This is a genomic window from Nonomuraea sp. K271 (genome assembly GCF_009908215.1).
Taxonomy (GTDB): Bacteria; Actinomycetota; Actinomycetes; order Streptosporangiales; family Streptosporangiaceae; genus Nonomuraea; species Nonomuraea longispora.
On record NZ_JAAAHR010000032.1, the window covers coordinates 1 to 55,117 of the forward strand.

Sequence of the window (55,117 nt, forward strand, 5' to 3'; positions counted from 1 at the left end):
GGGCACGGACGCGGGCGACCAGTTCGGCGAACGCGAAGGGCTTGGGCAGGTAGTCGTCGGCGCCGAGGCTGAGCCCGTCGACGCGGTCCTCGATCGTCCCGGAGGCGGTGAGCATCAGGACGCGGGTCTCGCAGCGGCCGTGGGCGAGTCGCCGGCAGATCTCGTCCCCGTGGACGCCGGGCAGGTCGCGGTCGAGGATCACCACGTCGTAGCGGGTGGTGGCCAGGCGGTCGAGGGCGGCGGTTCCGTCCAGGACGACGTCGACGGCCATGCCCTCGCGGTGCAGCCCGGTTCCGATGGAGCGGGCGAGGACCTCGAAGTCCTCGACGACGAGGACCCTCACCGCCCCTCACCGCCGGTCATCGTGCGGCCGAACCTGCCGCCGGGTCGAGGTGCCATGCTCTGACGATGCCAGATCCCAGGTTCCAGCCGGGTCGCAGCGGCTGCGACCCGGCTGGAACCGGGTGCGGCGTACAACCGTCGGCATGAGTTCATTCACGCCCCACCAATCCCGCCAACAGGCCGGGTTCTCCGCGTTGCTGCGCGGGGAGTGGGCCACGTTCCGCTCCTCGCGCGTTTGGGTGCTCACCATGGCGGCCTCCGTGCTGGTCACCGTGTCGCTCGGACTGCTGATCGCCGGGGGTGTCCGCAGTACTTGCGTGACCGGGAAGGGGGAGGGCCCCTGCCCTGCGCCTTTGGTGGGACCTGATGGTACGGCGGTCAATGACAGGTACTACTTCGTGCACCAGCCGCTCAAGGGGGACGGCGGCATCGTCGCCCGTGTGTCGGACATGACCGGGCAGTTGCGGATGCCGGACGCCGTACCGGGGGTGCGCAACGTCAAGGAGGGGGTGGTGCCGTGGGCGAAGGCCGGGCTCCTGGTCAGGCAGAGCCTTCGGCAGGGCTCACCGTACGCCGCTGTCATGCTCACCGGAGCTCACGGCGTGCGGATGCAGCACAACTACATCCATGACGTGGCCGGTGGTCCCCACAATGGCCCCCAGTGGTTGCGGCTGACCAGGTCGGGTGACACCGTCACCGGCTATGAGTCAGATGACGGCAAGGCGTGGACCGAGGTCAGCACGGTCAAGCTGACGGGGCTGGCGGAGACGGTGGAGATCGGGTTGTTCGCCGCCTCGCCAGGCGTGTTGTGGGAGAGGGCGAAAGCCTTCGCCGAGGTCACCGCCACCTTCGACCAGGTCGCGTTGCAGGGTGCGAACGGTTCGTGGCGGCGTGACGACGTCGGCGTCTCCATGGAGTCCGACGGCACGACTCCGCATCACCCAGGCGGGGTCGTCGAGTCCGGTGGCAAGTTCACGGTGACGGGGGCCGGTGACATCGGGCCCGCTCCGGTGGAGGGTGGTCTGCGGGCTGATCTCATGCTGACCGGCGGAGCCGTGGGGTTGATCCCGGTGCTCGTGGTGGCGGTCACGTTTGTCACGGCGCAACGCGGGCGCGGGCTGATCGGGGTCGGTCTGCCGGGCGGGCCGCATCCGGGGTGCGTGCTGGCGGCCAAGGCCGTGGTGGTCGGCGCGGTCGCGTTCGTGGCGGGGCTGGTGACCTCGGGGGCGGTGGTTCCTGTCGGCCTGGCGATGTTGCGTGCCAACCAGAACCCGATTCAGCCGATCACCCTGGCCACCGGGCTGCGGGTGGTGGTCGGCTACGCGGCGCTGACCGCGGTCGCCGCGGTGCTGGCTCTGGGCCTCGCCGCGCTGGTCAGGCGGGCCGTGGTCGCCGTCGGGCTGGCCATCGCGCTGGTCGTCGTGCCTTACCTGGTGGCGACCGCGGGTTCGGTGCCATGGCTGCTGATGATCACCCCTGCCGCCGGGTTTGCGATCACGCAGAGCGTTCCCACGTTCGCGCATGTGGACGTGGACCAGTCACTGCTCGGAGGCTATTACCCGCTCCCGCCGTGGGCAGGTTTGACCGTGACCTGCGGATATGCCGCCCTCGCCCTCGGGGCGGCGATGGCCGTACACCGCGGGAAAGCCTCACGTCAGGCTCCGCTCTCCTGAAGGTATGTGACAGCCCTGATCGACACGCTTCATGTACGGGGTGCCACAAGTCGGAGCCTGGCGGTGGGTCAGAAGTCGAATTCGCCGAGCTTGGCACCGCCGACGAAGGCGCGGAAGGCGCCGCCGCGCAGGATCATCGGGGGGACATCGGGTTGCTCCGAGTCGCGGATCGCGTATCGGTCACCGCTCAGCTTGGCCGCGTAGAGGCAGTCGCCGCCGTTCGAGCCGGAGAGAGTGGATTTGGTCCACCGGGCGGTCTTTAGTTCAGCACGTAGCTCGTCACTGAAGTCCATACCCTGCCGCCACCTCACATACTTGTCGTCGGCTTACATGCGCAGGATGCGCCCATTTGTGAATCGCGTCATATCTGACACTAACTTGCCGCACCGTCTCCTCGCGAGCGGAGACGGTGCCATGCGCAGCGGAATCAAGGTAGACACGATCCGGCATGCCGTCGCTCTGGGCGAGAGCGAACCCTCCCAGCAGGCCCGCTGTGGCCCCCACCTCCAGTGGCACGAGTTGGACGGAGATGTTGGGGCGTTCGGCCATCTCCAGCAGGTGCACCAGTTGCTCCCGCATGACCTCTTTCCCACCGAAGGGCCGGAGGAGAACGCATTCGTCGACCAACGCCCAATACATGGGCGGATCGTCGCGCTCGAACACGGACTGCCGCCGTAGCCGTGTCTCGACGGCCTCCTCGACCCATCGCTCGGTGGCTCCCGGTTCTGCGGCGAGGATGGCTCGGGCGTAGCGAGGAGTCCGGAGAAGGCCGGGGATGACGAGGGGTTGCCACGTGCGGATCGTGTGGGCGTTCTCTTCCACTGTCGGCCACTCGCTGAACCAGTTCGGCACGGACATGACCCGCGTGTTGGGCAGGAGCCGGAAGAGTTCACCATTCAGCCCGAGGGCGGCTTCGGCCGCGATGGTGAAGCTTTTGGTCGGCTTTCGTTGGCCGCGCTCGACCAGCCCGATGAGGCTTTCGCTGCAGGAGAGAACGTTTCCCAGAGCTACTTGGGAGAGGCCGGCGGCGGTGCGGGCATTTTTTAGCACAACGCCGTAGACGGGTGTTTCGAGGGATGGGGGTTGCACCCGGACGTCGGCGCCGTGCTTCGAGCCTCCCCGGACGGCGTCCATGGAGGAGGCCGGTCGGGGCCTGGGCATCATGGCGGGGCTCAGTGCCCGATGCGGCACGGACCTCATCAGCGGCGGTCGCCGCGTCGTGTGGGCCGACCTGGCGGTGGTGTGATGGACGGAAGACTTCCAGGTTGGAAGATCATGGAAGGCGCTGGGGGCGGCTACATCGCGTTCCGTACCGCCCTCGTGCGCACGGACAACGGGCTCTCCAACGTGCGGTGCGGCGCGACCCTGACCGAACTGTACGAGCATCTGCAGCAGGAGATCCGGCGACCTCCAGCGAGCGGGCTTCCGGGGCCGCCTGAATACTCCGGCATGAAATCGACGGGTATCGCATGGCAATCGCTGAAAAGGTAGTAACAATGAGACATACTTCGTGCTCCAAAATGAGGGAGAAAGGGGCTTTCCCGTGCTTAGGTAAGGAGGCTTGCCGAAGCTTTGTCGTAGGGGCCTGGCACGACTCGGGTCGCGGCAACCGCTTCAGAGCGTTATCGCCTCTCTGAACGGAGCAACACCTTCATGATGTCCAAGGGTTTAGTCCGCAGGCTGGCGGCGCTCGGCGTCGGCCTGACCATGGCCGCGACCATGACCACCGGAGTGCTGACCGCTTCCGCGGCGGCTGCGAGCACCGGGGCCGCCAAGGCCGCCACGCCGAAGGTTTCGGTGGTGACGCCGAAGGCCTCCCCCAAGGACCACGAGGGAGGATGCCCGGTCAGGGTCACCTTCTCCTCGAAGGTCGAGATCAAGCCCACGAGCAGCAGAACGCGGGTCGTCTACCGCTGGCTGCACGGCGACGGCTCCAAGAGCAAGGTGAAGTCCTACACGCTCAAGGGCAAGAGCGCCAGATGGGTCTCCTTCAAGGAGTCCGCCACCTTCAACAAGGACGTGAAGAAGAACTGGCAGGCCCTGCAGGTCCTCTCGCCTCGGAAGACGACCTCCAGGAAGGGCTACTTCTCGGTCGACTGTGAGAAGCGGATCGTGCTCAAGCCGGCGCAGAGGTCCTGGGTCAAGGCTCACGTCAAGGTGGACCGCTCCACCGACTCCTGCGACTCCCGGATCGACGCGGTCGGCTCGATCCGCGTCGGCAAGCCCTCATGGGTGAAGTACCGCTGGCTGCGGAACGGTCACGTCGTGGACTCCGGCAGCGTCAAGGTCTGGGACGATCGCAGGGTCCACTACTCCTTCGATCCCGGCGGCAGCCACAAGGGCTGGGTGGCGCTCGAGATCGTGCGTCCCGACCACACCTACTCCGGCCGGGCGTACTACGAGGTGCGGTGCGAGGCTGACGCCAAGGCGACGGCCGCGGTGAGCGCGCCCGTCGACTACCAGGGCAGCTGCCCGGTCGGCAGGAAGTTCCACGGCATCGTCGACGCCCACGGCGCGAGCACGACCGTGAAGTACCGCTGGGCAGGTCCGGGCTACCGCGGTCCCGTCGTGTCCCTGTACTTCCCCCGCCACTCCGCCGCCCAGAGCGTGAGCCACACGGTGACGGCGTCCGAGAGCGGCGGCGTCAAGCGCCGGATCGAGATCGTCGGCCCGAACCACACGTACTCCAACACCGCTTCCACCAAGGTGACGTGCAAGGACGCCGTCGTGACGGCGTCGATCTCCAACCTGCGGACCGCCCCTGACAACGCGACGTGCGGGCTGGGCTCCAGCCCCGCCGTCGATGTCTACGCCGACATCACCGTGACGGGTCCGACCACGCTGACCTACCACTGGGTCATCAACGGCGCCACCACCTCCCTCCCCACCACCGTCGAGCTCGACAGGGCGGGCGTTCACCCGGTGACCATCGGCCTCACGCCGACCGGTCCTCCGACCATCGCGGGTGACATCCGGCTCGTGGTCACCGCCCCGAACGCCGTCGCCGAGACGAGAGCCTTCTCCTACACCTGCCCCACCGCCTGATCCAGGCCATCGCACAGGCGCGGCGCCCGCCACGGGCGCCGCGCTCGCGGCCCTACGAGCCGTAGACGATCGACAGGAAGCGCACCAGCACCGCCTCCCTGCTCGACGCGGGAAGCGCGTCCAGGACGGCGTTGACCGTCGCCATCTCCGGCTGCCCCGCCCCCGGCCGCAGGTCCACGTCCACCGAGGCGGCCAGCTCCGCGAACGCGGCGTCGTCCAGCGCGTCCAGGTCGAACCCCGCCACCAGCTCGACCAGCCCGTCGGGCAGCACGACCGGGCCGCGCAGCCGGGCGGCCCCGGCCGACTCGGCGATGACCTTCAGCATGGCCTCCACGCCTGACATCGTCGCCCCCGTGACCGTGATGTGCAGGTTGGCCGGGATGCCGGCGTAGGAGAGCTGCGGCTGCAGGAACCAGCCCCGCGCCCGCGCCTCGTCCGCCAGGACGAACACGTCGATCCCGTCCCCGGTGAACGCCACCAGCGACGCCTCGGGCTCGCCCAGCACGCGCAGCCCGGGGATGGCGGTGATCCCCTCGCGCAGCCTGGCCGTAGCCTCCAGCGCCGACCGGCCGAGCTCGACGTACCCCTGCCTGCCGAGCGCCTGCAACGTGGCCCACGCGCCACCGAGCGGGCCCGCCGACCTGGAGCTCTGCACGGTCGCGTTGATGATCGTGTAGCCGGGCCAGGCCGCCGAGGCGAAGTACGCCCTGCGCCGCATCGCCGGGTCGGCGAACAGCACCACGGAGGCGCCCTTGGGGGCGTACCCGAACTTGTGCAGGTCGCAGGAGAGGGAGGTGACGCCCGGCACGGACAGGTCGAACGGCGGGACCGCCGCGCCCGCCTCCCGTAACCACGGCAGCAGCCACCCGCCCACGCACGCGTCCACGTGGCACGGAACGCCCGCGCGGGCGGCGACGGCGGCGACCTCCTCGATCGGGTCGATCACCCCATGGGGGTAGGAGGGCGCGGAGGCGACCACCATGATCGTGTCCGCGTCCATGGCCGCCTCGACGTCGCTCGCCCGCACCTTGTACGTCGCCAGGTCCACGGGCACCGGCACGACCTCGATCCCCAGGTAGTGCGCCGCCTTGTGGAAGGCGGGGTGGGCGGTGACCGGCAGCACGAGGGTGGGGCGGGAGCGTCCGGCGGCGTCGCGGGCGGCCTTGACCGCCAGCATGATCGACTCGGTGCCGCCGCTGGTGAAGATGCCGTGGCCGCCGCCGAGCAGGTCCGCGACCGCGCCGACGACCTGCCGCTCCATCTCGACCACGCTGGGGAACGCGGTCGGGTCGAGGCAGTTGACCTCCAGCATCTCGGCGTACGCCCGCGCCGCCGCCTCGCCGATCTCGGCCCGCCCGGTGTCGTAGACGTACGCGGTCACCTGGCCGCCGCGCACCGGTAAGTCGTTCCCCTTGAGCTTCGCGATCTCGGTCAGCAGGTCCTCGGCCGTCCGTCCGGTCGGGGGGAGGTTCACGCGGGCTCCTTCGGGGGCGAAGCTCACCGGGGGTCGCCCGGCAGGCCGAGCATGCGGTGCAGGGTCAGGTGCAGGTGGGCGCGGAAACGGCGCAGCGCGGCCCGGTCGCCGGCTCCTCTGCGGCGGCCCTGGTCGTCGAGCACCCCGCCCTTGGCGAATCCGTGGACGGACCAGACGACCGTCCACATCGTGTATTCGAGGTCCACCCTCGCGTCGATCAGCCCCGACTCGGCGATGGGCCGCATGGTGGCGGTGACCGCGGCGAAGAGCGGCTGTACGTAACGGCGCTCCAGCTCGGTGATGTCGCCCGCGTCGGACAGCCAGCGGTGCATCCACAGGGCGGGGATCTCGGGGTTGTCCACGCAGAAGTCGAGGTAGTCGTCGATCAGCCGGTGGATCCCGGCCGTGGGGTCGTCGCCGGGCAACCGGTCGAGTGCCTGCTCCAGGGCCGCCTTCTCCGCCTGGTGCGCGCGCTCCATGACGGCGAGGTAGAGCTCTCGCTTGCCGCCCACATGGTAGTTGACGGTGGCGATGTTGAGCCCGGCCGCGTCGGCGATCTGGCGCGTCGAGGTGCCGTCGTAGCCCAGCGCGGCGAACAGCTGGGTCGCGACCTCAAGGATCGGCGCGACCTTTGCGGTCTCGGCAGGTGCCATGCTACCGAACGTAATTCGGCCGCCACAGCTCAGTCAATCACTTGATGGAGAATCTTCCTCCGGCCGCCGTGACACGGATCGGTTGCGCCGGCAGAGCGCTCTGTCATGCCAGAATCCCAGAAGTTCACCTCAGAGCGTCCACCGGCTCCATTCCGGCCGCGCGCAGCGCCGGATACAGCCCTGCCAGCAGCCCCACCACGGCCCCCGCGATCGGCGCGGCAATAGCCAGGCGGACGTCCAGCAGCGGTGTCCACTGCTTGGCGGCCGAGACGGCGACCACGGTCACCACGCCCAGACTCGCGCCGATCACACCTCCGGTCAGCCCGATCAGCGTCGACTCCAGCAGGAACTGGGCGGCGATGTGCCGCCGGGCGGCGCCGAGCGCGCGGCGCAGGCCGATCTCCGGTACGCGCTCCATGACGGTGACCAGGGTGACGTTCGCGATGCCGACGGCCCCCACGACCAGCGAGACCAGGCCGAGGATGAGGAAGAGGGCGTTGACGTCGTCCTGTGCCTGGTCGCGGGCCCTGGTGGGGCCGGGTGGGGCGACCACCTGGAGCATGTCGCCGTTCCCCGGGCTGAGGGCGGCCGGCGCCTGGCCGGCGATCAGCCCGGCGGCGCCCAGGGACGTGTTGACCAGCACCCGGGTGACGTCGCGCAGCCCGAACTGCCGGCCCGCGGTCGGCGGCACGATCACCGCGGTGCTCAGGTCCCGCTCGCGGCGCAGGTCGCCCAGGATGCCGATGACCGTGTACGCGTGCTTGCCGATGAAGATCGCCGGCGACCGGTCGAGCCGGGTGACGCCGAGCGCCCTGGCCGCCTGGTCGCCGATGACCGCCACCCGGTCGCCCCGCCGGATGTGTCCCGTGTCGTAGAAGCGGCCCTGCACCATCCGGCCGCGCGCCGCCTCCGGGAGCCCGGTCGTCGCGGCCAGCACGGTCAAGGACTGCCTGGTGACCCTGGTCGGGTCCACGATGTCGTTGGAGCGTACGGACAGGTTGGAGCTGTCCCTGCTCTCGGCCACGGCGGCGGCCGACTCGACGCCGCGCAAAGGGGTCAGCCGGTCGATCGCGTCCCACTCCACCAGCGGCGTGTGCTCCGACTCGGGCACCTCCACGGTGATGGCCGTGGCCACCAGCGCGTCGAAACGGCCGATGATCTGGTTGCCCGCCGTCGCGGCCACACCCAGCGTGACGACGAGCGTGGTGATGCCGAGCACGGTGCCGAGCGTGGTGAGGGCCGAGCGCATCGGCCGGGCGAGCATGCCGGCCACGGCCTCGCCTATCAGGTCGCGTACGTGCATCAGCCCTCCTCCACCAGCACACCGTCGGTGATGCGCACCCGGCGCTCGGCCCGCGCGCCGACCTCCTGCTCGTGCGTGATGACCACGATCGTCAGCCCCTGCCCGCGCAACTCGTCGAACAGGTCGAGCACCGCCTCGGTGTTGCGGCTGTCGAGGTTGCCGGTGGGCTCGTCGCACAGCAGCAGCGACGGCTCGCCCAGGAGGGCCCTGGCGATGGCCGCCCGCTGGCGTTCACCGCCGGACAGCAGGCCGGGCAGGAAACCGGCGCGGTGGGCGACGCCGACCCGCTCCAGCGCGGCCATCGCCCGTGCGCGCCGGCCGCCGCGTCCCTTCTTCGTCGTGCCGGAGCGCGCCGGTACGTTGCGCGTTCCCGTCCGTCCGCGGTAGATCTCGGCGAGCATGACGTTCTCCACGACGCTGCGGTGGGACAGCAGGTGGAACGACTGGAAGACGAAGCCGATCCGGTCGCCGCGCAACCGGGTCCTCGCGCCGTCGCGCAGTGTCGTGGTCTCGGCGCCGTCCAGCCGGTAGCTGCCCGAACTGGGCCGGTCGAGCAGCCCGAGCACGTTGAGCAGGGTGGACTTGCCGGAGCCCGACGGGCCCGCGACGGCCACGTAGTCGCCCCTGTCGACTTTGAGCGTGACGCGGTCGAGGGCGCGGACCGGCGGCCGGGCGGGGAACTCCCTGCACACCTCCGTCAGCTCGATGACGGGTTCAGCCACCGCTGACCACCACCCGGTCGCCCTCCTTGAGCGCGCCGGTGACCTCGACGTTCCCGTCCGCGGTCAGGCCCGTGCGCACTTCGACGTCCTTGGTCCTGTCGGGCTCGTACTCGACGCGGACGCGCGCCTTCCCGTCCGCCGAGGTGATCACCGCGGCCACCGGGACCACCAGCACGGGCTCCTCGGTCGCCCCCACGGTGACCCGCGCCGTCACCGCCGTCCCCGCCTTGAGCCCCTTGCCCTTGGTGGGAGTGAGCAGGATCGGCACGGCGCCCTCCGAGGGCTCCTCGACGCCCGGCACCTTGGCCTGGTCGCCGACCGCGGTGAGCGTGGCCCGGTACGTCCTGCCGGTGTCGATCTCGATGGTCGCCTCCATGCCCGCGCGCAACAGCTCGGACTCCGCCGCCTCGACGCTCCCGGTCACCATGAACGACGAGCTGGTCACGGTGGCGACCTCGTCCTCGACGCGCTGCCCGGCCTTCACCGACACCTTCTGCACCCGGGCGGGCAACGTCGGCAGGAACACCACCTCGCCGGGCGGGACGGAGGTGCCGTACGTGCGGGCGTACTCGGCCAGCATCGACCTGGCGGCGGCCACGTCCTTCTCGGCGCCCGCCACCTTGAGCCTGGTGGGGGTGAGCTGCCGGGCCTGGCGCAGCGCCTGCCGGGCCGTGACCAGCGCCTCCTTGGCGGTGCGCACGGCCTTGCGCAGTTCCTCCAGCCGTTTCGCCCTGGCCTGCCGCGCCTCCTCCAGGACCCGGCCGCGCGCCTCGCGGGCGGCGGCTAGGTCGGCCCTGGCGTTCTCGACCCTCATCCGCAGCAGGCCCGTGTCGGCCGGGGGCTGGGTCGCCGCGACGACCGAGGTCCCCGATGTGGGCGTGAGCCCGGACGTGTGCCCGGACGTGGGCCCGGACGTGGGCCCGGACGTGGGTGTGGCCGTGGGGCCGGGGTCCGGCCGGGTCCTGGCCTCCTCCAGCGCCTGCTCGGCCGCCGCCAGCTTCTCCTCCGCCGCGCGTACGGCCGTGTCAGCCGCCGCCAGCTTCGTCTCGTCCTCGGGCGTCAGCCGCCGCTCCTCGGCCTTCTGCAGCGCCCGTTTCGCCGACGTCATGTCCGCTTCGGCGTTGTCGAGCTTGACCTTCAGCGGTAGCACGTCGCGTCCCTGGTCGAGTGCCTGCTTCTCGGTTGCGAGGGTTTCCCGAGCCGTCTGTACGGCCTTGCGCAGCGTGTCGTACGCCTGCCGGTCGGCGAATTCCGGCTGCTGGGCCTCGTACCCCTTCCTGGTGTACATCCTGGTGACGGCGGCGATCGTGGCGCGGTCGAACACGCCCGTGAGAGGGCCGCCGAAGCCCAGCCGGCGCAGCGCCCGCTGCAGTTGCCTGACGTCGGCGCCCTTGCTGCCGGGCGCGATCGTGCGGTGCATCGGTACGGAGCCGCGCAGCGCGAACACCGGGCGGCCGTTGACCTCCATCAGCACCGCGCCTTCCTTGATCCGGCCCTTGCGCGGTGCCCGGGTCGCCCGCTGGAGCCCCGACGCGTCGCCGGCCGGGTCAGCCGCCGGGCCGCCGACGACGCCGGCGAGGCTGATGGGCCTGGGGGAGCCGTACTCCAGGGTGCCGCTGGTCACGACGGTGCTGACGAGCTTGCGGCGCTCGACGGCGGCGGTGACGAGCGAGGGCCGGGGCGCGGCCCTGCGGGCCGCCTCGTCGGCGGGCGAGCGTAACCGGGTGCTGAGCGCCCAGCCCACGGCGGCGATGACGACGACGCCGGCGATGACGCCGGCCAGGAGTCTGCGTGGCGACTTCATGGTGTCTTCACATGCCGAACCGGTCGCTGACCTGCTTGTCGATCGCCTGCTCGCGCGGCAGGTAGGCGGGGTAGAAGTCCTTGCCGCACTCCAGGTCGTCGAGCGCCGCCTTGGTCTCCCTGTTCAGGTAGGGCCGCGCCTCCACGGGGGTGAGGGAGGGGGCGTAGGTCATCGACAGCTCGCCCTCCTTCGCCGGAGGCGCGACGTCGGGCACGTCGTCCCGCTGCTCCCGGCCCAGCTTGTCCTCCTGGGCACGGAACATCTCCGGGCCGCGCTTCGCCATGGCCAGCGGCGTGGTGTCGCTGATCGCGTGGCCCTTGCTCTTCAGACAGGTGGCCATGGCGCCGGTGAGCTCGACCAGCGCGGGATCGCTGTTGACGGCCCTCGCGAGCTCGCGCTCGCGGATCTTGTTCTGCTCGGCGTAGTAGTCGGCGCCCGACTTCAGCTTCAGGCCGAGCACCTGACCCGCCGCTGTGACCATGCAGGCGTCCTGCGCCTCGTGGTAGACGCCCATCTGTGCCTTGGAGAGCGAGGACTGGATCTCCCAGTTGGGATTGATCTCAGGGTTGTCGGGCTTGACCGCCGGGTTGCCCATCTCCTTGGGGTAGACGTACATGGCGAACACCCCGAACCCGTATTTTTCGCGATATTTCCGCAAAGCTTGGTAGTCGCCCGCGGCGCGCTTGCGGCTCTCGTCGGTGTCCGGCTTCTGTCTGCGCGACACGAACGGGACGTACTTGAAGCCCTTCTGCTTCATGCAGTCGGCCTTGGCCGCTTCGAGCCGGTGCTTCTTGTCGCTCGTCGCGCTGGGGGAGGGCGCGGCGGTCTCCGCGGCGCCCCCGCAGCCGCAGAGCACGGCCAGGGCGGCCAGCGGCAGGATCGTGCGCACGTGGTGTCTGTACGGCATGTCGCTGACCGTACTACGTTCAACGGAGTATGGTCAATCCAGACAGTGCCGCCGTTGCCGGAAGGGCGCGCCGGCGGTCCAGAGCGCAAGCACGGCGAGCACGCCCCAGTAGGCCAGGTGCTGCCTGGTCAGCTCGGCGGAATGGGCGGCCAGATCACCCGAGGCCACCGCCAGATAGATCCCCGCAGCCAGCGCCCACCGGTAGTCGCGCGCCAGGTAGCCGGCCCCGGCCGCCAGCCCGAACGCCGCCGCCTCCACGGCCATCCGGCTCAGGGAGAGGGCGAACGTGCTGTCCTCCGCCATCCACTGCGGCCCCGACCACGCGGCGGCCACGACGGCCGCGCACCACCACCACGACCGGGCCCGCAGCGGCCGCCCGCGCGCGGCCAGCACCCCCAGGCCGGCCAGCATGACCGCGTATCCGCCCGCCACCACGTACGGGTTGCTGTCGGCGAACAACGCCTGATCCCCGAGCGGCGACGGGTAGACGGGCAGCAGTGTGAGATCGAAGAGCTGCCGGCCGCCCGCGATCGCGACCGCCTTCATGCCGACGACCAGCGTGAGCGGGATCGCCGCCCACGCCCACCCACGCAGGACGGCGACCAGGGCGAGCGCCGACGCCGCCGTCCACAGCGGCAGCGTCCCCGCGTACGGCAGCAGCGCCGCCAGGTGCAACGCCGCCAGGGCCGTCACGCCCAGGTGCAGGCCGTCCTTCCAGGGGCTGCCCGTCGCCAGGTGAACGATGCGGCTGCGCACGCCGCCCGCCAGCAGCCCCCACGCCTCCCTCGGCACGGGCACGGTCCTGCCGGGGTCCGCGGACTCCAGCAGCACGTCGAGCAACTCGTCACCATGCGCCGTGCGGTAGGCGCGCGGGTAGGCCCGCAGCAGCGCGCGGTAGCGGCGCTCCAGCGTGCTGCCCTGCGGGACGACGGTCATGTGCTGGACGGCCGGAGCACGAGCGAGGCGGCCTCCTGCATCCGCCTCGCCTCCGCCTCCACGAGCGCCTGGCCCTCGTCGGTGATCCTGAAGTAGCGGCGGTTGCGGCCGTTGACCGTCTCCTCGCGGTCGACGGTGATCACTCCGCGCTCGTTGAGCCGCTCCAGGATGCCGTAGAGGGTGCCGACCGACGGTTGCACCCTGCCTGCGGACAGCTCCTTGATCGACTTGCTGATCGCGTGTCCGTGCAGCGGGCCCGCGCGCAGGGCGGTGAGCACGAAATACATCGGCTCGCTGACTTCAGATGTTCCCCTCGGCATGGGGCGACAGTATTCCGTTCAACGGAGCGTGTGCAACGGCACTCGCCCATGTCACGAGCAACGCTCGCCGTTCAGGTGGAAGACCTCGGGAGCCGGATCCGGGCCCGCGCCGCCCGTGCCGGCGAACCCGAACGTCACCGACCTGCCCGGCTTGATCCGGTCGTTCCAGCCCAGCCCCGTGGCCGTCACCACCGAACCCGACTGCGCCAGCTTCACGCCCCAGCCTTCCTTGACCCGCTGCCCGCCGAGCCACGACCAGCGCAGGCTCCAGCCGTCCACACTCTGCCTGCCGGTGTTCTCGATCACCACCTGCGCGATGAACCCGCCTGGCCACGAACCATGTCCCGAGTAGCGCACCCGGCAGCCGGAACGCCCGCCGCCGTCCGCCAGGAACGCCCCCACCCAGGCCAGCGGGGCGTTCCAGTTGATGGTCAGCTCGTTCGTCGCCCACGACTCGATGTCGTCGATGTAGCAGAACTGCGGCTTGCAGCCCTGCAGCAGGCGTTGCGCGACCGGGTCCTGGATGGCGGAGTTGGGGCCGCCGGCCAGCGTGCCGCGCGGCAGGTTGGGCAGGGCGGGGTCCAGCTGGCGGGCGTACCAGTGGCTGTGCTGGTTCTTGGAGGCCACCTCGCCGTAGCCGGTGACGTACGACTGGTTGAGCGCGTTGCGGCCCAGGAGGTAGTCCATGCCCTCGCGCACGGCCGCCCGGTACTTCTCCCGCCCGGTCAGGTCGTACGCCGTGGCCACGACCACCAGGTTGTTCAGCACCAGGTTGTTGGAGCCCCAGTCGAAGTCCGGCGGGTTGTACGGCAGCCCGTACGGGTGCGCCTTCTGCACGGCGAGATACTTGTCCGCCCCCTCGATGACCGACCTGCGCACCCGGCCACGGTCGGGGATCGTGTTCGGCACGGTCGCCAGCTCCAGCCGGCCGAGCTGCGCGGTGTTGCCCCAGTCGAACCCGCGGTCACGCCAGACGTCGCCGGTGTGGTGCGGAGAACCCAGGACGAACGTCTCGAACTCCTTCTCGCCCGTCGTGATGAACAACTCCGCCGCCGCCCAGTAGAACTCGTCGCTCACGTCGGCGTCGTTGTAGGCGCCGCCGCCGACGCCGTCCGCCGGGTCGGCGTACCGCTCAGGGTTCGCCTTGGCCGCCGCCCACGCCCTGTGGGCCGCCTCTATGTTCCTAGCGGCGAACGCGGCGTCGTACGGCGCGAACAACCGCGCCGCCTGCGCCGCCGTCGCGGCCAGGTTGAGGGTCGCGGCGGTCGACGGCGGGTGCAACTCGCGCGGCTGCGGGTCCTGGTGCGGCAGCAGCGGCAGCCCGGTCCAGTTCTGGTCGTGGATCTTGTGGTGGGCCATCCCCGCGTACGGCTCGCCGTCCGGCACCTGCATGCTCAGCAGGAACTCCTGCTCCCACCGGGCCTCGTCCAGCACGTCGGGAACGCCGTTGCCGCTCTCCGGGATGGCGAGCTGCCCGTCCGTGAACGCCGCCTTGTTCCGTTCGTACGCGGACATGAGCTGGTGCACCGAGATGCCGCCGTTGACGACGTACTTGCCGTGGTCGCCGGCGTCGTACCAGCCGCCCTTGACGTTCAGCGTGTAGTCGCAGACGCCCGGCTGGCACGGGACGTCCACGTCGCCCTGGTTCGGCGCGACGCCGGCGTGGCCGGCCGGTCTGCCGTAGCCGGGCCTGAGCGTGTCGAGGATCTCGATGCCGCTGCGCTGCGTGTAGTAGAACCTGAGCGCGTCGACCGGCAACTCGTCGTAGAGGCCGGCGGCGATGTCGAACGGCCTGCTCGTCTCGCCGTCCGCCGTCACCGTGTAGCCCTTGCCCGGCTTGCGGTGGGCGCTGAAGTCGAGGGTGTGCACGTTCTCGCCGGAGCTGGCGTCCACGCCCCTCGGCGTGGTCCTGCCCCTGGCGACGGTCTTCTTGCCGGCGTCCTTGAGCTCCCACTCCAGTGCCGTGGTCGCGGTGGTGACCACGGTGGCCTTCTTGGGGCCCGCCGGGAGGTAGCCGACCATGTTCACGCGCACGCGCGGTCCGGTGTCCGGCTCGTACTCCTCCGGCTCGGCCCCGCCCTTCAGCGAGACGTCGTCCATGCAGAACCTCCATGGCTCGGCGCTGCCGCCCAGTTGGAAGACGACCTGGGCGTTGGGCAGCGACACGGGTGCGGTGAACGTGTAGGAGTAGTCGTCGCCCGAGACGCTCAGCTCGGGGGCGGCCGACAGATACTGCGTCCATGGGTCGACCGGGAGCTGGATCAGCGCGCGGCCGACCTTGGCGGGGGTCGCGGAGGCGGCGAACCGGTACGCGTACGTCTCGCCCGCCACCAGCGGGATGCCGTCCTGGCCGATGATGACGTCCCACGGGTTCGCGGTGCCGCCGGGGACGTCGGCGCAGAGCCGGCCCTCGTCCACGGCGAGGGTGAGGTCGGGGGTGCCCCACCAGGGGGCGGTGCCGGCGTCGAAGGTGCCGTTAACGATCTGCTCGGGTCCCTCGTCGGCGTGCGCCGCCACGGCCGGGGACGCGGCCGGGGACGCGGCCGGGGACAGGGCGACCATGGTGAGGAGGGCCAGTAAGGCGGCCCGGCATCGGGTCATGGAGGTCCTTCGTCATGGAGGTGGGAGCGCTCCCAATTGGCGCGCGACCCCGATAGTGCGTCCCAGAGTCGCCCCCGTCAACGCCTTGGCCCCACCCACCACCATCACCCCCGAAGGACCCTGAAACTTTCACGCCGAGCCTCGGAGGGCGGCTGCATGGATCGGGCGGCGCGTCCAGGGCCTCCGCGAATCCGCGAAAAAGAAATGCAAATCGCCGGAGTCCAGCGTTTACTCAGGGCATGAGAGGCCTATCTTGGGTGCCATTTCTCGATCTTTCCTGCATTCTGTCTCGTCATATATCTCTATTCGCTTAAGCTGTGCATTTACCGCATGACGGTTGCTGAGCGCGCCCATGATAACCGCGACGGGCAGGGCGGCTATCGCGCAGGCAAGCGCGGTGACGGCCAGGCGCTTGCCGCCCTGCCTTTTGACCGCCAAAGCAATGATGGAAAGGACGCCGGTGACCATGGAGACAGGCACTGCCATCATCCACCCATCGACCTCGACCCAGGTCGCCGTCAATGCGGTCACGAGCGCGATCGCGCTGATCACGACCGCGATGACCGCCAACCGCTAGGGTGCGCCGGCGGGCCGCCACATCGGCCAGAACACCGTGCCGTCCGGCAACTCGAACGTGCCGCGCCCCTGGTAGCCGTTCCTGGTGTACAGGTCGCGGTTGCGCGGGTCGCTGGCCTCCAGGTACGCGGGCAGGCCGTCGAGCCGGGCGTGCTGGTACCGCAGCAGCGCGGTGCCGAGCCCCTGCCCCTGGCAGTCGGGGTGGACGGCCAGGAAGACCAGATAGTGGCACGGTTCGGCGGGGTGGTGCGAGGCGAACAGCGTGTCGAGCGTCCGGAACCGGTCGGCCCACTCGCCGGTCGCCTCGCCGAGGCGGCGGTCGTACCCTGAAGGCGGGGATGACGGCGGCACGGGCGGGAACCAGACCGCCGCCGCGGGGCCGTCGTCGATGAGGTGCACCTCGCCGTGCTCGATCGCGTAGTCGAGGAGGATGCGGTAGTGGGCGGTGATGACCCTGCGCCGTTCCCGGCGTTCGGGCACCAGGTATCTGACGACCCTGAGCTCGGCGAACGCGGTCGCGATGAGCTCGGCGACCTGGCCGGCGTCGTCGGCCTCCGCATGGCGGACGGCCGGTCGCATCGTGAACGTCTTTCCCATGGCCCAGGGTCCTCTCGTCGTGTGCGGTTTCCTGGGCGGCCCCGCGCCCGCTCACGAGGGTAGACCGCCGTTCGTCCGTGTGGGAAGACGACACGAAATCCCAGGTCATGACCGGTATTGGGCTTGATGTCCGGCGCCGGGTACGGTCGGTCCCATGGCCGCCTTCCGAACGGTATCCGCAGCGCTGGTCACCCTGGCCGCGCTGTCGGCCGCGTGCGCCGGGGCCGTGCCTGCCGTGCGCCAGGCGAAGGCGCCCGCCGCCCCTTCCGCGGCGTCGTCGCCCACCGGCCGCGGCGGTCCGCTGGCCGGCAAGATCGTCGTGATCGACCCCGGCCACAACGGCGGCAACGCCGCGCACCGCGAGGAGATCGACCGCCTGGTCGACGTCATCACCGGCCGCAAACCCTGCAACACCACCGGCACCCGGACCGGCTCCGGCTACCCGGAGCACGCCTTCACCTGGGACGTCGCGAACCGGCTCAAGCCGTTGCTGGAGGAGATGGGGGCGAAGGTCGTGCTCACCAGGCCCGACGACAAGGGAGTCGGCCCCTGCGTCACCGAGCGGGCGGCCATCGGCAACGAGGCGAGGGCGGACGCGGTGGTGTCCATCCACGGGGACGGCGCCGCCGAGAGCGGGCACGGGTTCCACGTGATCATGCCGGGACTGATCGCCGGGCACAACGACGCGATCATCAAGCCGTCCAGGCGGCTGGGGCTGGCGATTCGCAAGGCGTACCGGGTGGGGACGCGCATGCCGTACGCCACCTATGTGGGGCGTGACGGCCTGCAGACGCGCACCGACCTGGGCGGGCTGAACCTGTCGAAGCGGCCTGCGGTGTTCATCGAGTGCGGCAACATGCGCAACAGCCGCGACGCCGCCAGGATGACCAGGCCTGCCTTCCGGGAGCGCATCGCCACCTCGCTGGCCGCCGGGCTCAGGCAGTATCTCCGCTAGCGGGAACGTCGTGGCCGCCGCCGCACATGCGGGGCGTGGCCGGTCGGCCGCTCAGCCGTCCCGGCAGAGCGGCTTGCCGCCGACGACGCAGGCGATGTCGTCGAGCTGGCAGCTGAGCAGGGTGCCGTCCATGCCGAGCACGAGCACCAGGTCGCGCCGCGACCGGTGGGCCAGCATGACCCTGCCGACCACGCCATTGTCCAAGATCACGGTCGGGCGGCCTGCCACGTTCTCCATACCCTCGCGACTCCTCTCAGGTGCGGAACAGGCCTGACGCCGGATCCGTCACCACCAGCATGCACAGGCTTGCGCCATAAGCGCATCGGTCATCGGGTTGTATTTCCGGATCCACCGGGGAAGCACGGCGCTTCAGGGGCCGAGGAGCGGGCTGACGAGAACATGTTCTGCCCAAACCTCCTTGTCCGGATCCGTACGCCGTCGCCTGCGGTCGAGAGCGCCCGAGTAGTATGACGAGCAAGTCCTATGAGGCAGGGAGGAAGGCCCCTAGTGACCGAGCTAGAACGTGTTCCGCCCGGTGTGGACCCGAATGTTCCGAGTTCTGCGCGGGTGTACGACTATCTGCTCGGAGGCAAGGACCACTTCGCCGTCGACCGGGCGGTGGCGGAGAAGCTCCTCGCGGTCGCGCCCGACTCCCGCCTCGTCGCCAGGGCCAACCGCCGTTTCCAGGTGGAGGCGGTGCGCCATCTGGCACGGCAGGGCGTGCGGCAGTTCATCGACCTCGGCACCGGCATCCCCGCCACGCCCAGCATCCACGAGGTCGTCCGCGGGGTGCACCCCGCCTGCCGGGTGATCTACGTCGACTACGACCCTGTGGTGCGGATGCACGCCCAGGTGCTGCTCGCCGACTCGCCCGGCGTCGAGGGCATCCAGGCCGACCTGCGCCGCCCGGCCGAGATCCTGAGCGACCCCTACGTCACCGGGCTGATCGACTTCGACCAGCCGGTGTGCGTGCTGATGGTGGGCGTGCTGCACTTCGTCATGGACGACGAGGACCCGGCCGGCATCGTGGCCGCCTTCAGGAAACACCTGGTGCCGGGCAGCCACCTCGTGCTCTCCCACGCCATGGCGGAGAGCGACCCCGAGGCGATCGCCCAGCTCACGATGGCGACGGCCGGCTCGCCCGCGCAGGGCAGGTTCCGCGGCCGCGACGAGGTGCTGAGGTTCTTCGACGGGTTCGACCTGATCGGGCCCGGCCTCGTGCCGGTGCAGGACTGGCAGATCGACGCCGACGACGCCGCGATCCCGCTGATCGACGGCCCGCCGCGCCTGCGCGTCGACGGAGGGGTCGGGCGTCTCAGCGCGGGCCCACCCCCGCATAGTCCCTGAGGTCGATGTCCGTGGCGAACGCGTCGGTCAGCTTCAGCATCGTCCGCAGCAGGAAGCGCGAGGAGAACATCAGGTTGCGCAGCCGGATGCGCGTGCGCGTGGCCGGGGCCAGGAAAGGGCCCGCGTTGCCGCTCCTGGCCACCTTGGCATAACCGCTCAGCTGCTCCTCATACCGGGCGAAAGCCGCGCGGTGCTCGCCGCCGGCCGCGGCCAGCTCGCCCGCCAGCACGTACGCGCCCACCACGGCCAGGCCGGTGCCGAAGCCGCCCAGCGTGTTGCCGTACGCCGCGTCGCCGAGCAGCACCACACGGCCCGCACTGTAGCGGTCGATCCTGACCCGGGCGATCGCGTCGAGATAGACGTCGTCCGACGTGCGCACCCGCTCCATGACGGCCGCCGTCCGCCAGCCCATGCCGGCGTAGACGCGAGCCAGGATGTCCTTCTGCTGCTGGAGGTCGTAGCGGTCGTAGTCGAGCCGCTCCGAGGCGAAGACGAAGAACGCCGACGGCCCGCCCACCGCGACCATCCTGCCCGGTTCGTTGTACATCATCGCCCGCGCGCCGAGACCGTCGCCGACCCCGACGAGGGCGTAGTGGTGGCCGAGGTGCCTGACGTAGCGGGACTCGGGGCCGAACGCGAGGCGGCGCACGTTCGAGTGGATCCCGTCCGCGCCGACCACCAGGTCGAACGTGCGCGGCGCGGACCGCTCGAAGGTGACGTGCACGCCGGTGGCGGTCTCGGTGAGCGAGGTGATCGAGTCGCCGAAGACGTACTCGCACTCCGCGGACGTCCTGTCGTACAGGAGCCGGGACAGGTCGCCACGGCTGATCTCGAGGTCGCCGCCGCTGAACTCGCCCGGCATGACCGCGAGCGTCCTGCCGTCCTCGTCGACGATCTCCTGGTCGGTGCCGCCGGTCTGGAGGCGGCGTACGTCGTCCAGGATGCCCATGCGGGCCAGCACGCTCAGATGGGTCTCGCCCTTGAAGTCGACGGCCTGACCACCGAGGCGCAGGACGGGGGCCTTCTCGACGACGGTGACGGTGAAGCCGTAGCGCACGAGCCAGTGGGCGAGCGCTGGCCCGCCGACGCTCGCGCCGGAGATGAGGACGCTGGTGTTCTGCATGCCCCGCAGCCTCGTTTCCGCCGCTGACAACCGGGCGACCACCCGCTGACACGGCGGACCTGGCCTGTCAGCCGGGAGGGAGAGCGGCCGCGCGCAGCGCCTCCCGCGCCTTCTCCGCGCTCATGGACGCACCCCTGGCGAACGCCGCCGCGAAAGCCTCGGGGCCGAGCACCTCCGTGGCGGACGCGGTGACCCTGGCGACGTCGGGGTCGCCGGCGACGGTCGTGCCCCGCAGCGCCACCCCCACACCCAGCAACTCCGCCGCCCGTTCCGCGCCGGGCGCCCGCCCGCCCATGACGAGCGCGAGACCGGCGAGGCCCTCGGCGACGTCGGCGAGGTCGGCGGCCAGCGGGGACTCCAGCACGGAGGCCAGCGCCTGCTCGTGCCTGCGGGCCGCCTCGGACACGTCGCCCGTGTCCTCGGCGAGACGGCCCAGCGCGGTGAGCACGTGCGCCCGGGTGGCCGTGAAGCCGTGCGATCCCGCCCCGGCCAGCGCGGCGCCGAGCCGCCTGGACGCCTCGCCGGCATTCCCTTCGAGCCGGGCCAGGTTCCCCAGCCGGAAATGCACCCACGCTGACAGCTCCGGCCTGCCCAACCGTCGGTCGAGCACGCCCACGCGCTCGTAGCCGGCGCGGGCGCCCTCCACGTCGCCGGCCCGCAGGCGCGCGTCGGCCCGCCTGCCCAGCACGTCCACCAGCTCGTCCAGCGCGCCGAGCTCCTCCAGCCGGTCGATCGCCTGCTTCCACAACTCCATGGCACGCGCCCAGTCGCCGCGCCAGGCGGCGATCACGGCGAGCCAGTCGAGCGCCTGCGCCGTACCCCACCGTTCGCCCAGCGCGCCGAAGTCCGCGAGCACCGACTCCAGCCGGCGTTCCGCCTCGGAGACGGAGCCGTCGACCAGCGTCAGCAGCGCCGCGCCCAGCCGTTCGAGCGCCCGGCTCCACGGGTCGGAACCCAGCACCCGCCGCCCTTCGGTCCCTTCCCGCGGCGGGCCGGTGAACATGCCCCAGAGCGCCACGCCGAAGCGGTGACGCATCGGCCCGTCCAGCGAGCCGACGATCGTGCGCGCCCGCTCCCAGTGCGGCGACCCGGCATCGGGTACGGCGTGCAGGACGGCCAGCACGTACTCCTCCTCAAGCCCGGCCGGCGGCCCCGCGGCGGCCGAGTCGAGCAGCCTGACGGCGTGCCGGGTGGCCTGGCCGCGCCGGCCGCTCAGCCACCAGTACATCGCCAGCGCCGCCACCAGCCGCCAGGCCGTCGGCCTGTCATGGGTCACGCTCCAGCGCAGCGCCGCCTGCAGGTTCGTGTTGTCGGCCGACAGCAGGGCCAGCCAGCGCAGCTGCTCGGACCCGCAGAGGTGGTCGTCGGCGCGGCGGGCCAGCTCCAGGAACCAGGCGGCGTGGGCCTGCCGCAGCCGGTCCTCCTCGCCGGCCTCCGCCAGCCGCTCCAGGCAGAACAGCCGGATGGTCTCCAGCATGTGGCAGCGCTCACCGTCGCTCTCGACCAGCGATTTGTCCACCAGATCCGCCAGCTCCGCCCGGTCGGCCGGGTCCGCCGGATCGGCGCAGACCCGCTCGACCGCCGCCGCGTCCGCGCCGCCGGCGAACACCGCGAACCGCCTGGCCAGCGCCTGTTCTCCCGGGGTGAGCAGGCTCCAGCTCCACTCGACGGCCGCGTACAGCGTCTGGTGGCGGGCCGCCGCCGTCCGGTCGCCGCGCGACAGCAGCCGGAACCTGCCGTGCTCGGCCAGGCGGGAGGCGATCTCCGCCACGGAGAACGTACGGACTCTGGCCGCCGCCAGCTCGATGGCCAGCGGCAGGCCGTCGAGCGCCGCGCAGATCCGCAGGACCGCGTCGAGGTTGCCCGGGGTGAGCACGAACCCGGGCCGTACGGCCGCCGCGCGGTCCGCGAACAACCGGACCGCCGGGTAACCGAGCGCCTCGCCCGCGGACCCCCGCGGTAGGTCGGTCGTGAGCGGCGCGGTGGGCAGGGGGCCGAGGGTGACGAGATGCTCGCCGGTGATGCCCAGCGGCTCTCGGCTGGTGGCCAGGACGGTCAGGCGGGGACAGGCGGACAGGAGACGGCGGGCCAGCGCGGCGGCCTCGTCGATCACGTGCTCGCAGTTGTCGAGGACAAGGAGCAGATCCTGCCCGGCCAGGGCCGCCACCAGGCGTTCCACCGGGTCGGGTGGAGCGGGCGCCGGGAGCGCGGGCTCCCGCAGCCCGAGCGCCCCGAGCACCGCCTGCGCCACCGGCCGGGCCCGCTCGCCGCCCTCGTCATGACGGGCGGGCGGCGGGACGTCCGCGAGGGACAGGTCGGCGAAGCAGGTCTCGCCGGCGCGGCGGGTGGCCGCCTCGACGGCCAGGCGGGTCTTGCCTGTGCCGCCGGGACCGACGATCGTGACCAGTCGGGTGGCGCGCAGGGTCGCCAGGCGGGCCAGCTCGTCCTCGCGCCCCACGAAGCTGGTCAGCTGCGCGGGCGGGCCGGTGCGGGCCGGGCGCTCCTTGGGTTGCTGCCCCCGCAGGATCGCCAGGTGAAGCGCCGTCAGCTCGGGTGACGGGTCGGCGCCGAGCTCGCGGGCCAGCAGCCGGCGTACGTCGTCGAAGACGGCCAGCGCCTCCGCCTGGCGGCCGGCCGCGTACAGCGCCCTCATCAGCAGCCCGCGCGGACGTTCGCGCAGCGGATGCGCCGTGACCAGCTCGCGCAGCGCCGCCACCGGGTTGCCCTCGGGCAGGGCCAGCTCTGCCTCCAGCAGGTCCTCCGTGGCGGTGAGGCGCAGCTCCTCCAGCCGTACGGCCTGCGGACCGGCGAACGGCGCGTCGGCCACGTCGGTGAGCGCCGGGCCTCTCCACAGGTCGAGCGCCTCCCCGAGCACGGCGGCGGCCGGCGCGGGCCTGCCTGCGGCCAGCAGCCGGCGTCCTTGCCTGGAGAGCCGTTCGAAGCGGTGGGCGTCCACGTCGTCGGGCGAGACCGCCAGCCGGTAGCCGGACCCGTGGAACTCGATCAGCCCGCCGGGAAGGCGTCGCCGCAGGCGGGAGATCTGCGCCTGGACGGCGTTGGCGGCCCCGGAGGGCGGCCGGTCGCCGTACTGGCCGTCGATGAGCCGTTCGACGCTGACCAGCCGGCCCGCGTCGAGCAGCAGCATCGCGAGCACGGCGCGGGGGCGGGGGCCGACGGCTGCGACCTCGCCGCCGTCCGGCGAGCGCACCACGAGCGGGCCCAGGATGCCGAACTGCACGAATCCGATTGTCTCCCTTCACCCGACCGGCCGGCACCCGCCGGTCAGGGCGCGCCGTTATCGCGCGACAGGCTCCTTCGGCTGTTCGGGGGCCGGCAGGTCGAGGCTGTCGCGGAGCTTGACCGGCTTGAGGAAGAGCGCGGCGATCACGCCGACCACGGCGATGGCCGCCGAGATCAGGAAGATGCGGCCGGTGGCGTCGCCGTAGGCGGTGCTCACGATGGTTTTGAACGGCTCAGGCAGCGCCTGGATGTCGAGTGTGCCGGTGCCGCCCGCCGCCGCCTTGGCCGGGTCGATGCCCGCCTTGACCAGCCCCTCGTTGATGCCGGCCGTGACGCGGTTGGCGAGGACCGCGCCGAGCACGGACACGCCGATGGTGCCGCCGAGCGAGCGGAAGAACGTGATCGCGCCGCTGGCCGCCCCCAGTTCGCTGAGGGGGACGGTGTTCTGGATGGCTAGGACGAGGTTCTGCATCGACATGCCGACCCCGGCGCCGACCAGCACCATCGCGCCGGCGATGAGGAGCAGCGGGGTCTGGTGGTCGATCGTGGACAACCCGAGGAAGCCGACAGTGAGCACGATGGAGCCGACCACGATGTACGGCTTGACGTTGCCGCTCCGCGACACCATGCGCCCGCTGATCGTCGAGGAGATCAGCACGCCGAGCATCATGGGGATGGTGAGCAGTCCAGCCTCGGTCGGGCTGTAGCCGCGGCCGGTCTGGAAATACTGGCCGAGGAAGACGGAGCCCCCGAACATGGCCATGCCGACCGCGAGGCTGGCGATGATGGCGAGCGCGGGGGTGCGCCGGCGTACGACGTGCAGCGGCACGACGGGCTCCTTGACCACCGACTCGACCCAGGTGGCCGCCACGAGCAGGAGCGCGCCGCCGCCGGCCATCGCGGCGGTCTGCCAGGAGAGCCAGGCGAACGAGTTGTCCACGAAGGTGACCCAGATGAGCAGGACGCTGACGCCGGCTGCGATCAGGGTGGCCCCGACGTAGTCGATCTTGACGTCGAGGCGGCGTACGGAGGCGACGTGCAGCGTCTTGTGCAGCATGAAGAAGGCGATCACGGTGAACGGCACCGCGATGAAGAAGCACCAGCGCCAGCCGAGCCAGGAGGTGTCGGCGATCAGCCCGCCGAGCAGCGGCCCCGCCACGGTGGCGACGGCCATGACGCCGCCGAGGTAGCCGTTGTACCGGCCGCGGTCCTTCGGGCTGATCATCGCCGCGATGACGACCTGCACCAGCACCTGGAGTGCGCCCATGCCGAGGCCCTGGAGCGCGCGGAAGGCGATCAGCTGGGCGGTGTCCTGGGCGAACCCGCAGGCCAGCGAGCTGACCATGAAGATCCCGATGGAGATCTGGAGGAGCAGCTTCTTGCTGAACAGGTCGGCCAGCTTGCCCCAGATCGGCGTCGACGCCGTGGACGCGAGCAGCGACGCGGTCACGACCCACGTGTATTGCGACTGGGTGCCTTTGAGCGCGCCGACGATCTGCGGCAGTGCGACCGACACGATGGTTGCGCTGATCATGGCGACGAACAACACGAGCAGCAGCCCACTCAGGGCCTCCATGATCTGCCGGTGCGTCATCGGTTCCGGAGCAGCCGGAGCCGTGGGTGCGCTCACGCGCGACCTCCCCTAAGGTCTCGGGTAAATAGATGCCGAGTGGGCAACTTTTCTCATTGAGCATATATTCCCGGACGGTAGAGTGAGCGGCCTATGGAGACCACGGTGGGGCTGCGTGAGCGCAAGAAAGCCGCGACGCGGCAGGCCGTGCACGAGGCCGCGCTCCGGCTCGTGGTCGAGCACGGGCTCGACCACGTCACCGTCGAGTCGATCGCCGACGCGGCCAACATCTCGCGCCGCACGTTCTCCAACTACTTCGCGGGCAAGGAAGACGCGGTCCTCTACGGCGAGGAGCAGCGCTTCCGCACCCTCGTACGCAAGGTCCGCGCCCAGCCGCCCGCGCTCAGGGCCTGGCAGGCGCTGCGCGGCGCGACCGAGGAGCTCTACCAGGAGATGGGCGAGCCCGAGCGCGAATGGGCGCAGCGCACCCGGCTGGCCCGACAGCACCCGTCATTGCTGGCCCGCCAGCTCGCCAACCACGCCGCACTCGAACGCGACCTTTCGGAGGCGCTCTCCGAGCGGGAGAGCGGCGTGCCGCCCCCCGTGATGGCGGCGGCCTTCCTGGTGGGGCTGCGCCTGGCCGCGCACCTGTGGAGCGACGAGCAGGAGTCCCGCACGCTCATCGACGTGATGAACGAGACCCTCGACCACGTCGCCCGACCCTTCACCTGACGGACTTAGCGCAGGCTCCACCACGGGGTCTCGCCCGTGCACCCGTGTGCGCGGGCCGCGCCGCCGGTTCACTGGACGGCGTGACGATCACACGGATGGTTCCCGGCCGCTGGGTGGAGGGCACGGGGGCGGTGCTCGGGCCGCCGCTCCTCATCGCCGGGGCGCTCGCCAGGATCGGCGAGGACGACTTCTTCCCCGGCCAGCTCGCCGCCTACGCCGCCGATCCCGGCCGGATGGCCGTGTCCTACGCCCTGTTCACCGCCGGCGTCGTGCTGCTGTGGCCGGCGGCCACCGGGCTGGCCCGGCGCATCGCCGCCACGCACCCCGGCCTGGCCCGGTGGGGAGCCACGCTGGTCGCGCTCGGGCTGTTCGGGCGGGTCTTCCACGCGGGGGTGAGCCATCTGGCCTTCCAGTTGGTGGACGTGCTCGGGCTGGAGGCGGCCCGGCGGGCGGTCGCGGACACGTACGGCGCCTTCCACGTCTTCAAGGCGGTCAGCGTCTGCATCATGGCCGGCTGGGTCGTGCTCGCCATCGGCGCCTACCGCTCCAAGGCACTCGGGACCTTCAGGTGCGTGGCGCTGGCACTCGGGTCGGCGCTGCCGCTGGGCGTGCTGAAGGGCACCAGCGACCCGATCTCGCTGGCCGCCCTGGCCGGGCTCGCCGTCGCCCTGGTGCCCTTCGGCGTCGGCGTTCTGAAGAACGGCCCCGCGCCCCGTTGGTGGGCCGTTGCCCTGACCGTGGCGCTGGTGCCGGGCGCGTACGTCCTCGGGACGTACGGCTGAACCGCCCGTAGTTCAGCCACCTGATGGCGTACGGGTGAGCGCCCGTTTGAGGATCTTACCCGTGGGGCTCAACGGCAGCTCGTCCACGAACGACAACCGCCGGGGGTACTTGTAGGCGGCCACCCGTTCCTTGACGAAGTCGCGCAGGTCCTCGCGGGTCACCGGCGCGCGCAGGGCGACCGCCGCCTCGATCTCCTCTCCGAGCTCCGGGTGCGGCACGCCGTACACCGCCGCCTGGCGCACGGCGGGGTGCTCGTACAGGACCTCTTCGACCTCGCGCGGGTAGACCGTGTAGCCGCCGCGGATGATCACGTCGCGGCGGCGGTCGACCAGGAAGAAGTAGCCGTCCTCGTCGACCCGGCCGAGGTCACCGGTGTGGAACCAGCCGTCGCGGACGGCCTCGGCCGTGGCGGAGGGGTCGTTCCAGTAGCCCTTCATCACGTTGGGGCCGCGGACGACGACCTCGCCGATCTCGCCGGGCGGGACCTCGGCGCCGTCCTCGTCGACGATCTTCATCTCGACGCCCCTGATGGGCCAGCCGATCGAGCCGGGCCTTCGGTGGTGGCCGGCGCGGTTGGTCGCGGCGACGGGGGAGGTCTCGCTGAGGCCGTACCCCTCGATGATCTCGCAGCCGAACCGGGTCTCGTAGGCCCGCAGCACGTCGAGCGGCAGCGCCGCCCCGCCGGACGCGCAGACCCGCAACATCGACAGGTCGGAGGCGCCGGGATGGTCGAGCAGCGCGATGAACATGGTCGGCACGCCCTGGAAGACCGTCACGCCGTCGCGCCTGATGACCTCCAGCGCGCGGCCCGCCTCGAAGCGGCGCAGCAGCGTCAGCCGCGCGCCCGCCTGCACGGTCGCGTTGAGCGCGCAGGTCTGGCCGAACGTGTGGTAGAGCGGCAGCGCCCCGAGCACCACGTCGTCCACGCCGAGCGCGTGCATGCGGGCCACGGTCGCGGCGTTGACCGCCAGGTTGGCGTGGGACAGTTCCACGCCCTTGGGCCGCCCGGTGGTGCCGGAGGTGTAGTGGATGACCGCGGTGTCGTCGTCGCGCGTGGCGGCGACGTCGCGGTCGGGCGCGACCTGGCGCAACAGCCTGCGGAACTCCTCGGGCACGACGAAGAAACAGTCGGCTTTGGTCCCGGCCGACCCCGCCTCCGCCGTCTCCGCGAACGCGTGCCAGGCGATCAGCAGCCGCGCCCCGCAGTCGCCGAGGTACGCCGCGATCTCGCGGCGCTTCAGCAGCGGGTCGAGCGGCACCACCACGGCTCCGACCCGCAGCACCCCGTAGTAGACCACGCCGAACTCGGGCACGTTGGGCAACATGATCGCGACCCGGTCGCCCGGACCGATCCCGCGGCAGCGCAACAGCCCCGCGAGCCGGGCGCTCAGCTCCTCGAGCCCTCCGTAGGTGAGCTCCGCCTCGTCCAGGGTGAGAACCGCTCTGCCACCGAGCCGCTCGGCGGTGGTGAGGAGCCGGTCAGCGAGGTTCATGGAAAGACCGTACGTCCGCTCTCCCACGCCCCTCATTGGTCGCGGTGGCCAGTCTTTCCCGGCCGGAATTGGTCGGGAGGGAGTCCTGGAGAGCGATCGCGACGAGCAGATCGACGAGATCGCTGATGGAGCGCAGGCTCCGCCCGGTGCGCTCCTGGATCCGCCGCATGCGGTACTGGGCGGTGTTGGGATGGATCTGCAACCGCTCGGCCGCGGCCCGCAGGTTGAGGTCGGCGGCGGCGAACGCCCTGATCGTGGCCGTGAGCACGCCGCCGCGCGCGCGGTCCTCCGACAGCAGCGCCGTGATGCGCGGGTCGACCAGATGGCGGGCGGTGTCGTCGGCCTTCAGCGCCAGATACTGGAACGGCGTGATCCGCGGCAGCGCGGCCACGCCGCCCTCCTCGGGCACGAAGTCCAGCACCGCCCTGGCCTCCTGGTAGGCCTGCGGGATCTGCGCGGGGCCAGCCGCCACGGTGCTGACGCCCATGGCCAGCCGGACGCCCTCGCCCGCCAGGCCCTCCAGCACCTCCTGCAGCCGGTCGCAGAGCCCTCCCGGGTCGGCGCCGGGGCCGAGCACGGGGATCGCCACGATCTCCGACTGGCGTACGACGGAGAGCGTACGCGTGCCGTTGCCGCCGGTCCTGGCGATGGCCGCGCAGGCCGCGTGGCGCGCGTCGGCCCCCCGGTCGGGGCCGGTCGTCACCGCCGAAGGCGAGCCGGCCAGCGCCGCGACCACGACGAGCAGCTGCGTGCGGGCCGCCAGGCCGTGCGCCTGCGCCGCGGCCAGTTCCCTGCCGCGCGTCGGCACCCCACCGGCCAGCAGCGTCTCCAGCAGGTCGCGGCTCTCGCGGACCGCCTCGGCTGCGGCGTACTGCTGGAACTCCATGTACGCGTTGGCCGCGTGCGTGCTGGCGAAGTCGCAGTAGCGCATCAGCGGGGACGCCAGCGACAGCGCCGCCTCCCGGCCGGCCGGCGTGTGCCCGGCCCGGTCCACCACCGACTGCCAGAACACCTGCTGCCCGACCCGGAACGCGTTGATGTAGTCGGCCAGCTCCACCCCCGCCCTGGCCCTGCGCATCGACGCCCGCCGGGTGAAGGCGATGTCCTCGAACGTGACCGTGCGCTCCTCAAGGAGCACGGCCAGCTTGGCGCGGTAGTGCTTGACCACCTGGTCGCGCACGTCCGCGTGGAAGTCGGGGCTCTGCGCCGCGTAGGCGGGGATCTCGTCCCGCATGGTGGCGACCGCGGCGGCGGCCAGGGACTGGAGGTCGCCGAGCAGTTCGGAGAGGATGCGGTTGCGTTGCGCGCGGACCGCCTCCGCACCAGTGAGCGTTTCCGTGCTGGAACCACTGGACATGCCGGGATGATCCATGGCCATCGGCGGGCGGTCAACGGGCGTAACCGGTATGAGACCCACGCTGTGCTCAGAGGACAACTCGCCTGAAACATCTTGGGTCACCGTGCCCAATGCGGCGCTTCACGGCCGGATCCTACGCTGAGCCCAACTTCAGAACATTGTTCTCCAGGAGGCCGGATGCTGGAGGTACACGATCTTACCGTTCGCTTCGGGGGCATCACGGCGCTGGACGGCGTCGGCTTCGGCGTGGGGCGCGGCGAGATGGTGGGGCTCATCGGGCCGAACGGCGCCGGCAAGACCACCCTGTTCAACTGCCTGACCCGGCGGTACGAGCCCGGCTCGGGAACGATCACGTACGAGGGCGGCGACCTGACGGCCGTGGCCCCGCACGCGATCGCCGGGCTCGGCATCGCGAGGACGTTCCAGAACCTCGGCCTGTTCCCGCGCCTGTCCGTACGCGACAACGTGCTCGTCGGCGCGCACCACCGGGGCCGCGCCGGTTTCCTGTCGGCCGGGCTGCGGCTGCCGGGCGTGCGCCGCGAGGAGCGTACGCTGCTCGCCGACGCGGACGGGGTGCTGGAGCGGCTCGGTCTCACCGGGGTGGCCGGGCATCCGGCGACCGGGCTGCCGTTCGGGACGCTCAAGCGGGTCGAGCTGGCCCGCGCGCTCATCGGCCGCCCCCGGCTGCTGCTCCTCGACGAGCCGGTGAACGGCCTGAACGCGGCCGAGGTCGAGGAGTTCGCGAGCACGCTGAACGCGCTGCGCACCGAGCACGACCTGACCGTGATCGTGGTCGAGCACCACATGGGGTTCGTCATGGGGATCTGCGAGCGCATCGTCTGCCTGGACTTCGGCCGCAAGATCGCTGAAGGGCCGCCCGCCGAGGTGCAGCGCGATGCCGGCGTCATCGAGGCCTACCTGGGGACCGCGCCATGACCCACCTGGTGGTGAAGGACCTGACGGCCGGATACGGCGACGCCCGCGTGCTCCACGGCGTCGGCCTGACCGTCGGCGAAGGCGAGATCTGCGCGATACTCGGCCCGAACGGCGCGGGCAAGACCACGCTGCTCAGGGCGCTGTCCGGCATGATCAAAGCGCGCGGCACGGTCACCCTGGGCGGCGCCGACCTGACCGGGCGCCCGCCCGACACGCTCGCCCGCCAGGGCGTCGCCCACGTCCCCGAGGGGCGCGGCACGTTCATGCCGCTCACCGTGGAGGAGAACCTGCGGCTCGGCGCCTACGTCCGCAGACGCGGACCCGAGCTGGAGGCCGACCTCGACCGCATCCACGGCTATTTCCCGGTGCTGAAGACCCGGCTCAAGCAGGCCGCGGGCAGCCTCAGCGGCGGCGAGCAGCAGATGCTGGCCATCGGCCGAGCCCTCATGTCGCGCCCCCGGCTGCTGCTGCTCGACGAGCCGTCGCTCGGTCTGGCCCCGCTGGTCACCCGGGAGTTGTTCCGCATCGTCCAGGCCATCAACGCAGAGGAGCGAACCACCGTGGTCGTCGTCGAGCAGAACGCCCATCTCGCCCTCGGCATCGCCCAGCAGGCGCACGTCCTGGAGACCGGGCGGATCGTCCTGTCGGGCACGGCGGAGGAGATCAGGGCCGACGAGCAGGTCGCCCAGTCCTACCTCGGGTACCGGGTGTAGCCGATGGCCGGATTCCTGCAGCAGCTCGTCCAGGGGCTCGGCGCGGGCGCCATCTACGCCAGCCTGGCCCTCGCCCTCGTGCTGATCTACCAGTTCACCGGCATCGTGAACTTCGCCCAGGGCGAGCTGGCCATGTTCTCCACCTACATCGCCTGGCAGCTCACGGCCGCCGGGTTGCCGTTCTGGCTGGCGCTGGTGCTCACGCTGGCGGTGTCGTTCGCGGGCGGGATGCTCATCGAACGGGTCATCATCCGGCCCGTCGAGGGCGCCCCCGAGCTGACCCTGGTGATCGTCACCGTGGGGCTGTTCATCTTCGTCAACGCCGCCGCCGGGTGGATCTGGACGTTCCTCATCAAGGACTTCCCGAACCCGTTCCCCGCCGGCGCGCTGGAGGCGGGCGGGATCAGCATCGGCTTGTCCACGCTCGGTGTGCTGGCCGTCGTGGGCGTCGTCATGGGGCTGCTGTACCTGCTGTTCCGGCACACCAAGATCGGCCTCGTGATGCGGGCGGTAGCCGCGAACCCCGAGTCCGCGCGGCTGGTCGGCATCCGGGTGGGCTGGACGCTCGCCCTCGGGTGGGGGCTCGCCTCGACCGTGGGCGCGGTCTCGGGGGTGCTGGTGGCGCCGCTGCTGTTCCTCGAACCCAACATGATGGGCGGCGTCCTCATCTACGCGTTCGCGGCGGCCACGCTCGGCGGGTTCGACAGCCCGGTGGGCGCGGTCGTCGGCGGTCTGATCGTCGGCGTCGCGGAGACGCTCGCCGGGGCGTACGTCGGGTTCATCGGATCCGACCTCAAGGTCGGGGTGCCGCTGGTGATCATCCTCGGGGTGCTGCTGCTGCGGCCTCAGGGCCTGTTCGGGCGAGCGGTGGTGGAGCGGGCATGAGCAATCCCCCGCAGACGGACGCCGCCCAGGAGCGGACCGCGGCGCCGCCCACACCGCCGCGGCCCGCCGAGTGGTGGCGGTCGGCGCGCCGGCAGTGGGCCGCGGCGGCCGTTCTGGCCGCGGCCGCCTGCTACGCGCCGTTCCAGCTCGTGCCGTTCCACGTCTTCCAGCTCACCATGGTGCTGGTCTACGCGGTCGCCCTGCTCGGGCTGAACCTGCTGGTCGGGCACGCCGGGCAGATCTCGCTCGGCCACGGCGCGTTCTTCGCCGTCGGCGCGTACACGGCCGCCATCCTGTTCGACCGCTGGGCGCTGCCGTACCCGCTGACCCTGCCCGTCGCGGCAGGGGCGGCGTTCCTGCTCGGCCTGGCGTTCGGGGTGCCGGCCATGCGGCTGCGCGGCCTGTACCTGGCGCTCGTGACGCTCGCCATCGCGATCTTCCTCGTCCCCCTGCTCAAGCGGTTCGAGGAGCTGACCGGCGGCTCGATGGGGCTGACCCTCGCCAAGCCCGCGCCGCCCGCGTGGAGCGGGCTGGCCGAGGACCAGTGGCTGTATTTCCTCACCCTGGTCGTCGCCGTCGCCGCGTTCCTGCTCTGCGTCGGCCTGCTGCGCTCTCGCGTCGGCCGGGCGCTGCACGCCATCAGGGACAACGAGGGCGCGGCCGAGGTCATGGGCGTGCGGCTGTCGGTGCACAAGACGCTCGCCTTTGCCTGGAGCGCCATGTTCGCCGGAACGGCCGGCTGCCTCTACACGTGGGTGATCGGGTTCGTCTCGCCCGACTCGTTCACCGTCAACCTGTCGATCACGCTGCTGGCCGGCCTGGTCGTCGGCGGGCTCGGCTCGTTGTCCGGCCCGGTGCTCGGGGGCTTGTTCGTGATGTTCGTGCCCGGCATCGCACAGGACATCAACGACGCCGCGCCCGGCGTCATCTTCGGCCTGCTGATCATTGCGGTGATGTACGTGGCCCCGACAGGGCTGGCCGGGCTGGCCGGGCGCTTGATCAGGAAGATTCCCCGGAAGGAGTAAGAGGGATGCGACTATCTGCGATCGGCTGTACGGCGCTGCTCCTGCTCGCCGTCGCCGCATGCGGGGGACGGGACCAGGGCGGTGCCACGGGCACGGCCACGTCGGGCGGCCAGTGCCAGGGGCAGCAGACGACCGGCATCACCGACACGAGCATCAAGCTGGGCGGCATCTACCCGCTGTCCGGCCCCGCCTCCGCCTACGGGGACATCCCCAAGGGCATCAAGGCGTACTTCGACTACGTCAACGCCGAGAAGAACGGCATCGGCGGGCGCAAGGTCGAGTTCGTCGTCCGCGACGACGGCTACCAGCCACCGAAGGCCGTCGAGGAGGCGCGCAGGCTGGTCGAGCAGGAGCAGGTGTTCGCCCTGTTCCAGACGCTCGGCACCCCTTCCACCACGGCGACCTGGGACTACGCCAACCAGCGCAAGGTGCCGCAGATCTTCGTCGCCACGGGCGCCTCCAAGTGGGGCGCCGACACCGAGCACCCGTGGACCATCGGCTGGCAGCCCAACTACATCTCCGAGGCCCGCGTCTACGCCCAGTACCTCAAGCAGGAGCGGCCGGACGCCACGGTCGCCGTCCTCTACCAGAACGACGACTTCGGCGAGGACCTGCTCGGCGGCTTCGAACGGGCCATTGAGGGCACCCAGATCAAGGTCGTGGCCGAGCAGAGCTACGAGGTGACCGACCCCAGCGTCGACCCGCAGATGCGCAACCTCGCCCAGTCGAAGGCCGACGTGATCCTGAACGTCACGACGCCCAAGTTCGGCTCGCAGGCGCTGGCCGCCGACGCCAAGAACACGAAGTGGAACCCGCTGCACATCGTCAACAACGTCGCCGCCTCGATCACCGTGCTGAAGCCCGTCGGCTTCGACAACGTCCAGGGCGTCGTGTCCAGCACGTACTACAAGGACCCGAACGACCCGACGTGGCAGGACGACGCGGAGATGAAGCTCTACAAGCAGAAGATGGAGCGGTACGCGCCGGGCGCCGACCCCAACGTGCCGTACCACACCTTCGGCTGGGCCGTGGCCGCCAGCTTCCACAAGGCCATGGAGGCGGCCGCCTGCCCGACCCGCGAGGGCCTGCGTGACTCCGTGCGCAACATGAAGGGCATCGCGGTCGACATGCTGCTGCCAGGCGTGACGATGGACACCGGGCAGGGAGACGGGTTCCCGATCGAGTCGATGCAGCTCATGGAGTTCAAGGGCGAACGGTGGGAGCTGTTCGGCGAGGTGATCGACACGCGCAAGGAGTTCGGTCCGCTGACCAGCTGACCCGTCAGGTCGCGGCGACGATCGTGCCCGCCGCGACCAGCCGGTCGACGGCCTCGGAGACGGCATCGAGCGCGGTGTAGCGGGGACGGTGGCCCAGCAGCCGCGCCGCCTTCTCCATGCCGCAGTGCGGGCTGTGCGCGATGTGGTCGTACGTCACCTTGGCGTCCTCCTCCGTCACCGTGGTCCGCCACTGCTCCCACGGCAGGTACGTCAGCCGCGCCTCCTGCCCGAACCAGCCCGCCACCGCCTCGGCGTAGCCGCGCAACGTCACGGCGGTGGTGGACACCGAGTGGAAGGTCTCGCCCCTGGCGGCGGCCGGGCTCGCCATGGCGTCCATGAACAGCCGCGCCACGTCGTCGGCGTGCACGTGCTGGACGGTCTCCATGCCCAGGTTGGGCAGCGCCAGCTCGGCGCCGTCGGCCAGAGTCTGGAAGACGGCCGGGTTGACGTTGCCCGCCGGGTTGACCGGCACCCAGCCCGGCCCGGTGATGTGGCCGGGATGGATGATCGTGGCGGGGAAGCCGTCACGGTGCGCCCGGTCGAGCAGGTAGGCCTCGATCGCGGCCTTCTGCCGGCCGTATTCGGCGATGGGCCGGCGCGGCAGGTCCTCGGTCGCCGGCACCCGCATGCTGGGGCCGTGCACCCAGATCGTCCCGCAGTGCAGGAAGTGCCGCACCCGGCCGGTCAGCGCCTGCGCGAGGTGCCTGGCGCTGTCCTCCGTGAAGCAGATCAGGTCGATGACGACGTCGCCGCCGAGCTCCGCGACGCGCCGCCCGAACGTGCCGCCGGACTCCTCCGCCGTCCGGTCGACGGTGATCTGCTCGACCCGGCGCCAGGCGGCGTGCGGGGTGTAGGGCTCCCGCTTGCCCCTGCTCACGGCCACTACGTCGTGGCCCGCGGCGACGAGCCGGGGAATCAGATAGGTGCCGATGTGCCCGCTGCCGCCGATCACCACTACGCGCATGCGCACAGCGTAGACCTCCGGTCGGTCACCGTTGCCGGGGCAGTCCGGATACGCTCCTGATGTCCAGTTTTCGGAGGTTATGGCTTGTCGGGGGTTGTCGCGGCGTTCGTCGCTCTGGTGTCCGTTGCCGTGCTCGGCTATCTCGTCGGCTGGGGCGGACTGCTGCGGGCCAGCGACGAACTGGTCCTGTCGCGGCTGGCGTTCTTCGTGGCGACGCCCGCGCTGATGTTCGCCACCGTGTCGCGGGCGGACCTGGGCTCGCTGTTCTCGCCGGTGCTGCTGACCCAGATCGTCGCCGTCGCGTGCGTGCAGCTGGCGTACGTGCTGGTGGCGCGGATGATCTGGCGCAGGGACCGGCGCGAGACGACGATCGGCGTGCTCGCCGCCTCCTACGTCAACGCCGGGAACCTGGGCATCCCCATCTCCATCTACGTGCTCGGCGACGGCGCTCTCGTCGCGCCCATCCTGCTCTTCCAGATCCTCGTCCTCACCCCCGTCTCCTTCCTCGTCCTCGACAAGGGCGCCAGGTCGGTCCGTGCGGCGCTGCTGCTCCCGCTGCGCAACCCCCTCACGGTCGCCTCGCTGCTCGGGCTGGCGTTCGCGCTGACCGGAACGTCGCTGCCGGTCACCTTCATGCGTCCGATCGAGCTGCTCGGGGGCGCGGCCGTGCCCGTCGCGCTGCTCGCGTACGGCCTCAGCCTGTACGGCTCCCATCGCGCGCCCGCGACCCCCGGCGAGGGCGGCGTCGGGAAGGAGGTCTTCCTGGTGATCGCGCTCAAGTCGTTCGCCCAGCCGGGCATCGCCTACCTGACCGCCCGCCTCGCCCTCGGGCTGGAGGGCGGTGACCTGCTGGCGGCGACCCTGTTCGCGGCACTGCCCACGGCGCAGAACATCTACGTGTACGCGGTCACGTACGACACCGGACGGCGGCTCGCCCGCAGCGCCGTACTGCTGACCACGGGGTTGTCCATCCCGATCATGACGGCCATCGGCGCGGCGCTGGGCTGAGCCCGCCACTCACCCCGACCGCTCGCGCAGGGTCGCGACGCCGTCGCCGTCGAGCTCGTCGCAGTGGGCGGCGCGCCCGGTCATCGCCATCACCAGCGCCAGCGTGGCGCCGGAGACGAGCGGCCCCGAGCCGGTGGCGAAAGGACCGTCGGTCGCGGCCAGCCGCAGACCGCCGATCCGCCCCTTGGCGAGCACGACGAGATCGGAGGCCTGGTAGTAGCGCGCCACGCGGGTGAGCGTACCGATGGGGTGGTCGCGGCGGATGCCCAGCGGCCGGCGGATGTCCTCGCCGTGCACGATCGTCTCGCCGAGCATCGCGATGGCGGGGAGCGGCGGCGAGGTCGTGCTCGTGACGGCGCGCCGGAAGCCGTCCAGCGTGTCCTTCGGGGTCGCGCCCAGGTGCTCGGCCAGCCGCATGGCCACCTGCTTGTCGAAGTCGAACCTGCAGCGGATCACGCCCGCCAGCCACCGCAGGGGAGTGAGGCTCGCCCCGGACGCGAGGTGGGCGAGCACCTCGCGCACGGTCAGCCCGGCGCACAACGACGGCGTCGCCCACTGCTCGTCGGCCAGATCCGCCAGATCCGCCGCGAGGGCCGCCCGCTCGGCGTGGATCAGCGGCCAGACGTCTTTGCCGTGCTTCGTCATCGTGGGGTGCTCTCCTGCTGTGAGTGCGGGTGCCGGGGGACCGGCTCGTACGGAGAGCAGACTCCCGTACGCGGACAAAGTAATCGCTACCGGGCAGAAATCATCGGCATCCCCCACTGGGCGGCAAAAGGGATCTTAGGTGTGAAACGTATATTTCGCCGGGCGATGCAGGGAGAACATTTACGTATATGCGTATGATCGCTCTAGAGGGCGCCCGCCCCGGTTGTTACGGTTCTCGCGATACCGCGACTATCCAGGGGGTTTTATGGGCAAGTCCTCGACGGTCCCACTGCACATGCGGCGGGTGGAGTTCGGCCCTTCGCCGGAGCTGACGGCCGCGCGCGACGACGAGCGGGTCAAGCGCATCACGACGGCGTTCGGCGACGAAGCCTGGCTCGTGACCCGTTACGCGGACGTACGCGAGGTCCTCGGCGACTCCGAGCGGTTCAGGATCGCGCCCCAGGGCATCGCACGGCTGCCCGGATCGCCGAAGATGACCGAGGAACAGCTGGCCAAGGTGCGCGCGGGCAACCTGCTCGGCGTCGACCCGCCCGAGCACACCCGGCTGCGCAGGATGCTCACCGCCGAGTTCACCATCCGCCGCATGCGCCGGCTCGAACCGCGGATCAAGCGCATCGTGGACGACCACCTCGACGCCATGGAGGCCGCCGGCGCACCCGCCGACCTGGTGTCGTCGTTCGCGCTGCCCATCCCGTCGCTGGTGATCTGCGAACTGCTCGGGGTGCCGTACGAGGACCGCGACACCTTCCAGTACCGCACCAGCAGGATGCTGGACATGACGGTGCCGGGCGATCAGCGGCTGCGCATGCAGTTCGAGCAGCGCGCCTACATGGAGCAACTGGTCAACCGCATCCAGGCCGACCCCGGCGAGGAACTGCTCGGCATGCTCGTCCGTGAGCACGGCGACGACCTCACCACCGACGAGCTGGTCGGCATCGGCGGCCTGCTGCTGTTCGCCGGGCACGAGACCACCTCCAACATGCTCTCCCTCGGCACGCTCGCCCTCCTGCGCCACCCCGACCAGCTCGAACTGCTGCGCAAGGAGCCCGAGCGCATCGACGCCACCGTCGAGGAACTGCTGCGCTGGCTCAGCATCGTGCACTCGGGCACCACCAAGATCACGACGACCGAGGTCGAGATCGGCGGCCAGGCCATCGGGGCGGGCGAACTGGTGATCTGCTCGCTGCCCGCCGCCAACCGCGACCCCGGACTCCTCCCCGACGCCGACACGTTCGACATCACGCGGGGCGCGCCCGGCCACCTCGCCTTCGGCCACGGCGTACACCACTGCCTCGGCGCCCCGCTGGCCCGCATGGAGATGCGCATCGCCTTCCCCGCCCTGCTCCAGCGCTTCCCCGAACTGCGCGTCGCCGACGCGGGCACGAACTTCCGCTCCTTCAGCGTCGTGTACGGCATGACCGCGCTGGAGGTCGCCTGGTGAACGCCCCGTTCACCAGGCGACCGGCACGAGTCGCATGACCACGGTTGCCCGGCATCAGGGGAGGTTGAGCTGCCAGGAGACCCCGAAGCGGGTCATTGACCGAGCCGAACGTGGCGCTGAAGCCGTAGGAGGGCGCCGGCCGAAGCCGGACCAGAAGTCGGGCGGCACCTCGGCGGCGTGCACAAGCGCGGACAGGGTGCCACCGCCGGCGGCGGACAGGCGCACCTCGACCTCGGAGAAGCCCGGGTTACGGCCGTACAGCCAGATGATCTTCCGCAGGCGGGCCTTGCGCTTCCCGTCGACCAGCTCGTGATGTGCCGGTTGATCTCGTCAACGAAGTCCATCACGGTGTCCCTTTCTCGTTGGTGATGCGGCGCTCGTGTCCGCCACGGGCCGGCTCCGGGGGTGAAGACACCTTTTCGGCCGGCTCCGGGCAACCGGAAGGCGGCCCTTGCACGGGCTACGAGAACCTGGAGCGAGCGGTGGCCCTTCACCGGCGTTGGGAAAGTGTCGGCCCGGCCGGATACCGTGCAAGCGTCATGTCCCAGGGCGTCACGTCGCACGAGCTGATCGGCAGGGAGCACCCTGCCGCGCTGCTGCATGCCGAGGTCTCCAGAGCGATCGGCAGCCACGGCGGCCTGGTGCTGGTCACCGGCGAAGCCGGCATCGGCAAGACCACGCTGGTCACCAGCGCGGCCCGCGAGGCCAGGCGGCAGAACGCGCTGGTCGTCGGCGGCGCCTGCTGGGATTCCGGCAGCGCGCCCGGCTACTGGCCCTGGGTCCAGGTCATCAGGGCGCTGCGCCGGGTCGCCGAGCCGCAGGAATGGGCGCAGGCCGAGGAGGCCGCCGGCGGCAGTCTGGCTGCGCTGCTCGGCGAGGCGCAGGGCAGCGAGACCCCTGACGGCTTCCGGCTCTACGACGCGGTCACCTCGGCCCTGGTCGCGTTGGCGCAGCGGCGTCCGGTGGTGATCGTCATCGACGACCTCCACGTGGCCGACCCGGCCTCGCTGCGGCTGCTGGAGTTCGCGGCCCAGCAGACCTGGTTCGAGCGGTTGCTGCTGATCGCCACCTACCGCGACGCCGAGGTCGAGCCGGTCGACCATCCGCTGCGCGACCTGCTGGCGCCGCTCGTCGCCAGAGCCACCACCATCTCGCTGACCGGGCTCGACCTGGCGGGCGTCCGGGCGCTCATGACCCGCACCGCCGGCCACGAGCCGCCCCCCGACCTGGCCGCGGAGGTGCACCTGCGCACCGGCGGCAACCCGTTCTTCGTCGAGCAGACCGCCCGGTTGTGGCGCAGCGGCGGCTCTGTCGCCGCCGTCACTCCGGGAGTGCGCGACGCGCTGCTGCGCCGGCTGTCGTTGCTGCCCCGGTCCGTGTCCGAGCTGCTGCCCGTCGCCGCCGTGCTCGGCAACGAGTTCCACCGTCAGGTGCTGGCCGCCGTCGTCGCCGCGCCCGTGGCCCACGTCGACCGACTGCTGGAGCTGGCCGTGGTCGCCAGGCTCGTGGTCGCCAAGGGCGGCGGCGTGTTCGCGTTCGCCCACGATCTGGTGCGAGAGACGCTCTACGACGCGCTCGACGACCCGCGCGACCTGCACGGCGCCGTCGTCGCCGCCCTCGACGGCTCGCCCGGCCTGGCGGGCAGGCTGCTCCCGAGCGACCTGGCCAGGCATGCCTGGCTCGCCGGTGACCGCGTCGATCCGGGGCGGGCGATCGACCTCACGCTCGCCGCCGCCCACGACGCGAGGGGCCGGCTGGCCGGCGAGGAGCAACTCGGGCACCTGCGCCGGGCCTACGACCTGAGCGCCGCGGCCGACCCGCGCAGACGCGCCATGATCGCCATCGATCTGGGCAGGGAGCTCGCCCACCTCAACGAGCGCGACCAGGCACGACAGGTCCTCGACGAGGCCGTCGCGATCGCCCGTGACCTCGACGACCCCGAGCTGCCCGCCCGCGTCGCGCTCACCTTCCACGCCCACTACGGCCTCGACCAGGCCCGCGACCTGCTGAAGACGGCTCACGCCCGGCTCGTCGGCGGCCAGGTGCCCGACGAGCGGCTCGCCCTCGACCTGATCTTCCACCTCGCCGCCCACGCCAGGCGGGGCGGCGACGACGAGGCGCTGACGTTCAGCCTGTGGGCCCACCACGACATCATCTGGGGCCCCGGCACGGCGGGCGAGCGGCTGGCGCTGACCGGCGAGCTGATCGGCGTTGCCCGGCGCACCGACGACCGCGAGCTGGAGCACTTCGCCACCGCGCTGCGCTGGGTCGCCATGATCGAGCAGGGCGACCCCCGTTACCTCGACCACTTCCACGACTACGTCGCGCGGAGTCGGCGCAGCGGCCGGTCACACCTCACGATGACCGCCGACATCGACGCCGGCATCCTCGCCGCCTTCGCCGGTCGCTTCGCCGAAGCCGAGTCACTGCTGCCCCAGATCCGGTCGGTGTCGCACCACGATCACTTCAGCGCCATGATCGACCACCACGTCTGGGCGATGTTGTGGCTTCAGGGCCGCACCACGGAGCAGCAGCAGGTGCTCCACGACCTCAGAGGCGCGGAGCATCCGTGCGCAGCGGTGCTGGAGGCGCTGACCGCCCTGCAGGCCGGCGACCTCGACCTGGCGCTTCGCCACTTCGCCGACGGCGAGCCGCGCCAGCGCATGGCCAGACCGCTGTGGCTGCGCTTCCAGGCGCAGATCGCCGCCGCCACCCGCGACCCCGAGCTGTGCACCCAGGCCAGGGCCGCCCTGGAGCCGCATCGGGGGCGCTGGGCCGTGTCGTTGTTCGGCTGGGACATCAGCGGCCCCTACGATCTCTGGCTGGCCATGGTCGACGCCGCGGAGGGGCGATGGGACGCCGCCGTCGAGGGGTTCACGGCAGCCTGGCGCTCCGCCGACCTGATGCAGGCTCGGCCATGGTCCATCCTCGCCCGCGCCCACCTGGCCGACGCCCTCCATGCACGAAACGACCCCGGCGACGCGAGCGCAGCCCTGGACCTGCTCGGCGGGGTGCGCGAGGAAGCCGCCGAGCTCGGCATGCACCACGTCCCCGCCCCGGCCGCTTCCCCATCCGGCCACTCATCCGCGACTGCCGACCAGCCTGCTGCCGCAGCCGGCACCCCGCAACCGCCGGACCACGCGGCCCATGGGCGGTCCGAGACGGACGACACAGGCGACGGAGCGACCGGGAGGGACAACGCGATCGACGCAGGCGGCGCGGTCGATGGGCAGCCGAAGGAGGTTACGGCGGACAGAGCGGTCGGCGGGGAGCGCAAGGTGGTTCCGGCGGATGGTGGGGTCGGTGGGGAGTTCAGGCGGGAGGGCGCGGTCTGGTCGCTGGTCTTCGCGGGGTGGGCCGCTCACGTGCCCGATGCCAAGGGCCTGCGCGACCTGCACACGCTGCTGAGCCGCCCCGGTGACGACGTGCCCGCCGTGCGCCTGCTCGATCCCGAAGGCGGCGAGCTCGTCGTGGCGGCCCGCAGACTGGGCGGCGACGACGTGCTCGACGAAGAGGCCAAGAGCCGTTACCGCCGCCGCCTGGCCCAGCTCGACGACGAGATCGACCGAGCCGCCGAGCTGGGCGACGACCGGCGGGCGGCCGAGTTCGACCGGGAGCGGGCCGCGTTGCTGGAGGAGCTGCGGGCGGCGGCCGGTCTGGGCGGGCGCACGCGGCGGCTGGGCGACGAGGCGGAGCGGGCCCGCAAGACCGTCACCGCCCGGATCCGCGACACGCTGCGCAAGCTCGACCACGCCCACCCCGAGCTGGCCGCCCACCTGCGCGCCACCGTCTCGACCGGCTCCACGTGTCGCTACCAGCCGGACGACACCATCCCCTGGCGCCTCTGACCGCTTCCCTTCCGGACGGTCGTGCCCGCCTTTCCGGCAGTCCGGGGCCGTCGTGTTGTCTGCCTTGTCGCATGGGGGCGCGAGCCCAGTCCGTCCCTGCGTGCAACAGGTCGACCAGCCGCATCTGATACTCGGGATCCGCGCTGGCGGTGACCCCGGTGGGCGGTGGAAGGACTCCTCCACCGCCCACCGTCACGCGCTCGCTCACTTGCGGTTGTAGAGCCGCATCGTCAGCGTGCCGAAGACGGCGATCATCAGCACCGACGCCACCAGCACCCACGTGAGCTCCCCGAAGTCGGGGGTGCCGGCCATCAGCGACCGTACGGACGCCACCAGGTGGGTGATCGGGTTGGCGTTGACGAACACCTGCAACCATCCCGGCATCGTGGCGGGCTGGACGTAGACGTTGCTCAGGAAGGTCAGCGGCATCAGCACCAGCATGCTGATCCCCATCACCGACTTCTCGCTGCGCAACATCAGCCCGAACATCGTCCAGATCCACGAGAACGCGAACGAGAAGCCCAGCAGCACCAGGACCCCGCCCACCGCTCCGGCGAGGCCGCCCTGCGGGCGGAAGCCGAGCACCAGCCCCACCAGCAGGATGACCGTCGAGGCCATCGTGTAGCGCAGGATGTCGCCCAACAGGTAGCCGATCATGGTGGACGGACGCCAGATGGGCAGGGTGCGGAACCGGTCGAAGACGCCCTTCTCGATGTCCTTGTTGACCTCGACCCCGGTGTACATGGTGATCATCACGACGCTCGTCACCATGATGCCCGGCAACAGGTACTGCAGGTATTCGGTCGGCGAGCCGGCCAGCGCGCCGCCGAACAGGTAGGTGAACATCAGCGTCATCATCAGCGGGAACGCGGTCACGTCGAACAGCTGCTCGGGCACGTGCTTGATCTTCAGCATGGCCCGCCAGCCGAACGTCATGGACGCCGACCACGCGCTCGGCCGCGGCGGTTTCGTGCTCGGAGCCAGTACGGTGCCGAGGGTCTCGGCCGCGGGCGCGTAGGTGGTGGGGTTCTCGGTGGCCGTGCTCATGCTGCTGCCTCCTCGGCGGCGGGGTGGTCGGTGAGGGCGAGGAAGACCTCGTCCAGGCTGGGCTGGCCGAGGGAGAAGTCGTCGACGACGATGCCGGCCTCGGCGAGGCGGGCGAGGGCACGCGAGGCCTGCTCGGCGGCGGCCGCCTCGCGGCCGTTGCCGGTGATGCGGGCCGTGAGCGCCACCGGGTCGGCGTCGAGGTAGACGGTCGCGTCCAGCGCCTCGGTCAGCACGCGCTCGGCGTCGGGCCGGGTGGCCGCGTCGCGCAGGCGTACGTGGACCGCGCCCGCGCCGACGGAGGACTTCAGCTCGCCCGGGGTGCCCTCGGCGATGACCTTGCCCCGGTCGATGACCGCGATGCGGCCGGCCAGTCGGTCGGCCTCTTCGAGGTACTGCGTGGTGAGCAGCACGGTGGTGCCGTGGGCGACGACGATGCGGACGATGTCCCAGACCTGGTTGCGGCTGCGCGGGTCGAGCCCGGTCGTGGGCTCGTCGAGGAAGAGCAGCTCGGGCGTGTTGAGGATGCTGGCGGCGATGTCGATGCGCCGCCGCATGCCACCGGAGTAGGTTTTGACCTGCCGTCCGGCTGCCTCGCTCAGCCCGAACGCCTCCAGCAGTTGCGCCGCCCGCTCCCTGGCGGCGGGTTTGCGGTGGCCGAGGAGGCGGCCGAGCAGGATGAGGTTCTCGGCGCCGGTCATCTCCTCGTCCACGGAGGCGTACTGGCCGGTCAAGCTGACGCGGCTGCGTACGGCGTCGGCCTCGCGCACCACGTCGTGCCCGAACACGGTCGCCTCGCCGCCGTCGGGCCGCAGCAGCGTGGCCAGCATGCGCACGGCCGTGGTCTTGCCCGCGCCGTTGGGCCCGAGCACGCCGTAGACGGCGCCGGCCGGCACCTGGAGGTCGAGGCCGTCCACGGCGCGTGTCTCGCCGAAGACCTTGACCAGGCCGGAGGTCTGTATCGCCAGATCAGGCATGGTGTTCCTTTCCGATGAACTGTTCATGTGACGTACGGCTGGGCCCGTCTGCCGGCGCGCAGCGTCCTGCCCCACCAGGTGAGCTGGTCGAGCATGGTGGCGACGGCCCGCAGGCGGTCGTCGGTGTCGAGGGGCGCGCAGCCGTCGAAGTCGCCGCCGAGCAGGTCGAGACCCACCCAGTCGCGCATGGTCACGGCGTGCAGGGCGGAGAAGACCGTGCGGAGCTGCTCGACGGCGTAGTGGCCGGCGGAGCCCGAGCCGTAGGAGACGAACCCGACCGGCTTGGCCTGCCACTCGTCGTAGGCGAAGTCGATCGCCTGCTTGAGCGGGGCGGGGAAACTGCGGTTGTACTCGGGGGTGATGACGACGAACCCGTCAGCGGCGCCGATGTCACCGGCGAAGCGGCGCATGGCCGGCGTCGCCTGCGCCGGGTAGTGCGCGGGGAACGCGTAGCCCGCCAGGTCGAGCACCTTGACGGCGAGCTCCTCGCGGCGGCGGGCCCGCTCGGTGAACCAGCCGGCGACCGCGTCGCAGGCGCGTCCGGCCCGCGTGCTGCCGATGATCACCGCGACCCGCAGCGGGGTGTTCGCCATGGTGCCGCCTCCTCGCCGAGCCCTGGCCCGTCACCCTTGAGGCGCTAGACGTCCGCTAGATCGGATCTAGCGGAACCGGGACCATGGCGTACCCGTATGAGAGTCAGATGATGACGGCTTGGAAATCCGGTGTGAACGCGGGCCCCCGCCGGGGGAAGACACAGATGACCCCATAGTGATCGTGTTGTTACTAACAGTTACTATGGGTCGGGTTGGTGCACGTATGCAGCGTGCAGCCGCGGATCACTCCAGGGGGCTGAAATGACCGATGACACCCGGGCCGAGAAGACAGAGATCGACGCTGAGGAGACGGCGGTGGGCGGCGAGGCCACGCTGCTGCTCGCCCAGGACGACCCCGCGGCCGCCGCGGCGGTCGACGAGGCGGTGGCGTCAGAGCTGCTGGACGACGCCTCCGCCCGCACCGCGGCCGAGGCCAGGCGGGAGAGCGAGAGCCAGATCGCCGCGCTCGCCGCGCACGACCAGGAGCGCGTACGCGGCCTCCAGCGTGACCTGGGCGCCATGGGCGCGGAGGTCTGGCCGGTGGCCAGGTGGTGGGGTTTCGAGATCCACCTCAACGAGAGCGCGGCGCTGCTGGCCTCGGAGATCGCGCAGCCGACCGGGGAGATAGCGGGCGCCGTGCTGGGCTCCTGGCTGGCCCGGATCGTCGAGCGTTCGGTGCGGGACAAGGCCGGTTGGATCGCCTCGGCCGCCCGTCCGTACGGGGTCCGGCTGGTGTCCCCGTGGACGGCGCCCGCCATGCTCGTGCCCGCTCGCGATGACGACAGGCCGGGCGGCGACGCCCAGCTCTACTGGGCCATGCACGAGCCGGACGAGGGGTGGAGCGGCGACCAGCCGTTCGTCGACCACTTCAGCGTGTCGGGGCCGGCGCTCGCGGAGTTCCAGGACCGCCTCTACCTGGCGCACCGCGGCGGCGACGGTGACTCCAGCCTGTGGTGGACGGTCTACGACGCCGAGGAGGGCTGGAGCGAGGACCAGCGTTTCCCTGGGCACTTCAGCGACTCGGGGCCGGCGCTGGCCGCGTACGACGGGCAGCTCTACTGCGTGCACCGGGGCGCGGGCGAGGACGCGTTGTGGTGGACCCGCTGGGACGGCACCGGCTGGACCGCTGACGAGCGGCTGCCCGGCCATGCCAGCGCCGCCGCCCCCGCTCTGGCCGCGTACGACGGGCAGCTCTACTGCGTGCACCGGGGCAGCGGCGAGGACGCGTCGTTGTGGTGGACGCGGTGGGACGGTTCGGGGTGGAGCCCCGACCGGCGGCTGCCCGGCCACTCCAGCCGGTCGAACCCGGCGCTGGCCGTCTACCGAGGCCACCTCTACTGTGTGCACCGCGGTGCCGGCGAGGACGCGTCGTTGTGGTGGACGCGGTGGGACGGCTCGGAGTGGAGCACCGACCAGCGGTTGCCCCGCCATCACGCCGCGGAGGGTCCGTCGCTGACCGTCTACAAGGACCGGCTCTACTGCGTGCACCGCGGCGACGCCGACCAGAGCCTCTGGTGGGCCAGTTTCAACGGCTCCGGCTGGAGCATCGACCAGCGGCTGCCCGGCCACCAGAGCGCCGAGGGCCCGGCCGTCATCGCCTACCGCGACAAGAACGCCACCCGCGACCAGCTCATGTGCGTGCACAGAGGCCGCCGCTGAGAGCCCGGAGGAAGACCGGGTGCCGGCCGCGAGCCGGCACCCGGTGCGCGGGTCACCAGCCCGCGAGCTGCTCCAGGAACCACTCGACCAGGGTCGGGGACACGCTGCCGTGCGCCGAGTTGGCGAGGTCGCAGCAGAACGCGTCGAGGAACGTCTCGTCCTTGGGCAGGTCGCTGAGGTCGCGGTAGAGCTCGGGCTGCCACTGGAAGGGGTCCCTGGCCAGGGCGACCGCGCTGACCACGGGGACGAAGCAGCCGGCGCGCAGGGCGTCGTCGATCGGCAGGCCCATCGCGTCGGCGACCCGGCCCCACGAGTCGAGCGTGCCGCCGGGAGCGCCGTCGAACGCGGCCACCTGGCTGGTGGCGCTCGTCCACACCGGCCCGCCGAACCTGACCGTGCCGACGTTCTGCAGCTCGCCCAGGTCGGGCTGGATCCTGGCGGTGAGCTGCAGGGAGTCGTGCCGCAGGTCGAAGACGGGCGTGCCAGGCGGCAGCCCGGGGCCCGTGCCGTTGCCGATCCCGTTGGCGAGGCCCAGCTTGTACGGGCGCATCGGGAACCAGCCGACCCGGCGCAGGTCGTCGAGGAAGTCGGTACGCAGCGAGCTGGCGGTGGTGACGGGACCCGAGTAGGTCTCGTTCTCGACCCAGGCCCACAGCAGCTGCTGCGCGGCCGGGCTGCGGATGAGGGCGGCTTGCCCCGGCCCGTCGGCGGCCGGCTGGATCGACTCGTGCAGGTAGGCCAGCTGCTGGAGCACCAGCGGGATCCACGCGCCGAGGTGCGGCGTGTCGTAGGAGAAGTACTTGTCCGTCTGGTGGTCGAGGCGCTCGCTCTCCATGCGTGCCAGCGCGTACCTGGTGATCATGCCGCCCATGCTGACGCCGCCGACGACCAGCGGATCGTCGCCCCGCCGCTCCTCGATGGCGCGCAGGACGCAGGTGACCGCCACGGCGGCGTTGGCCTGGATGTGGGTGTGCCGCTCGTCGAAGCCGAGCAGCACCACGTCGAAGCCCATCATTCTGAGCTGGTCGAGGAGGCCGGGTACGTTGTTCTGGTAGGGGGCGTTGAGGTGGAGCCAGAGCGCGTCGAGGTCGCTCGGCCCGTAGTTGAAGCCGTCGGCGATGATGAGCGGCCGGGCAAGCGCGGTGTGCCCCTCCGCCAGGTGCACGGCGGCCCGGCCGGTGGCCGTGTGGCCCTCGTGCGGCCGGTCGCCCACCAGGTCCCAGACCAGGTCGGCCCTGGGCGCCCGCCCGTCGCGCGCGGGCGGCGTGGCGAACCAGACTCCCTGCCGCCCGAGCGCGTCCGCGATGCGCTGGATCTGGTCGGTGGTGAGAGTGCCCTCGATCCCCTGTGCCTTGGTCTCGACGTCGATTCTCGGTTCCTGGGACATGTGCTCGTTCCTCTCGTGCGGGGCACCCTGGGCCCACTGGCCTCACCCTAATGTCACTCTTAGTGATATGCCGAGCACATAACGCAGTGGCGCGACTTGTTCGCAAGTCCCCTGGTTTCACCTTCTCCACTGGGGTAAGCGCACTTGCTGAGGCCGGGAGCCGGGCGCACGCGCGGCCACGGCGGCCGAACACTGTCGGCAAGGAGCCGCGATGTCAATGATCGATCCGGAATGCGTCCGTCAACTGCTGGACTCACGCCACCAGGACGCCACGCTGGTCTTCGTCCGCGGCGACTGTGTCGTGCTGCCGGCCGCCGAGGTGGACGACGCCCACCGGGGCCTGGTCATCGCCAGCCGCGAGGAGGTGGCGGCCCAGCTTCCCGACGAAGGGCCTCCCGACGAGCAGACTTTGGAGGCCGTCGCGACCCGGCTGGACAACATCGTCAGGGATCTGGGGGCCTGACGCCGGCGTGTCCGCCCGCTCACATGTGAGCGGGCGGGCACGCCGGCACGGGATCATCGGCACAGGGCGCGGTCCAGCGCAGTCTCGATCTGCTTGACGGACTTCATGTCGGCGGGGAGCGCGGTGGTGGCGATGGTGGCCGCCCGCCCGTCCCCGGTGGCGGCGTTGCTGGTGGCGTAGCCGGGGGCGGAACCGCCGTGCGACCAGGCGACGCCGCCGCAGCTCAGCTCGAAGCTCGCGATGCCGAGCCCGTAGCGGGCCTTGCCCGTGCCGTCGAACTGCGGGGCGGCGACGGTCTTCTTCATCTGCCTGAGCTGCTGCGGCTTGAGCAGCTTGCCGTCCAGCAGCCCGAGCATGAACCGGTTGAGATCGCTCGGCGTGGCGACGAGCTGGCCGGCGGCCCACGCCAAGGAGGGGTCCATCTCGGACACGTCGGTGTACGGCTTGTTGGGCTTCGCCCGGAAGTAGCCCTTGGGGTGCGTCCCGCGGATCCGCTGCTCGCCCACGCCCGGCCAGTACGTCTTCTTCAGCCCCAGCGGCTTGATGACCCGCCGGGTGATCTCCTCGCCGATGGGACGGCCGGTGACCTGCTGGACGATGAGCCCGGCCAGCACGTAACCGGTGTTGCTGTAGCTCCAGCGGCCGACGGGCGTGCCCTTCTCCGTCTGGGCTGCCGCGACCAGGTCGTGCGGCTCGTAGTGGCGGTGCTGGATGTCGAAGTAGTCCTTGAGCAGCACGGTGTCGTAGTCGGGCAGGCCGGCGGTGTGCTGCAGCAGCTGTCGTACGGTGATTTTCCTGCCGTCGCCGGCCTTGCCCCGCAGCAGCTTCGGCAGGTACTTCTCGACGGGCGCGTCCAGCTTGACCTTGCCCTCGCCGACGAGTTGCAGCACGACGACGGCGGTGAACATCTTGGTGTTGCTGGCGATGCGCACCTGGCCGTCCACGGGCACCTTGGCCTCCGTCTTGAGGTCGGCCACGCCCGCGGTGTAGTGCTGGGTGCGCCCGTCGCGTCCGCGAACGGCGGCCAGGACAGCGGGGAACTTGTGGTCGGTGACCAGCGAGTCGAACCTGCGCTGCAGGTCCGACGACGGTGTGGCCGCGCTCGCCGGGGCGGTCGCCAGCGTGCCGGCCACCGCCAGCCCGGCCAGCCCCGCCAGCGTACGCCGGGTGGTGACACGCAGATCGATCATGGGGGAACGCCTCCTGCTCACGGGCTGTCTGTGACGGCTTCAAGCATGTCGGCGAGCCGGCCGCCTGATCGATACCACGTGCTGGAGTCCGGTGGTACAGCCAGCACTACGCCTTGTGCTGCCCGCCGCTTTCGAGGTAGTGGAGCACGGCGGCCACCCGGCGGTCCGTACGGTCCGTGGGCGCCAGGTCGAGTTTGGCGAAGATGTTGCGGATGTGCTTGTGCACGGCGCCGTCTGTGACGAAGAGCCGCTCGGCGATGGCGGCGTTGCCCAGCCCTTCGGCCATCAGCGCCAGCACGTCGCGCTCGCGGGGGCTGAGCCGCTCCAGCTGGTTGTCGGGCCGGGTGCGGGTGAGGAGTTGCGCGACGACCTCAGGGTCGATGGCCGTGCCGCCGTCCGCCACCCGGTGCAGCGCGCTCAGGAACTCCTGCACCCGCCCTACCCGCTCCTTCAGCATGTAGCCCAGCCGGGCGCTGCCGTGGGCGAGCAGGTCGGTGGCGAACGCCTGCTCGACGTACGCCGACAAAACCAGCACCGCCAGGCCGGGCTGCCTGCGCCTGGCCTCGACGGCGGCCCTGATGCCCTCGTCCGTGTGGCTGGGCGGCATCCGTACGTCGACGATGGCCGTGTCGGGTCTGTGGGTGTCCACCGCCTGCAGAAAACTGTCGGGGTCGGCCGTGGTGGCCACGACGTCGAGTGCCTCGGCACGCAACAGCAGCGCGAGACCCTCGCGCAGCAACGGGTCATCCTCAGCGATCACAATCCGCATGGCAAACTCACATTCAAGGTGGTCGGCCCACCTGGGGGGCTGGTCAGCGCGAACGTTCCGTCGTGCGCTTCTGTACGGTGGCGGATCCCGGCCAGGCCGGATCCGGATCGTTCTCCGGCCCCGCCGCGGCCGTTGTCGGTGATCGTCAGCCGGAGCCGTTCGTCGCGCCGGCGGACGGTGACGGTGGCGCGTCTCGCACCGCTGTGCCTGGCGACGTTGGTCAGCGCCTCGGCCACCACGAAATAGGCCGTGGCCTCGACGGAGACGGCGCACCGGCCGGGGAGGTCGGCGTCGATCCCGCAGGGGACGGGGCAGGCCGCCGCCAGCCCGGTCAGCGCGTCGGACAGGCTGCGGTCCTCGAGCACCGGCGGCAGGATGCTGCGTACGAGCCCGCGCAGTTCGGCGAGCGCCTTCTCGGCGGCGCCCTGCGCGTCCTCCAGCATGGCCTCGGCGATCGCCGGGTCGTGCGCCACCGCGCGGCGGGCCGCCCCGAGCATGACGGTGACGGCGACGATGCGGTTCTGGGTGCCGTCGTGCAGCAGCCGTTCGATCCTGCGCAACTCGGCGGCGTGCGCGTCCACCGCCGCCGCCCGGGTCGCGGTGAGCTGGGCCACCCGCAGCGCCAGGTCGGCCTCCGGGCCGGCGGCCAGCAGCCGGCGTCCGTGCCACGCTTGCAACCGTGGCACGACCGGGACGACGAGCAGGGTGAGCACCACCCACCCGATCCCCATCAGGGCGATCAGGAAGGCGTCGAACAGCTCGTTCACGGCCAGCAGGCTCATGCCGGCCCCGGCCGTGTCGCCCGGCGGCGGGAGTTGCCACCACAGGGGATAGGTGAGGTCACGCACGGCGTTGAGCGGAAGGCTGACGCCGGTCAGGCCGAGCGCCAGCCCGAAGCTCGCGTGGCAGAGCACCCAGCACAACTCCCGCCGGGTGACCGGCTGCTTGAGAGCGGCCAGCAGGCCGTCGGGCACCGGATCGGCGGCGATGAGTTCCGGGCCCGAGCGGGACAACCGCGCCCGCTCGCGGTTGGCGAGGGCCCGCAGCACCCGCAGGGCGGTGGGCAACACGAGCAGGCCGATGCCGACCACGCAGGCCAGCGCGCTGATGATCACTCCGCACAGTGTGAACAGCGCCAGCACCGCCGTGCCGAACCCGCCGACGAGTTGTTCGAGCCCGTCAAGGGTGGCGCGTCCGCGAACGATCGGGTCCCATGGACGGACCGGCTCATCACCCTCATGGGGGTCGTTGACCGGCATCCCCGCACCTCCCGCTCAGACGATAGGGCATCGTCAGAGGGCCGGTGGAGATCATCGGCGGAAGAGTACAGCCTGCTGTACCTCCTGCGTCCCGGTGGCGGGATCGCCGGCGATGACGACGCTCCGTAACGTCGACGGCATGACGACCACGCCGAGTGAGGAGCTCACCATGATGAAACCCGAGATCGCCGTCCGCGGCAGGATGACCAGGCCCGTTCTGTGGTTGTTGCTGCTCGTCAGCGCTGTGTGCAACATGGTCACCTCCACGATCGGCGCGAACCCGCTCATCGGGATCGGCTTCGGCCTGCTCACGCTGGCGATAGGGGGTGTGCTGGTCACCCGGCACCGCAGGGAACGGCGCCGGTGACGGGCCGCGCGCCCGCCTGACCGGTCGTGCGCCGGGCTGGCCCGGCCGGGGGAGGAGGATCCCCCGGCGGGGGGAACCCCCGGCGGCCCGCTGCCGACAGCCTGACGGGTATGAGAAGAACCATCGCACTCGCCGCCCCGATCGCCGCTCTCGCCCTGCTGACCACCCCCGCCGCGGCCGTCTCGGACGCGACCGCACCCGAGAGGCCCGCGTACGCGCTGCGCGGCAGCGCCTCCGGGACGTTGCCCGAGTCGTTCGGCCAGTGGGCGGGGGAGAAGGTGCGCTTCGCCGTCGACGCCAGGAGCGACGGCGTCAAGACGCAGGGCACGTTCGACGTGTTCCACGCCGGCAAGCCGGGCAAGCCGACCGTGGGCGACTTCCAGGGCAGGATCGCCTGCCTGGTCGCGGGCGACGGCATCGCGGTCGCCACCGGCGTCATCACCAAGGGCTACGTCAACATCGAGGGCGAACCGAAGATGGACGTGAGCGGGAAGAAGGTCTCCTTCACCGTGCACGACAAGGGGCGCCGCGACACCATGTTCTGGATGTGGGAGTTCCTGGGCGCTCCCGTCAACGACTGCCAGGGCACGGCGCCGGTGTTCAGGCCGTCGAAGAGCAGCTTCAAGGTCAAGGGGTGAGTGGTCCACTGGATCGACCCCGAACCGGTCTATGTGCGTGGTCCGAGGCCCGCCTAGCCTCGGCAGTATGACGATGACAAGCAGGTCGGGAACGGTATTGACAACCCTGGACCACCAGATCCCGCCGTTCATCCCGCAGGGGGCGGAGATGATGACGGCGAAGGTCGAGTTGCCGCCGGGTGACCCGGGCACGCCGCCGCACCGGCACTCCGGGCCGGTCTTCGGATACATGCTCGAAGGCGAGATGATCTTCGAGCTGGAGGGGGAGCCGGAACGGGTGATCAGAGCGGGCGAGGCGTTCTGGGAGCCCGGTGGAGATGTGATCCACTACCAGGCGGCCAACAACCTGAGGGACGCCTGGACCCGGTTCGTGGTGGTGATGGCCGGCGTGCCGGGTGAGCCGATGCTCACCCTCGTGGGCGAAGGCGAGCTCGCGGCCCGTCGCGACCGCCGCGCGCCCAGGCCAGGGGAGGCGTGATCACGCACGTCCTCCTGGCGGGCGCTACCGGCGTGCTCGGCCGCCACGTCGTGCCGAGGCTGCTCGCCGAGGGCCACCGGGTCACGGCGCTGACCCGAGGCCGGCGACCGGTGCCGGACGGCGCCGCCGCCGTGCGCGGCGACGTCATCGACGCGCACGGCCTCGCCCTGGCGGTCCGCGAGGCCGCCCCTGACGTGGTCATGCACCAGCTGACCGACCTCCAGCCCGTTCCCGCCGCCGACTGCCTGCCCGCCTGCTGCCAGGCCGTCGGCGCCCCGCCGCCGCCCCGCTCGGACGCTCCGAGGAACCCGGCGGCGGGGCGGCGACAACCACTACGCCCGCAAGCACCTGGGCTGGGCGCCTGCTCATCCCTCAGGCGTGACGGTTTCGCCCAGGTGATCTCCCGTGCGGCCGGGGGCGCTCGGTGGGCTGGAGTCACGCCGGCCAGGCGATGAGCGCGCAGAGGGCCTCCAGAGCGCGGCGCCAGTCGTGCCGGGGCGGGGCGGCGTACCCGATGAGCAGCGCGGCGGGCCGGTCGCCGGACGGCTCGTACCAGTAGCCGGCGGCGTGCAGGCCCTGGAGGCGGACACCTGCCCGCCGCCCGGCCTCGATCAACCGCCGTTCCCGCTCGGCCGAGGGGAGGGGCAGCAGCGCGTGCAGCCCCGCGGCCACTCCCGGCAGCGGTGACGAGAGCCGTTGTGCCAACTCCGTGCGACGCCGCCGGTAGACCAGGCGCGAGCGGCGGATGTGCCGGTCGTACTCGCCCCGCTCGATCAGGTCCGCCAGGGCCAGTTGCGTCACGGACGGAACCGACGCCCCAGTGTCCTCGACGGCCCGGATCACCGGCTCGCGCAGCGACGGAGGCACGACCAGCCAGCCGAGCCGCATCCCCGGAGCCAGCGCCTTGCTGGCGCTGCCCGCGTAGACGACCCGGTCGGGCGCCAGCGCTCGCAGGGCGCCGACCGGGTGGTGGTCGTAGCGGAACTCCCCGTCGTAGTCGTCCTCGATCAGGTAGCCGTCGGTTTGCCGCGCCCAGCCTGCGAAAGCCACCCGCCGTTCGGGCGCCAGCACCACGCCCAGCGGGTGCTGGTGCGCGGGAGTGAGCAGCGCGGCCGCGCATCGCAGGGGCAGTCCTGCCGGGTCGGCGCCGCCCGCGTCGACGGCGAGCGGCACCGTATCCAGCCCCGCGGCCCGCACCAGCTCGCGGTGGCGGGGCAGCCCCGGGTCCTCGGTGGCGATCCGCGTGCCACCGAGGCCGCGCCTGGCCCGGGCGAGCAGCGCCAGCCCGGAGGAGAACCCGCCGACCACGATCACGGAGTCGGCGTCGGTCCGCACGCCGCGGGCCCGCCCGGCGTAACCGGCGATCGCCTGCCGCAGCACCGGCAGCCCGGCCGGGTCGCCGTAGTCCAGGTCGTGGCAGGGCGCCGTGGCCAGCGCCCGGCGCACGGCTGACGCCCACGCCGTACGCGGGAACGAGCCGACGTCGGGCCGGCCCGGACGCAGGTCCACCGACCAGAGCCCGTCGCCGGGCTCCGCCTCTCGGCCCTGTCCGGCGCCGGCGACCGCCTTCTCACCCGGTTCCGCCGTCGGGACGGGGGGCGTCGCGACCGAGGTGCCGGATCCCTGCGCACCGGTCAGCCAGCCTTCGGCGATCAGCTGGGTGTAGGCCTGGACGACGGTGCCCCGCGAGATGCCCAGATCGGCCGCGAGACTCCGGCTGCCCGGCAACCGGGTGCCGGGCGGCAGCCGGCCGGAGCGCACCCCGTCGCGCAGCGCCGACTCCAGCGACCGCCCGAGCACGCCCTGCCCGCGGCGCCCGTGGTGCTGCCCTCCCAGATGCAGGTCGAGATGCAGGTCCAGCCCGCCAGGCTGCTCCGCCACGCCGCCTCCATGCCCGTGAACGACGTGATGGATGGTACGCCCCCCGTGCCGGCGCCCAGGAGCAGGGCCGCGCGCCGCCGTCAGGGGCGGAACACG

52 protein-coding genes (1 of these 52 cut by a window edge) are annotated in these 55,117 nt (G+C 71.4%); 21 read left to right on the forward strand and 31 right to left on the reverse strand.

Annotated features, from left to right (window positions below):
- On the reverse strand, window positions 1-343 hold a 343-nt coding region (locus GUY59_RS14045; protein ID WP_161714532.1), incomplete at its 3' end, for a response regulator transcription factor.
- Window positions 344-485: 142 nt separating this feature from the next.
- Between GUY59_RS14045 and GUY59_RS14050 the strand changes: the two genes are divergently transcribed.
- Window positions 486-2,015 carry a DUF1349 domain-containing protein gene (locus tag GUY59_RS14050; protein ID WP_138208562.1) on the forward strand — a complete coding sequence of 510 codons (1,530 nt, stop codon included), beginning with the start codon at window positions 486-488 and terminating at the stop codon, window positions 2,013-2,015.
- Between the two features lie 68 nt (window positions 2,016-2,083).
- On the opposite strand, the gene GUY59_RS14055 is transcribed toward GUY59_RS14050, so the two are convergent.
- Both GUY59_RS14055 and GUY59_RS14060 read right to left on the reverse strand, forming a co-directional pair.
- Window positions 2,084-2,308 carry a DUF397 domain-containing protein gene (locus GUY59_RS14055; RefSeq protein ID WP_138208561.1) on the reverse strand — a complete coding sequence of 75 codons (225 nt, stop codon included), beginning with the start codon at window positions 2,306-2,308 and terminating at the stop codon, window positions 2,084-2,086.
- A complete protein-coding gene (locus GUY59_RS14060) occupies window positions 2,295-3,149 on the reverse strand; it encodes a helix-turn-helix domain-containing protein (protein ID WP_161714533.1) in 855 nt (284 codons plus the stop codon). The genes GUY59_RS14055 and GUY59_RS14060 overlap by 14 nt, the downstream gene beginning before the upstream one ends.
- Window positions 3,150-3,260: 111 nt before the next feature.
- Between GUY59_RS14060 and GUY59_RS14065 the strand changes: the two genes are divergently transcribed.
- Entirely contained in the window at window positions 3,261-3,506 is a 246-nt protein-coding gene (locus GUY59_RS14065; RefSeq protein ID WP_161714534.1) for a hypothetical protein, read from the forward strand.
- Window positions 3,507-3,671: 165 nt separating this feature from the next.
- A complete protein-coding gene (locus GUY59_RS14070; protein ID WP_161714535.1) occupies window positions 3,672-5,060 on the forward strand; it encodes a hypothetical protein in 1,389 nt (462 codons plus the stop codon).
- 52 nt (window positions 5,061-5,112) lie between these two features.
- On the opposite strand, the gene GUY59_RS14075 is transcribed toward GUY59_RS14070, so the two are convergent.
- From GUY59_RS14075 to GUY59_RS14125, 11 genes are all read right to left on the reverse strand, one after another.
- On the reverse strand, window positions 5,113-6,534 hold the full coding sequence (locus GUY59_RS14075) for a pyridoxal phosphate-dependent decarboxylase family protein (protein WP_161714536.1): 1,422 nt from the start codon (window positions 6,532-6,534) through the stop codon (window positions 5,113-5,115).
- A gap of 23 nt (window positions 6,535-6,557) precedes the next feature.
- The gene (locus tag GUY59_RS14080; RefSeq protein ID WP_138208395.1) at window positions 6,558-7,187 is read right to left on the reverse strand and encodes a TetR/AcrR family transcriptional regulator; all 630 of its coding nucleotides are present in this window, start codon (window positions 7,185-7,187) and stop codon (window positions 6,558-6,560) included.
- 124 nt (window positions 7,188-7,311) lie between these two features.
- Window positions 7,312-8,490 carry an ABC transporter permease gene (locus tag GUY59_RS14085; protein WP_138208394.1) on the reverse strand — a complete coding sequence of 393 codons (1,179 nt, stop codon included), beginning with the start codon at window positions 8,488-8,490 and terminating at the stop codon, window positions 7,312-7,314.
- Window positions 8,490-9,212 (reverse strand): ABC transporter ATP-binding protein, encoded by a 723-nt coding sequence (locus GUY59_RS14090; protein ID WP_138208393.1) that lies wholly within the window; start codon window positions 9,210-9,212, stop codon window positions 8,490-8,492. Before GUY59_RS14090 ends, GUY59_RS14085 begins: the two co-directional genes overlap by 1 nt.
- Window positions 9,205-11,016 (reverse strand): TolC family protein, encoded by a 1,812-nt coding sequence (locus tag GUY59_RS14095; protein ID WP_138208392.1) that lies wholly within the window; start codon window positions 11,014-11,016, stop codon window positions 9,205-9,207. The genes GUY59_RS14090 and GUY59_RS14095 overlap by 8 nt, the downstream gene beginning before the upstream one ends.
- A 7-nt stretch (window positions 11,017-11,023) precedes the next feature.
- Window positions 11,024-11,923 carry a hypothetical protein gene (locus GUY59_RS14100; RefSeq protein ID WP_138208391.1) on the reverse strand — a complete coding sequence of 300 codons (900 nt, stop codon included), beginning with the start codon at window positions 11,921-11,923 and terminating at the stop codon, window positions 11,024-11,026.
- Window positions 11,924-11,956: 33 nt separating this feature from the next.
- On the reverse strand, window positions 11,957-12,859 hold the full coding sequence (locus tag GUY59_RS14105; RefSeq protein ID WP_138208390.1) for a hypothetical protein: 903 nt from the start codon (window positions 12,857-12,859) through the stop codon (window positions 11,957-11,959).
- Window positions 12,856-13,179: a PadR family transcriptional regulator gene (locus GUY59_RS14110; RefSeq protein ID WP_132511346.1), complete on the reverse strand. Its 324-nt coding sequence runs from the start codon at window positions 13,177-13,179 to the stop codon at window positions 12,856-12,858. Before GUY59_RS14110 ends, GUY59_RS14105 begins: the two co-directional genes overlap by 4 nt.
- Window positions 13,180-13,230: 51 nt before the next feature.
- Window positions 13,231-15,780: a glycoside hydrolase family 9 protein gene (locus GUY59_RS14115; RefSeq protein WP_161714537.1), complete on the reverse strand. Its 2,550-nt coding sequence runs from the start codon at window positions 15,778-15,780 to the stop codon at window positions 13,231-13,233.
- 228 nt (window positions 15,781-16,008) lie between these two features.
- Window positions 16,009-16,332, reverse strand: a complete 324-nt coding sequence (locus tag GUY59_RS14120; RefSeq protein ID WP_138201132.1) for a hypothetical protein — start codon at window positions 16,330-16,332, stop codon at window positions 16,009-16,011.
- A 21-nt stretch (window positions 16,333-16,353) separates the two neighbouring features.
- Entirely contained in the window at window positions 16,354-16,953 is a 600-nt protein-coding gene (locus GUY59_RS14125) for a GNAT family N-acetyltransferase (RefSeq protein WP_201760861.1), read from the reverse strand.
- A gap of 154 nt (window positions 16,954-17,107) precedes the next feature.
- On the opposite strand from GUY59_RS14125, the gene GUY59_RS14130 reads away from it, so the two are divergent.
- Complete coding sequence (locus tag GUY59_RS14130) at window positions 17,108-17,908, forward strand: N-acetylmuramoyl-L-alanine amidase (RefSeq protein WP_138201131.1); 801 nt, start codon at window positions 17,108-17,110, stop codon at window positions 17,906-17,908.
- Window positions 17,909-17,959: 51 nt separating this feature from the next.
- On the opposite strand, the gene GUY59_RS14135 is transcribed toward GUY59_RS14130, so the two are convergent.
- Window positions 17,960-18,145: a hypothetical protein gene (locus tag GUY59_RS14135; protein ID WP_132337192.1), complete on the reverse strand. Its 186-nt coding sequence runs from the start codon at window positions 18,143-18,145 to the stop codon at window positions 17,960-17,962.
- A 246-nt stretch (window positions 18,146-18,391) separates the two neighbouring features.
- Between GUY59_RS14135 and GUY59_RS14140 the strand changes: the two genes are divergently transcribed.
- Window positions 18,392-19,255: an SAM-dependent methyltransferase gene (locus GUY59_RS14140; protein ID WP_201760862.1), complete on the forward strand. Its 864-nt coding sequence runs from the start codon at window positions 18,392-18,394 to the stop codon at window positions 19,253-19,255.
- Here GUY59_RS14140 and GUY59_RS14145 read toward each other — a convergent pair.
- The 3 genes from GUY59_RS14145 to GUY59_RS14155 form a co-directional block, all read right to left on the reverse strand.
- Window positions 19,224-20,378 (reverse strand): FAD-dependent monooxygenase, encoded by a 1,155-nt coding sequence (locus tag GUY59_RS14145; RefSeq protein WP_138201129.1) that lies wholly within the window; start codon window positions 20,376-20,378, stop codon window positions 19,224-19,226. The genes GUY59_RS14140 and GUY59_RS14145 overlap by 32 nt on opposite strands.
- Before the next feature lie 67 nt (window positions 20,379-20,445).
- Entirely contained in the window at window positions 20,446-23,616 is a 3,171-nt protein-coding gene (locus GUY59_RS14150) for a BTAD domain-containing putative transcriptional regulator (protein WP_138201128.1), read from the reverse strand.
- Window positions 23,617-23,673: 57 nt separating this feature from the next.
- A complete protein-coding gene (locus GUY59_RS14155; RefSeq protein ID WP_201760867.1) occupies window positions 23,674-25,194 on the reverse strand; it encodes an MDR family MFS transporter in 1,521 nt (506 codons plus the stop codon).
- A gap of 147 nt (window positions 25,195-25,341) precedes the next feature.
- On the opposite strand from GUY59_RS14155, the gene GUY59_RS14160 reads away from it, so the two are divergent.
- Together GUY59_RS14160 and GUY59_RS14165 are read left to right on the forward strand one after the other, a co-directional pair.
- Window positions 25,342-25,920 (forward strand): TetR/AcrR family transcriptional regulator, encoded by a 579-nt coding sequence (locus GUY59_RS14160; protein WP_138201127.1) that lies wholly within the window; start codon window positions 25,342-25,344, stop codon window positions 25,918-25,920.
- Between the two features lie 80 nt (window positions 25,921-26,000).
- On the forward strand, window positions 26,001-26,702 hold the full coding sequence (locus tag GUY59_RS14165; RefSeq protein ID WP_252374940.1) for a hypothetical protein: 702 nt from the start codon (window positions 26,001-26,003) through the stop codon (window positions 26,700-26,702).
- 12 nt (window positions 26,703-26,714) lie between these two features.
- Here GUY59_RS14165 and GUY59_RS14170 read toward each other — a convergent pair whose 3' ends face one another.
- Window positions 26,715-28,196, reverse strand: a complete 1,482-nt coding sequence (locus GUY59_RS14170; protein WP_132337180.1) for a long-chain-fatty-acid--CoA ligase — start codon at window positions 28,194-28,196, stop codon at window positions 26,715-26,717.
- Window positions 28,183-29,553, reverse strand: a complete 1,371-nt coding sequence (locus tag GUY59_RS14175; RefSeq protein ID WP_138201126.1) for a PucR family transcriptional regulator — start codon at window positions 29,551-29,553, stop codon at window positions 28,183-28,185. Before GUY59_RS14175 ends, GUY59_RS14170 begins: the two co-directional genes overlap by 14 nt.
- Window positions 29,554-29,730: 177 nt before the next feature.
- Here GUY59_RS14175 and GUY59_RS14180 point away from each other — a divergent pair, with 177 nt between their 5' ends.
- The 5 genes from GUY59_RS14180 to GUY59_RS14200 are packed head-to-tail and all read left to right on the forward strand — an operon-like array spanning window position 29,731 to window position 34,389.
- On the forward strand, window positions 29,731-30,489 hold the full coding sequence (locus GUY59_RS14180; protein WP_132337176.1) for an ABC transporter ATP-binding protein: 759 nt from the start codon (window positions 29,731-29,733) through the stop codon (window positions 30,487-30,489).
- Window positions 30,486-31,202, forward strand: coding sequence for an ABC transporter ATP-binding protein (locus GUY59_RS14185; RefSeq protein WP_138201125.1), 717 nt, complete (start codon window positions 30,486-30,488; stop codon window positions 31,200-31,202). The genes GUY59_RS14180 and GUY59_RS14185 overlap by 4 nt, the downstream gene beginning before the upstream one ends.
- A gap of 3 nt (window positions 31,203-31,205) precedes the next feature.
- On the forward strand, window positions 31,206-32,087 hold the full coding sequence (locus GUY59_RS14190; RefSeq protein ID WP_138201124.1) for a branched-chain amino acid ABC transporter permease: 882 nt from the start codon (window positions 31,206-31,208) through the stop codon (window positions 32,085-32,087).
- Window positions 32,084-33,112: a branched-chain amino acid ABC transporter permease gene (locus GUY59_RS14195; RefSeq protein WP_138201123.1), complete on the forward strand. Its 1,029-nt coding sequence runs from the start codon at window positions 32,084-32,086 to the stop codon at window positions 33,110-33,112. The genes GUY59_RS14190 and GUY59_RS14195 overlap by 4 nt, the downstream gene beginning before the upstream one ends.
- A 5-nt stretch (window positions 33,113-33,117) precedes the next feature.
- A complete protein-coding gene (locus GUY59_RS14200; RefSeq protein WP_138201122.1) occupies window positions 33,118-34,389 on the forward strand; it encodes an ABC transporter substrate-binding protein in 1,272 nt (423 codons plus the stop codon).
- Between the two features lie 4 nt (window positions 34,390-34,393).
- Here the strand turns inward: GUY59_RS14200 and GUY59_RS14205 are convergent, their stop codons facing one another.
- The gene (locus tag GUY59_RS14205; protein WP_138201121.1) at window positions 34,394-35,353 is read right to left on the reverse strand and encodes an NAD-dependent epimerase/dehydratase family protein; all 960 of its coding nucleotides are present in this window, start codon (window positions 35,351-35,353) and stop codon (window positions 34,394-34,396) included.
- 84 nt (window positions 35,354-35,437) lie between these two features.
- Here GUY59_RS14205 and GUY59_RS14210 point away from each other — a divergent pair, with 84 nt between their 5' ends.
- Entirely contained in the window at window positions 35,438-36,361 is a 924-nt protein-coding gene (locus tag GUY59_RS14210) for an AEC family transporter (RefSeq protein WP_138201120.1), read from the forward strand.
- Window positions 36,362-36,370: 9 nt separating this feature from the next.
- Here GUY59_RS14210 and GUY59_RS14215 read toward each other — a convergent pair whose 3' ends face one another.
- A complete protein-coding gene (locus GUY59_RS14215; RefSeq protein WP_138201119.1) occupies window positions 36,371-37,006 on the reverse strand; it encodes a maleylpyruvate isomerase family mycothiol-dependent enzyme in 636 nt (211 codons plus the stop codon).
- A gap of 265 nt (window positions 37,007-37,271) precedes the next feature.
- On the opposite strand from GUY59_RS14215, the gene GUY59_RS14220 reads away from it, so the two are divergent.
- Both GUY59_RS14220 and GUY59_RS14225 read left to right on the forward strand, forming a co-directional pair.
- Window positions 37,272-38,468 carry a cytochrome P450 gene (locus tag GUY59_RS14220; RefSeq protein ID WP_138201118.1) on the forward strand — a complete coding sequence of 399 codons (1,197 nt, stop codon included), beginning with the start codon at window positions 37,272-37,274 and terminating at the stop codon, window positions 38,466-38,468.
- Between the two features lie 539 nt (window positions 38,469-39,007).
- A complete protein-coding gene (locus GUY59_RS14225) occupies window positions 39,008-42,316 on the forward strand; it encodes an AAA family ATPase (protein ID WP_138201117.1) in 3,309 nt (1,102 codons plus the stop codon).
- 204 nt (window positions 42,317-42,520) lie between these two features.
- Here GUY59_RS14225 and GUY59_RS14230 read toward each other — a convergent pair whose 3' ends face one another.
- From GUY59_RS14230 to GUY59_RS14240, 3 genes are read right to left on the reverse strand one after another with little or no spacing between them, the layout of a single operon-like run.
- Window positions 42,521-43,363, reverse strand: coding sequence for an ABC transporter permease (locus GUY59_RS14230; protein WP_138201116.1), 843 nt, complete (start codon window positions 43,361-43,363; stop codon window positions 42,521-42,523).
- Entirely contained in the window at window positions 43,360-44,337 is a 978-nt protein-coding gene (locus tag GUY59_RS14235) for an ATP-binding cassette domain-containing protein (protein WP_138201115.1), read from the reverse strand. Before GUY59_RS14235 ends, GUY59_RS14230 begins: the two co-directional genes overlap by 4 nt.
- 23 nt (window positions 44,338-44,360) lie before the next feature.
- Entirely contained in the window at window positions 44,361-44,930 is a 570-nt protein-coding gene (locus GUY59_RS14240) for an NADPH-dependent FMN reductase (RefSeq protein WP_138201114.1), read from the reverse strand.
- 261 nt (window positions 44,931-45,191) lie between these two features.
- Here GUY59_RS14240 and GUY59_RS14245 point away from each other — a divergent pair, with 261 nt between their 5' ends.
- Complete coding sequence (locus tag GUY59_RS14245) at window positions 45,192-46,589, forward strand: hypothetical protein (RefSeq protein ID WP_138201113.1); 1,398 nt, start codon at window positions 45,192-45,194, stop codon at window positions 46,587-46,589.
- Between the two features lie 52 nt (window positions 46,590-46,641).
- On the opposite strand, the gene GUY59_RS14250 is transcribed toward GUY59_RS14245, so the two are convergent.
- On the reverse strand, window positions 46,642-47,976 hold the full coding sequence (locus GUY59_RS14250) for an alpha/beta hydrolase (RefSeq protein ID WP_138201112.1): 1,335 nt from the start codon (window positions 47,974-47,976) through the stop codon (window positions 46,642-46,644).
- 211 nt (window positions 47,977-48,187) lie between these two features.
- Here GUY59_RS14250 and GUY59_RS14255 point away from each other — a divergent pair, with 211 nt between their 5' ends.
- Window positions 48,188-48,439: a hypothetical protein gene (locus tag GUY59_RS14255; protein ID WP_138201111.1), complete on the forward strand. Its 252-nt coding sequence runs from the start codon at window positions 48,188-48,190 to the stop codon at window positions 48,437-48,439.
- 53 nt (window positions 48,440-48,492) lie between these two features.
- Here GUY59_RS14255 and GUY59_RS14260 read toward each other — a convergent pair whose 3' ends face one another.
- The 3 genes from GUY59_RS14260 to GUY59_RS14270 form a co-directional block, all read right to left on the reverse strand.
- On the reverse strand, window positions 48,493-49,629 hold the full coding sequence (locus tag GUY59_RS14260; RefSeq protein ID WP_138201110.1) for a serine hydrolase domain-containing protein: 1,137 nt from the start codon (window positions 49,627-49,629) through the stop codon (window positions 48,493-48,495).
- Between the two features lie 106 nt (window positions 49,630-49,735).
- Window positions 49,736-50,398 (reverse strand): response regulator transcription factor, encoded by a 663-nt coding sequence (locus tag GUY59_RS14265; protein WP_138201109.1) that lies wholly within the window; start codon window positions 50,396-50,398, stop codon window positions 49,736-49,738.
- Window positions 50,386-51,657, reverse strand: coding sequence for a sensor histidine kinase (locus tag GUY59_RS14270; protein ID WP_138201108.1), 1,272 nt, complete (start codon window positions 51,655-51,657; stop codon window positions 50,386-50,388). Before GUY59_RS14270 ends, GUY59_RS14265 begins: the two co-directional genes overlap by 13 nt.
- A 112-nt stretch (window positions 51,658-51,769) precedes the next feature.
- Here GUY59_RS14270 and GUY59_RS14275 point away from each other — a divergent pair, with 112 nt between their 5' ends.
- The 4 genes from GUY59_RS14275 to GUY59_RS14290 all read left to right on the forward strand — a co-directional run bounded on the left by GUY59_RS14275 (window position 51,770) and on the right by GUY59_RS14290 (window position 53,595).
- Window positions 51,770-52,024, forward strand: a complete 255-nt coding sequence (locus GUY59_RS14275; protein ID WP_138201107.1) for a hypothetical protein — start codon at window positions 51,770-51,772, stop codon at window positions 52,022-52,024.
- Between the two features lie 110 nt (window positions 52,025-52,134).
- Window positions 52,135-52,662 (forward strand): hypothetical protein, encoded by a 528-nt coding sequence (locus GUY59_RS14280; protein WP_138201106.1) that lies wholly within the window; start codon window positions 52,135-52,137, stop codon window positions 52,660-52,662.
- 67 nt (window positions 52,663-52,729) lie between these two features.
- Window positions 52,730-53,140 (forward strand): cupin domain-containing protein, encoded by a 411-nt coding sequence (locus GUY59_RS14285; RefSeq protein ID WP_201760863.1) that lies wholly within the window; start codon window positions 52,730-52,732, stop codon window positions 53,138-53,140.
- The gene (locus GUY59_RS14290) at window positions 53,137-53,595 is read left to right on the forward strand and encodes an NAD-dependent epimerase/dehydratase family protein (RefSeq protein ID WP_138201105.1); all 459 of its coding nucleotides are present in this window, start codon (window positions 53,137-53,139) and stop codon (window positions 53,593-53,595) included. Before GUY59_RS14285 ends, GUY59_RS14290 begins: the two co-directional genes overlap by 4 nt.
- Here GUY59_RS14290 and pdxR read toward each other — a convergent pair.
- Both pdxR and GUY59_RS14300 read right to left on the reverse strand, forming a co-directional pair.
- The gene (gene pdxR, locus GUY59_RS14295) at window positions 53,576-55,021 is read right to left on the reverse strand and encodes a MocR-like pyridoxine biosynthesis transcription factor PdxR (RefSeq protein WP_138201104.1); all 1,446 of its coding nucleotides are present in this window, start codon (window positions 55,019-55,021) and stop codon (window positions 53,576-53,578) included. The genes GUY59_RS14290 and pdxR overlap by 20 nt on opposite strands.
- A gap of 80 nt (window positions 55,022-55,101) precedes the next feature.
- Window positions 55,102-55,117, reverse strand: the end of a protein-coding gene (locus GUY59_RS14300; protein ID WP_138201103.1) for a zinc-dependent alcohol dehydrogenase. It continues 1,151 nt past the right edge of the window; the window shows 16 of its 1,167 coding nt (coding positions 1,152-1,167); the start codon falls outside the window, past its right edge; it ends in the stop codon at window positions 55,102-55,104.

Excerpts from the sequence above, each read along its gene's own strand:
- GUY59_RS14205 (WP_138201121.1), bottom strand. The coding sequence starts at position 35,353 with ATGCGCGTAGTGGTGATCGGCGGCAGCGGGCACATCGGCACCTATCTG.
- GUY59_RS14105 (WP_138208390.1), bottom strand. The coding sequence starts at position 12,859 with ATGACCGTCGTCCCGCAGGGCAGCACGCTGGAGCGCCGCTACCGCGCG.
- GUY59_RS14185 (WP_138201125.1), top strand. The coding sequence starts at position 30,486 with ATGACCCACCTGGTGGTGAAGGACCTGACGGCCGGATACGGCGACGCC.
- GUY59_RS14200 (WP_138201122.1), top strand. The coding sequence starts at position 33,118 with ATGCGACTATCTGCGATCGGCTGTACGGCGCTGCTCCTGCTCGCCGTC.
- GUY59_RS14215 (WP_138201119.1), bottom strand. The coding sequence starts at position 37,006 with ATGACGAAGCACGGCAAAGACGTCTGGCCGCTGATCCACGCCGAGCGG.
- GUY59_RS14130 (WP_138201131.1), top strand. The coding sequence starts at position 17,108 with ATGGCCGCCTTCCGAACGGTATCCGCAGCGCTGGTCACCCTGGCCGCG.
- GUY59_RS14155 (WP_201760867.1), bottom strand. The coding sequence starts at position 25,194 with ATGGAGGCCCTGAGTGGGCTGCTGCTCGTGTTGTTCGTCGCCATGATC.
- GUY59_RS14145 (WP_138201129.1), bottom strand. The coding sequence starts at position 20,378 with ATGCAGAACACCAGCGTCCTCATCTCCGGCGCGAGCGTCGGCGGGCCA.
- GUY59_RS14230 (WP_138201116.1), bottom strand. The coding sequence starts at position 43,363 with ATGAGCACGGCCACCGAGAACCCCACCACCTACGCGCCCGCGGCCGAG.
- GUY59_RS14285 (WP_201760863.1), top strand. The coding sequence starts at position 52,730 with ATGACGATGACAAGCAGGTCGGGAACGGTATTGACAACCCTGGACCAC.
- GUY59_RS14190 (WP_138201124.1), top strand. The coding sequence starts at position 31,206 with ATGGCCGGATTCCTGCAGCAGCTCGTCCAGGGGCTCGGCGCGGGCGCC.
- GUY59_RS14085 (WP_138208394.1), bottom strand. The coding sequence starts at position 8,490 with ATGCACGTACGCGACCTGATAGGCGAGGCCGTGGCCGGCATGCTCGCC.
- GUY59_RS14220 (WP_138201118.1), top strand. The coding sequence starts at position 37,272 with ATGGGCAAGTCCTCGACGGTCCCACTGCACATGCGGCGGGTGGAGTTC.
- GUY59_RS14070 (WP_161714535.1), top strand. The coding sequence starts at position 3,672 with ATGTCCAAGGGTTTAGTCCGCAGGCTGGCGGCGCTCGGCGTCGGCCTG.
- GUY59_RS14065 (WP_161714534.1), top strand. The coding sequence starts at position 3,261 with ATGGACGGAAGACTTCCAGGTTGGAAGATCATGGAAGGCGCTGGGGGC.
- GUY59_RS14245 (WP_138201113.1), top strand. The coding sequence starts at position 45,192 with ATGACCGATGACACCCGGGCCGAGAAGACAGAGATCGACGCTGAGGAG.
- GUY59_RS14110 (WP_132511346.1), bottom strand. The coding sequence starts at position 13,179 with ATGCCGAGGGGAACATCTGAAGTCAGCGAGCCGATGTATTTCGTGCTC.
- GUY59_RS14100 (WP_138208391.1), bottom strand. The coding sequence starts at position 11,923 with ATGCCGTACAGACACCACGTGCGCACGATCCTGCCGCTGGCCGCCCTG.
- GUY59_RS14050 (WP_138208562.1), top strand. The coding sequence starts at position 486 with ATGAGTTCATTCACGCCCCACCAATCCCGCCAACAGGCCGGGTTCTCC.
- GUY59_RS14160 (WP_138201127.1), top strand. The coding sequence starts at position 25,342 with ATGGAGACCACGGTGGGGCTGCGTGAGCGCAAGAAAGCCGCGACGCGG.
- GUY59_RS14265 (WP_138201109.1), bottom strand. The coding sequence starts at position 50,398 with ATGCGGATTGTGATCGCTGAGGATGACCCGTTGCTGCGCGAGGGTCTC.
- GUY59_RS14095 (WP_138208392.1), bottom strand. The coding sequence starts at position 11,016 with ATGAAGTCGCCACGCAGACTCCTGGCCGGCGTCATCGCCGGCGTCGTC.
- GUY59_RS14255 (WP_138201111.1), top strand. The coding sequence starts at position 48,188 with ATGTCAATGATCGATCCGGAATGCGTCCGTCAACTGCTGGACTCACGC.
- GUY59_RS14115 (WP_161714537.1), bottom strand. The coding sequence starts at position 15,780 with ATGACCCGATGCCGGGCCGCCTTACTGGCCCTCCTCACCATGGTCGCC.
- GUY59_RS14240 (WP_138201114.1), bottom strand. The coding sequence starts at position 44,930 with ATGGCGAACACCCCGCTGCGGGTCGCGGTGATCATCGGCAGCACGCGG.
- GUY59_RS14125 (WP_201760861.1), bottom strand. The coding sequence starts at position 16,953 with ATGGGAAAGACGTTCACGATGCGACCGGCCGTCCGCCATGCGGAGGCC.
- GUY59_RS14180 (WP_132337176.1), top strand. The coding sequence starts at position 29,731 with ATGCTGGAGGTACACGATCTTACCGTTCGCTTCGGGGGCATCACGGCG.
- GUY59_RS14275 (WP_138201107.1), top strand. The coding sequence starts at position 51,770 with ATGACGACGCTCCGTAACGTCGACGGCATGACGACCACGCCGAGTGAG.
- GUY59_RS14135 (WP_132337192.1), bottom strand. The coding sequence starts at position 18,145 with ATGGAGAACGTGGCAGGCCGCCCGACCGTGATCTTGGACAATGGCGTG.
- GUY59_RS14060 (WP_161714533.1), bottom strand. The coding sequence starts at position 3,149 with ATGGACGCCGTCCGGGGAGGCTCGAAGCACGGCGCCGACGTCCGGGTG.
- GUY59_RS14235 (WP_138201115.1), bottom strand. The coding sequence starts at position 44,337 with ATGCCTGATCTGGCGATACAGACCTCCGGCCTGGTCAAGGTCTTCGGC.
- GUY59_RS14080 (WP_138208395.1), bottom strand. The coding sequence starts at position 7,187 with ATGGCACCTGCCGAGACCGCAAAGGTCGCGCCGATCCTTGAGGTCGCG.
- GUY59_RS14250 (WP_138201112.1), bottom strand. The coding sequence starts at position 47,976 with ATGTCCCAGGAACCGAGAATCGACGTCGAGACCAAGGCACAGGGGATC.
- GUY59_RS14195 (WP_138201123.1), top strand. The coding sequence starts at position 32,084 with ATGAGCAATCCCCCGCAGACGGACGCCGCCCAGGAGCGGACCGCGGCG.
- GUY59_RS14140 (WP_201760862.1), top strand. The coding sequence starts at position 18,392 with ATGAGGCAGGGAGGAAGGCCCCTAGTGACCGAGCTAGAACGTGTTCCG.
- GUY59_RS14170 (WP_132337180.1), bottom strand. The coding sequence starts at position 28,196 with ATGAACCTCGCTGACCGGCTCCTCACCACCGCCGAGCGGCTCGGTGGC.
- GUY59_RS14280 (WP_138201106.1), top strand. The coding sequence starts at position 52,135 with ATGAGAAGAACCATCGCACTCGCCGCCCCGATCGCCGCTCTCGCCCTG.
- GUY59_RS14270 (WP_138201108.1), bottom strand. The coding sequence starts at position 51,657 with ATGCCGGTCAACGACCCCCATGAGGGTGATGAGCCGGTCCGTCCATGG.
- GUY59_RS14175 (WP_138201126.1), bottom strand. The coding sequence starts at position 29,553 with ATGTCCAGTGGTTCCAGCACGGAAACGCTCACTGGTGCGGAGGCGGTC.
- GUY59_RS14055 (WP_138208561.1), bottom strand. The coding sequence starts at position 2,308 with ATGGACTTCAGTGACGAGCTACGTGCTGAACTAAAGACCGCCCGGTGG.
- GUY59_RS14225 (WP_138201117.1), top strand. The coding sequence starts at position 39,008 with ATGTCCCAGGGCGTCACGTCGCACGAGCTGATCGGCAGGGAGCACCCT.
- GUY59_RS14260 (WP_138201110.1), bottom strand. The coding sequence starts at position 49,629 with ATGATCGATCTGCGTGTCACCACCCGGCGTACGCTGGCGGGGCTGGCC.